Genomic DNA, 57,671 nt, shown 5'->3' on the forward strand with positions numbered 1-57,671 from the left:
ATGCGGCCGCCACTCGCAGGATGAGCCCCGGATCGCGTTGCGGCCGCGCGTCTCTGGCCAGCACCACCTCGCCCGCGTGTTCGACCACCCCCTCATCGAGTGGTCGTCGCACCGGCATGCGGCGCAGTCGAGCGAGGCCGCGGCGCGGCAGCGCGTTGGCGGCGGTGCGCAGGCCGACGTCGACGGAGTAGCTCACCGTCCGCGCCGAATCGCTCAGTGTGCGAGCGAGATCGAACCGATCGCCGATCCGCAGGGCGGCGCCGATCTCGTCGGCGTCCTGCGCGCGCAGCTGATCGCGCGATCGTCCCGCGACACGGTGCAGCTCGGTGCGAACATCGAGCAAGCGCCGCTGCGCCTGCTTCACGCCGCCGCCGGGCACATCAGGACCGAGCCCCGGCATGGCATCGGTCAGCTGGGCGACGGCCAGCGCGTCCAGCAGTTGGATGTCGCGCAGCCCGCCGCGGCCGTTCTTCAGATCGGGCTCGGCGCGGTGCGCGATCTCGCCGCTGCGCTGCCAGCGGGCCTGGGCCTGGGCGATCAGATCGTCGAAACGGTTGCGGATTCCGGTGCGCCACTCCCGGCGCACCCCGCCGATCAGCAGATTGCTCAACTCCACGTCGCCGACGATGTGCCGCGCCTCGAGCATGCCGAGCGCCGCGATCAGATCGTCGTTGGCGACCCGCAGCGCTTGGGGGACGGTCCGCACGCTGTGGTCGAGTTTGATGTGGGCGTCCCAGAGCGGATACCAGAGCTGGTCGGCGACCTCGGCCACCCTGGCCGGATCGACGTCGTCGTGCAACAACACCAGATCCAGATCGGAGTAGGGCAGCATCTCCCTGCGCCCGAGCCCGCCGACCGCGACCACCGCGAGGCCGCTGTCGGCGGTGATGCCGAGTTCGGCGCCCTTGCTGGTCAGCCACAGTTCGAAGAGGTCGACCAGCGCCGACCGCAGGGACTCGGCATCCAACCGCGGATTGCGCGGCATGCCGCCGTCGAGGAGTTGGTTGCGCGCGGCGACCAGATCGGCCGCTCCGTTGGAGACCCGTTCGCCGTTGCCCTGCTTGCCATTTCCGCTACTGCTACCCACAACCCACCGCCCATTCAATGCGTGCGGCCCCGCCCCTACCGGGTCTCCGGTGGGAGCGGGGCCGCCGCTCGCTTGTTCCGTGTCGCATCGCGCCGCTCACGGGCCCTTCATCGGCACGCTGCGCTTCCGATTCCGGGCCCGATGCGCACGCCGCGGTCAGAGAGCGTCGGTACCGCGTTCGCCGGTCCGCACGCGGATGATCGACTCCACCGGGGTGACCCAGACCTTGCCGTCACCGATCTTGCCGGTGCGCGCGGCCTCGACGATCACCTCGACGACCTTGTCGACCGACGCGTCGTCCACGACGACCTCGACCCGCACCTTGGGCACGAAGTCCACCGAGTACTCGGCGCCGCGGTAGACCTCGGTGTGGCCCTTCTGCCGCCCGTAACCCTGCACCTCGCTGACGGTCATGCCGAGCACGCCCGCCTGCTCCAGTCCGGACTTGACGTCCTCGAGCGTGAACGGTTTGACGATTGCGGTGATCAGTTTCATGTCGTCATGCCTCCTTGACGAGCGAGCGTGCCGTGCCACCCACAGCAGCGAAATCGTATGCGGTTTCCGCGTGCTCGGACTCGTCCAGGCCCACCGACTCGGCTTCATCGCTGGCCCGCAGTCCGACCGTGAACTTCACGATATAGGCAATGACGAGCGAGGCGACAAAAGAGAAGCCAAGCACGACGAAGGCGCCGACCGCCTGCCGCCACAGCTGATCGAACCCGCCGCCGTAGAAGAGGCCGGTCTTGGCCGCGCCGGTCTCAGGAGCGGCGACCAAGCCGACCATCAGGGTGCCGACGATGCCGCCGACGAGGTGTACACCGACCACGTCGAGCGAGTCGTCGAATCGGAACTTGAACTTCAGACCAACCGCCAGTGCGCACAGTGCGCCTGCGACCGCGCCGATAGCGAGGGCGCCGACGACGTTGACCGAGGAACAGGACGGGGTGATGGCGACGAGACCGGCGACAATGCCCGAGGCAGCACCCAGCGAGGTGGGCTTGCCGTCCCGGATCTTCTCCACCAGCAACCAGGCCAGCATGGCGGCCGCGGTCGCGACCGCGGTGGTGAGGAAGGTCGAGCCGGCCAGGCCACCCGAGGTGAGCGCGGAGCCGGCGTTGAAGCCAAACCAGCCGAACCACAGCAGACCGGCGCCGAGCATCACGAACGGCAGGTTGTGAGGACGGAACGGAGTGGTCGGCCAGCCCTTGCGCTTGCCGAGCACCAGCACCAGGGCCAGGGCCGCCGCACCCGCGTTGATGTGGACCGCGGTGCCACCGGCGAAGTCGACCGCGAGCAGCTTGTTCGCGATCCAGCCGCCCTCGTGGATGATGTTGCCGTCGGCGTCCTTGGCGTCGAAGTCAAAGACCCAGTGCGCGACTGGGAAGTAGACGACGGTGACCCAGATGCCCGCGAAGAGCAGCCACGCGCTGAACTTCAGGCGGTCGGCGACGGCGCCCGAGATGAGGGCGACCGTGATGATCGCGAACATCAACTGGAAGGCCACGAACACGCTCAGCGGAATTGTGCCCATCAGCGGGATGTCGACGGCCGGAGTTGTGACCGCGCCGCTGGCGTCGGTGACTTCAGCTACGGAGTTGCCGCCGATGATGCCCTTCAGACCGAAGAACTGCGTCGGATCGCCGATCAGGCCGAAAGTGTTGTCACCGAAGGCGAGCGAGTATCCGTACAGCGACCACAGCACGCCCACCAGGCCCATGGCGCTGATGCTCATCATGATCATGTTCAGCACGTTCTTCGAACGCACCATGCCGCCGTAGAAGAACGCCACGCCTGGCGTCATCAACAGCACGAGCGCTGAACTGATCAGCAGCCATGCGGTGTCACCGGTATCCGGTGCACCGGTAAGGGGAAATGCCACCTTAATGTCCTCCTCATCTCGGGCCCAGCCGCCTTCGGCAAATGGACCTGCACAGAAGGGTCGCCATTCGGTGTTTCATCCGTTGAGCTGTCGTGTTGCGCCTGCGTGAACGGATAGCGCGGTTGTGTTGCTACCACGTTTCGTGGTGTACACCACACGTTTCCCGCCCGCTGTGAGGTTTGTGTCGGCGCACCGCGGCGACCGGTTACCTGTGAGTAGGACACCGCAAACTTTCCGTTCACCGGGCGCCACGCCGGAAGTCTCGAGATCGGGTGGGGGAACGCTCGAGAGAAAGGACGCCGAAGCGGCCCGAAAGCGGTCTCCGACCTCGATCACCCGCTATCGATGCGCAAACGGCGAACGGCCGAGCGGGTGGTCCGCTCGGCCGTTCGACGTGATGCCGAATCCGGGCTCAGCCGAGCAGCGCGTCCACGAACGCGCCGGGCTCGAACGGCGCCAGATCGTCCGCGCCTTCGCCGAGACCGACCAGTTTCACCGGCACGCCGAGCTCGTGCTGCACCTGGAAGACGATGCCACCCTTGGCGGTCCCGTCCAGTTTGGTCAGCACCACGCCGGTGATGTCGACGACCTCGGCGAACACCCGCGCCTGCATCAGGCCGTTTTGCCCGACCGTGGCGTCGAGCACCAGCAGGACCTCGTCGACCTCCGCCTTCTTCTGCACGACGCGCTTGACCTTGCCCAGCTCGTCCATCAGGCCGGTCTTGGTGTGCAGGCGGCCAGCGGTGTCGACGAGCACCACGTCGACGCCGCGCTCGATGCCCGCGCTGACCGAGTCGAACGCGACCGCGGCCGGGTCGGCGCCCTCCTTGCCGCGCACCGTCTCCGCGCCGACCCGCTCGCCCCAGGTCTGCAGCTGATCGGCGGCCGCGGCGCGGAAGGTGTCGGCCGCGCCGAGCAGCACCCGGCGGCCGTCGGCGACCAGGACCCTGGCCAGCTTGCCGGTGGTGGTGGTCTTGCCGGTGCCGTTGACGCCGACGACCAGCAGGATCGACGGGTGGTCGTCGTGCGGCAGCGCGCGGATGGAACGGTCCAGTTCGGGACGCAGCGCCTCGACCAGCACGTCGCGCAGCACGGCGCGGGCTTGGTCGGTGGTGCGCACGCTACGCGCGGCCAGTTCCTCGCGCAGGCGGGCGACCACGGCGGTGGTGCTGGCGGTGCCCAGATCGGCGAGGACCAGGGTGTCCTCGATCTCCTCCCACGAGTCCTCGTCCAGGTCGCCGCCGCCGAGCAGGCCGAGGAGGCTCTTGCCGACCGCGTTCTGCGAACGCGATAGCCGGCCGCGCAGGCGGACCAGGCGGCCCGCGGTGGGCTCGATCTCCTCGAGCGCGGGAGCGGTCTCGGCGGCGGCCGCGGTGTCGGGCACGACAGGGGCCGGTTCGACGGTCGTCTCGGGCTCGGCGACGACCGTGTCGGACGGCGGCTCGACCGAAGTCGGCGCCTCGTCGACGGGGAGCTGCTCGGCCGGGGCCTGATCGGTCGCTTGCGGATCGACGAGGGTCTCCGGGTCGGCCGGAGCCGGCGATTCGGGAGCGGCCTGCGTCGCGGCGGGCGTTTCGGCCTGCGCCGATTCGACCGGCTCGGCCGTCGGTCCCCCGGATTCCGCGAGGACGTCGGACTCCGGCAGCGGCACATTGGTGATGCCGCGCCGTGGCGCGTCGCGCGGGACGGCCGCGTCGTCACCGACGTGCGGCTGGCCCTCGGTATCGGTCCGTTCCAGGTTCGGTTCCGGGCGTGTCGCGGTCGCCGCGCCGCCCTGACTGAAGCTGAACCCGCCCGTGGCCGTGTAGCCGCCCGACCGATCGGTCAGCTCCTTCTCCGGCGGCGGCGCCGCGATGGAGACGCGGCGGCGCTTGTACAGGACGAATCCGGCGACGAGCGCCACCATGAGCAGGGCGGCGATCGCGGCTATCAGAATCCAGACTTCGGAACTCACGACGACCATCCTTGCAGAACACCGCATCGCCGCTGATAGGCGCGGTCCGCTGACCGCGGCCGCGGCGCCGTGCCATGTGGGTTCGATCACCGGTGCGGCGACCCGATGACTCGCGGTCCGATGCGGCCCGGCCACGGTCCGCGCGAGGCGGGAGCAAAGAGGGTGGTGCCCGACAGGCGGGCGCGCACCCGGTTCTCCGCGGACCCGCGCCCGGCCGGAGCAGCGGCGGAGCCGCGCCTTATCACGCCACGCGCGAGGCCGAGACACAGCCCCCGAGATTTCTTGTCCTGCGGAACTTCTCGCGAACTGACAATAGGATCGGCGACGTGACCGATCGAAACGTGCTTGGGGGGCCGCTGGAAGAGTGCGGCACCGATCCTGTGACCGGTTTCTACCGAGACGGCTGCTGCAGCACCGGGCCGGAGGATCTGGGCAGCCATACGGTGTGCACCGTCGTCACGGCCGAGTTCCTCGAACATCAGGCGTCCATCGGCAACGACCTGAGTACGCCGCGCCCGGAGAACAACTTCCCAGGCCTGCAGCCGGGCGATCGGTGGTGCGTGGTTGCGGTGCGCTGGCTGCACGCCCACGAGGACGGCGTCGCCGCGCCCGTCGTGCTCGCGGCCACCCACGAGAACGCCCTGGAAGTGATCTCCATGGACATCCTGCGCAAGTACGCCGTCGACGTCCCGGACGACGTGAGCGACCTGCTGTAGGAGTCGACGCGCACCGGCCGCGAAACATCCGCCGGCCTCGTTCCGCCCCGAGATCGCCCTGGTCGATCGAGGGGCTTCCATCGATGCGGCGCTCGGAGAATCGCGGCTGCCAGTTCCCGGCCGATCCAGGTCCCCCGCGCACGGCGCACCCCGCTCCCGGTTGACCGTTCCTTCATCGATCGGCGGGGAACATCAACCGCAGGCACCGCTGTCGGCCCGAATGTCCCTCGCGGCCAGGCTGTTTCCGTTTCGCGGCCCGGCTCGCGGATTCTCCGCGGCCCACACCGGCATCGCACCACCGCGTGTATCTCGATGCTGGGTAGTCACATCGATGATCTGTGCTTCGGCCGCCATCGGCCGTCGCGGACTTCGGCGCTGCGTGGCGTGTACTTCGGCTCACGCGATTCGCGCGGTGCGATGTCGCAGCGCGTTCAGCCCATGGCGCGGGCGGCGGCACGGGAGCGGTGCGCCTTCTGGCGGCAAGCCGCCGAGCAGTAGCGACGAGGGCGTCCGGTCCCGGGTGCGTCCAGTGCCGTGCCGCAGACCGGGCAGCGCGGACCGGTCGAAGTTTCGTTACGCTGCCCTGTTTCGTCACGCGAATCCGGGACGGCGCGAAGTTTCGTTATGTCCCCGCCGCCGGGGGCGGCGCGCAGCGCGTCGAGCAGGATCACCGCGGCGCGGGCCAGCTCGCTTCCTGCGGGCTTGTTCCGTTGGATCGCAACGCATCCGGTGAAGACGTCGAGCACGTCGGCCAGCGCGATGTCGGCGCGGACCGCGCCCTGCCGCTGCGCCGTGAGCAGCAGCGCCTCGAGCGCGCGGTGGAATCGCATTCCCGCACCGCGCATCAGGGTGCGCGGCCAGCCGTCGTCGGACTGCACCAGCTCGCAGAGCGCCTGGTTGCGCGGGGTGGACGACACCACGTCCGCGCAGAACTCGAAGAACGCCGCCCCGGGGTCCTGCGCGTCGGCCCGCACGGCGGCGAGCCGGGCGAGCCGGTCCACTCGCTGCTGCATAACCGCTTCCAGCAGTTCGGATTTCGTCGGGAAGTGCCGGTAGACCGTGCCCGCGCCGACACCGGCGCGCCGGGCGACCTCGGCGAGGGACACCGCGAGTCCGCGCTCGGCGAAGGCCCGCTGGGCGGCGGCGAGCACCAGCGCGCGGTTGCGCTGCGCGTCGGCTCGCGCAGCGGGGGCCGCGGAGACCGTCATTTCGTTACGCACCTTCCATCGATCGCCTGGCCAACCGGGTTCATCCACCGTAGCGTCCGAAAGCGGGTCGACCGACCCGATTCTATCGAGAACGATTCACCAGAAGAAGGCGAGCATGTCCTCTCAGCACGAACCGATCCTCGTCACCGGCGCCACCGGAAAACAGGGCAGGGCCACCGCCCGCAGGCTCCTCGCCGACGGCATCCCGGTGCGCGCCCTGGTGCGCGACCCGGATGCGCCCGCCGCGCGAGCGCTGGCCGCGGCCGGCGCCGAACTGGCGATCGGCGACTTCGACGCTCCCGACACTCTGCTCGCCGCAGCGGCCGGGGCACGCGGCGTATTCGCCGTTCCCCCAGCGACTTACCGCGTCGAGGGCTGGGACGGCGACCTGGAGGCCCAGCGCGGCATCGCCCTGATCGACGCCGCGCGCACCGCAGGGGTCGAGCACTTCGTCTTCACCGGCATCGCCTCACTGGGCGAAGACACCTGGGGCGCCCACGGTAAGAGGCGCATCGAGGAGGCCTTGATCGCCAGCGACCTGCGCCACACCGTGCTGCGCCCGGTGCGTTTCATGGAGAACTACCTGCTCCAGGGTTCTCCGGTCGACGGCATCGCGCACGGCGTGCACCGCCACCTGTTCCCCGCCCACCGGCCGCTGCAGATGATCGCCGTCGACGACGTCGCGGTCTTCGCCGCGCTGGCCTTCGCCGACCCGGGCCGCTTCGACGGCAAGATCCTCGAATTGGCGGGCGACGCGGTCACTCCAGTCGCCGCCGCCGCGGCGATCGCCCGCGCCACCGGGCATCCGCTGCGGTACGAGGAAGTGACCGAGGCCGAGGCGGAGGCGATCGGACCCGAGATCGTCAACGTCTGGCGCCTGACGCGGCAGACCGGCGGCTGGCACGCCGACCTTCCCGCGCTGCGCGAACTGCACCCGGAGTTGCTGACCCTCGACTCCTGGCTCGCATCGGGCGGGGGCGACCGCATCGCGGTGCTGCTCGACATCCAGAAAGCAAGCGCCGCAAGCTGATCCGCGCGGGTCGGCGCTCCGGTGCGACCGCGATATTTGCACAAGCGCGTCGCTCGGGCGAACTCGGCGCCGCCCCGCCGATCTCCGGCGAGGCGGCCCGGGATGCCGCCCCTCCCCTGAGAACTCGCGGCACTTCGGCGTGCCGCCGACGCCGATACGAGAAGTGTTCTCCGACAGTACTATTCGGTGTCCGTTTACCGCGACGCGACGGGAAAACGCGGTTAGAGTCATAGCACCTCCGCACCGACGCCGTGAAAGCCGAGTCGCGATGACCTTCTCCATCACCGAGCGTTTGATCCAGCCCGCCACACTCCGAACCGTGCAGGTCGGCGACCTACGGGTCACCTACCTACCCGACGGCCTGACCACCATGAACGCGCGAGCCTGGCTACCCACCGCCCCCGACGGGTTCTGGAGCAGGCACGGCGAGTACCTCGACGCCGACGCCTTCGTCGCGAGCGTCGGCGGACTGCTGATCGAATACGGCGAACGGGCCATGCTGATCGATGCGGGGTTCGGCCCGCTGACGTTCCGTACCGGGGTCGGGATCCTGCGCGGCGGCGCGCTGCTCGACAGCCTCGCCCTGGTCGGCCGCGAACCCGCCGAGATCGAGACGGTCGCCGTCACCCACCTGCACGCCGACCATTTCGGCTGGCTGTGGCAGGCGGCGCCCGGTGCGCGCCGGACGCCGTTCGCGCACGCGCAGGTCCTGATCTCCGAGGTCGAGTGGCACCATCGCGACTTGGCCGCGGCCGACGGCACCACCACCGAGATGCTCGACGTGTTCGCCCACCAGGTCCGCACCGTCGCCGAGGGCGACGAGGTCTTTCCCGGCGTGCGAGTGCGGGCGCTGCCCGGCCACACCACCGGCCACACCGGGTTCGTCATCGGAACGGGCGAGCACCGGCTCGTCGCGTTCGGCGACGCGCTGCACTCGTCGCTGCAGATCGGCTACCCGGAGCTCTCGGCCGTGGCCGACCACGACCCGATGCGGTCGGCGGACGTGCGGCACGGTCTCGTCGAGGAACTCGCCACACCCGGAACCCTCGGCTACGGCTGCCATTTCGCTGACGTGCAGTTCGGCAGCGCCGTCCCGGCGACCAGCGGGCACATTTGGCAGCCGCACCGATTCCCCGCGGCCGATCGAGCTCGGTGACCGTACGCTGGATGCGGTGAATCTCTTCGAGCGGTGGACCGCGCGCAAGCGGAGAAATCCGGTCGGCGCCGAGGTCGACGAGATCTTCGGTCCTTCGCGCAAGCACATCCACGAACGCAAGGAATGGGTCGCGGTCGCCAAGCTCGACGACCGCCAGTCGGGTGACGATCCGCTGGTCGACCTGGAATCCGGGGTGGTGAGGCTGCCCGCGGCTATGCGGGACCGCAACGCCTGATCAACGCGGCCGGATGCAGACCGCGCACGGCCGGAGATACGCCTAAGCCGGTGCGGGCGCGAGGTTCTCGCCGCGCAGCCGCTGCGAGATGACCTGGGTGATGCCGTCGCCGCGCATGCTCACGCCGTACAGCGCGTCGGCGATCTCCATGGTCGGCTTCTGGTGTGTGATGACGATCAGCTGGCTCTTCTCGCGCAGCTGCTCGAACAGCCCGATCAGCCTGCGCAGATTGGTGTCGTCCAGCGCGGCCTCCACCTCGTCCATGACGTAGAAGGGCGAGGGGCGGGCGCGGAAGATGGCCACCAGCAGCGCGACCGCGGTCAGCGACTTCTCGCCGCCGGACAGCAGCGACAGGCGCTTGACCTTCTTGCCCGGCGGGCGGGCCTCCACCTCGATGCCGGTGGTGAGCATGTCGGACGGGTCGGTGAGCAGCAGCCTGCCCTCGCCGCCGGGGAACAGCTTGGCGAACACCTCGACGAACTCGCGCTCGACGTCGGCGTATGCCTCGGTGAAGACCTGCAGGATGCGCGCGTCCACCTCGGCGACCACGTCGAGCAGGTCCTTGCGCGCGCTCTTGACGTCCTCGAGCTGCGTGGACAGGAAGTTGTATCGCTCCTCCAGCGCCGCGAACTCCTCCAGCGCCAGCGGGTTCACCTTGCCGAGCGTGGCCAGGTCCTTCTCCGCGCGTTTGGCGCGGCGCTCCTGACCGGCCCGGTCGTAGGGCATCGGCTGCGGGGCGCTGACCTGTTCGCCGCGCTCCTTGGCCTGCTCGTACTCCGCCAACTCCAGCGGCGATGGCGGCAGCGGCACGTCGGGACCGTACTCCGCGATCAGGTCGTTCAGCGCGATGCCGAACTGTTCGGCGATGGTCGCCTCCAGCTGCTCGATCCGCAGCGCGGCCTGCGCCTTGGCCACCTCGTCGCGGTGCACCGCGTCGGTGAGCTGGGCCAGCTGCGTGGTCAACGCGCGCGCCCGCTCCTTGACCTGGTCGACCTGTGCCGCGCATTCGGTGCGGCGGCGCACCAGGTCGTCGCGGCGGGCGCTCGCCTCGGCCACCACCCGCTCCAGTTCGGCGGCCACCCGTGCGCCCGACTCGGCGACGGCGGCGGCGACCGCGGCGGCTTGCCGTCGCGCGGCCTGCGCGCGTTCGGCGCGGGCCCGCGTCTCACGTTCGGCGCGGGCCGCGCGGCGCAGCGAATCCGCTTTGCCGCGAACCGATTCCGCGCGTTCCTCGGCGGTGCGCACGGCGAGCCTCGCCTCCACCTCCATGGAGCGGGCCTCGGCCAACGCGGCGGCCGCCTCCTCGCGGTCGCGGCCCGCGGTCTCGGTGCCCGCCGCGCCGAGGCCGTCGGCGTCGATCTCGGACTGTTCCAGTTCGGCGTGCCGCAGCCGGTCCTCGAGCTCGGCCAGCGCGGCGAGCGCCTTCTCGCGCCCGGATTCCGCCTCGGCGCGCTGGGCGGCGAGCCGGTCGCTGTCGGCCTGTGCCGCGCGGGCCGCCTGGCCGAGCCTGCCGAGCCGGTCGTAGATGGCCATCAGCGCCTGATCGGATTCGTGCAGCGCGAGCAGCGCGTGGTCCACCGCTTCCTTGCGATCGGTCTGTTCGGCCAGCGCGCCGGAGAGCGCCGCCTCCAGCTCCTCCGCGTGCCGCTGCGCCGCGATCAGCTGGGATTCGGCCGTGTCGATATCGGCCTGGATCTCCAATTGGCTGGGGGCGCGGTCGGATCCGCCGAGCAGCCAGCCGGTGCCGGTGAGGTCACCGTCGCGGGTGACCACCCGCAGCTCGGGGCGGGCCGCGACGAATTCGGTCGCGGCCGTGAGGTCGTCGACCACCGCGATTCCGGCGGTCAGCGCGCCGATGGCCGCCCGCACCGACTCGGGGCATTCCACCACGTCGGCCAGCCACCGGGCCGAACCCGGCAGCGGATCGCCGGTCGGGCGCGTGGATTCGGCAGCGCCGAAAACCAAGGCGGCGCGGCCGCCGTCGGCCGCTTTCAGCGCGCGCACCGCCGCGTGCGCGGCGTCCCCGGTGTCGGCGGCCACCGCGTCGGCGAGCGGCCCGAGCGCCGCCGCGACGGCGGCCTCGAATCCGGTGTGCACACGCAGCAGTCCCGACAGCGGACCGAGCAGCCCGTCGGCGCGGTTCTCCACCAGCCAGGCGGCGCCATCGCGGCGGGCAAGGCCCATGCCGAGCGCCTCGATGCGCGCGGACAGCGAGGCCACCCGCTTGCCCGCGTCCCGATCCTGTTCGCGCAGTTCGGTGACCCGCTGGTCGGCCAGCTCCAGCGCCTGCACGGCGTGCTCGTGCTGGGCGTCGAGCCCTTCTTCCCCCGCGTCGAGTTCGCCGAGTTCGTCCTGTACGCTGTCGAATTCGGCCTGCGCGGCCTCGCCGCGGTGCCTGGCCTCGGTGATCGCCACCGACAGCCGGGCGATCTCGGCGTCCACCGACTGCGCCCTTGTCCGCAGCGTGTCGACCTGGCCGGAGAGCCTGGCCAGGCCCTCGCGCCGGTCGGCGATCGCGCGGACGGCGGCCAGGTGCGCCTGTTCGGCGGCCTTCGCAGCGTGCTCCCGTTCAGCCAGCTGATCCCTGGCCGCCTCCAAGGTCTCCGCCGCGATCTCGACCGCCTCGCGCAGCTCGGCCTCCTCGGCTTCGACGCGGTCGGCCTCGGCTTCCAGCTGATCGGGGTCGCGGCCGGTGCCGACCGGCGTCTCGGTGTCGAGGTGGCGGGCCCGGTCGCCTGCGATGCGGATGGTCGCGTTCACCCGCTCGGCCAGCGCCGAGAGCTGGAACCAGATCTGGGCCGCGGCCTCCGCGCTCGGCGTGAGCTTGGACAGCTGGAACTCCTGCTGCGCCAACGCGGCGTTCGCGGCGTCCAGCTCGGTCTGCACGGTGATCTGCTGTTCGCGGGCGTAAGCCTCTTTGCTCTGCTGGCTCTCCAGCTCGCCGCGGCGGGTCACCAGGTCGTCGGCCGCCAGCCGCAGGCGCGCGTCGCGCAGGTCGGCCTGCACGGTCTGCGCGCGCCTGGCCACCTCGGCCTGCCTGCCCAGCGGTTTGAGCTGGCGGCGCAGTTCGGTGGTGAGGTCGGTCAGGCGAGCAAGATTGGCCTGCATCGCCTCCAGCTTGCGGACAGCCTTCTCCTTGCGCTTGCGGTGTTTCAGCACGCCAGCGGCCTCTTCGACGAACGCGCGGCGGTCCTCGGGACGCGATTCCAGGATCGCGGAGAGCTGGCCCTGCCCGACGATGACGTGCATCTCCCGGCCGATGCCGGAGTCGCTCAGCAATTCCTGCACGTCCATCAGGCGGCAGGAGCTGCCGTTGATCTCGTATTCGCCCGCGCCGTCGCGGAACATGCGCCGGGTGATCGATACCTCGGCGTAGTCGATGGGCAGCGCACCGTCGGAGTTGTCGATGGTCAGGGTGACCTCGGCGCGGCCGAGCGGAGCCCGTCCCGCCGTGCCCGCGAAGATGACGTCCTGCATCTTGCCACCGCGCAACGCCTTCGCACCTTGCTCGCCCATCACCCAGGTGAGCGCGTCGACGACGTTGGACTTGCCGGAACCGTTCGGCCCCACCACACAGGTGATGCCGGGTTCGAAGCGCAGCGTCGTCGCGGACGCGAAGGACTTGAAGCCCTTCAACGTCAGACTCTTCAGGTGCAAATTCGACGACCTTTCCGTGCGCGGTGGCCGGACACATCCCCGCGGGGCGACCAGCCATGGTATCCGCCGGTCGCGGCAGTGTTCGTCGGCGGGCGGCGCACCGCGTCACGGGTGGGGTTCGACGCGACCGGTGCGATCCAGGTTAACGAGTCGGCAGGCGATGTCGCGCATTTCGATGTGCTCGAGGTTTGCCACAAACACGTCCCGGCGCCATCGCGCCTGGTCGCCTCGGGGCCGGTCGCGCAGGGATCGGCCGCATCGCGCCGCATCAAGCGGGGCGCGAGGCCGCTCCGGCGGATCGGGACCCGAGCGTAGCCGTCGCGGGCTGGTAATCGACCGGCATCCGCCGGGCTCGTTACCGCCCGCAGTGCCGAACACTTACGGTCTCCCACCGGAGGGCTCCTGCGCTTACGATCCTGTCTGATTCGGCAGCGGCAATGTCTTTTGTTCGGGAGCAGTCAGCGGATGCGCGCACCTTCGGTCGACACCGGCACCGCCCTCCGGCTTGCCCGGATCGCCGCGCTCGTCGTCGGCTGTCTGCTGTTCCTGCACGCGTGCGAACGCACCAGGCGGGTCATCCCGGCCGACGTCTGGATCGAGTTGGCGTTTGCCGCCGCGCTCGGCGTCGGCGCCATGGTCGTGGCCTGGTTCGAGATCGCCCGCGCCGAGGAACTGGACGAAGAAGAGGATCTCGAACCCGCCGCGGACGAGGACCGCCCCGTGGAGGCGCTGGACGAGTGCCGCATCGAGTCCGAGGAGCGCACCGTGCGCATCCGCATCGCGAAGTCGGGCAACCTCGTGCTGCACGGCCAGGACCACGGACCCCATCCGGGCCACGAATGGTCCTGGACCTTCCGGCCCGAGACATTCCCGGCCATCCGCGCGGCGCTCGGCGGCGACCGCGAGAGCGATCTGATCGAACTACTGGAAGACGTCGTTCTCGACGCGGGCCCGGAAATCAGGGACGACCCGGGCGCCTGGCTGCGCGCGCACGGCATCGCCGCCGCCTACCGCGAGAAGGGCGACCATCCGAGCCGCGTCACCACCAAGCTGCCGATCTTCCGCGTCGGCATGCGCAGGCTGCCGGAGGCCGACCGCGCCGCGGCGCTCCCCCGCGGCCGCGGCACCCGTGCGGCGGACGAGGCGCCGCCGGAGCGGTCTTCACGACCGAAAACGCCGCGCGAGACAGTCGCCGCGCGAGACGCCGGGAGTACCGTCGCGTCCCGTCGGGCGGCATCGGCCTCCGCCTCCCGGCCGTCAGCGCAGATCACCGAAGCTCGGCGGTCCGCGCAGGTCACCGAATCCCGCCGCGCCGCACCGGAACCCGAATCCGCGGACGACCGCCCCGCTCTTCCCCGGCGCAGCCGCACCACGGACGCACCGCAGCGGGCCGCCACCCGGCGCACACGTTCCGCCCACGAATCGCCGCGCTCCGCTGAGGAACCGGCCTCCGAACAGCGGGCCCGCGAACGCGCCGCTCGTCGGACGCGCCCTCTCGACGCGCCGCCCTCCGTACCCGTCGACCCGATCGCACCGAGACGGAACGGTCGTCCGTCCGCCGCGGACCTACCGTCGCGTGATCGCGGCGCGGCGGCGCAACGCCGTCACACGGCGGCCGCTTCGACACCGGCGGCCGCGCCAGAGGCCGCACCCCCGCAACGCAAGGCCGCCGCGACCGCCGCATACGGAGCCGCGTCCGACCTAGGCGTCCCACCGCAGCGCAGACCAGCCGCGGCGGCCGCCTACGAGGCGGCACTCGAGGACCGGCGCGCCGCTGAGCCACCCGATCGCGGCTACCCGCCGCCGATATCCGGACGCCGCCGCGCGCACAGGTATTTGTGAGACCACCGGACCGCGTTCCCCGCAAGGTTTTCGCGATGTGTGTGAGTTCCTCCGCGCGCCGATGCCTGATCGATGCCGGACGCACCGCGGGAGTTCGGTCGCGAAGCGTCTACTGGTCGTCCGGGAGTTCCGGTAGGTCGTCACAGGTCTTGCTGTAGGGAAGGTTCGGTGACACCCATTCGGCCCATTGCTTCCGGCTCATGTTGAATGTCAGCTTGGCGCAGAGGTCTTCGGCCCAAGAGGCGGGTCCGGGCCATTCCCAGAAGCCTGCGCTCTGGTCGTAGCCGAGGAAGATGGCGCGGACACGGGAGTTGTCGGAAGTGAGTTGCGCCTCCACGATCCAGCCGTCGGGTCCGGTGAGCGGCTCACCGATCGGTTCGCCCGTCACCGCGTCCCAGAAACGGAGGGTCTTGTCGGCACCTCCGGAGATGATGTAGCGACTGTCGCTGCTGATATCGATGGTGCTCACCATCAGCGAGCCGTGTCCTCTCATCGGGCCGCCGATCGGCTTGCCGCTGCGTAGATCCCAGCGGCGCAAGGCCAGGCCTTCGGCAGTGACGTAGTACTCACCGTCCGGGCTGACCTCCAGTCTGTCGATCGTTTCCGCTCGGTGCGGGTCGCGGACTGCCGCGCCGGTCTGTGCATCCCAGAGGTGGACGGAATCGCCACTGTAAGACAGGACGCGGGAACCGTCGGGTGTGAACGTGACCGACTGGACCTCCATGGTGTGGCCAGCGAGTGTTCCGCCGATCGGCGCGCCTGTCTCCGTGTCCCAGATTCGAACGAACTTGTCCTCGCCTGCTGCCGCGATGCGCTGGCCGTCGGGACTGAGGGCGACCGTCTTGATGACGCCGAGGTCGGTGAGTGGCACGCCGACCATTTGTCCGGAAGCGGTGTTCCAGATCCGAATGGATTTGTTCTCGGCGACAGCAGCGAGCAGGCGGTTGTCAGCGCTGAATTTCAGGATGGTGGCGGGACTGTCGAGTCCCGTCAGAGTCGGGCCTGCCTGCTCCCCGTCGACGTTCCAGATCTTGATCGCCCTGTCCGGCCCAGCCAGCGCAACCTTTTGCTCATCGGGGCTGAACGAGGCAACGACCGGGCCCCCGGAGTAGGTGGTGAGTGGGCCGAGGTATCGACGCGTGTCGAAGTCGAAGATCCAGATGGATCCATTGCTTTCGTCCCTCTTGACGAGTCGTCGTCCGTCGCCCGGAACAACCGGCCCGTACCCTGGACCAGGTCCGGCGACGTCCGGTTCGAGTTTGTGGCCGACCGATCGGCGGGGGTCGGCGTTCCACACTCGCAGTGTGCCGTCGTGACTGGTCGAGGCGATGCGGGTGCTGTCGGGGCTGAACGCGACGCCCATGATCTGACCGGTGTGTCCGGTGAGCGGAACACCGGATCCCGCGCCGGTGGCCGCATCCCACAGGCGCAGTGTCGCGTCGGTAGCCACCGAGACGATGCGGCGGCTGTCCGGGCTGAATGCGACGCCGGTGATCATGCCCTCGTGACCCGCCAATGGTTCGCCGACGGGTTCGAGCGTATCGGCGTTCCACAGCAACAGACCGGAAGCGAGATCGTCGGGGACACCGGCTTCGGGAAGGAGTCCCGCGCTTCCGGAAACGATTCGATGTCCGTCGGGGCTCCAAGCGACCGCGTTGGCGGACTGGGTGTGACGCCTGAGTTCCGCTGTTACCCGCTGGGAATCGACGTCCCAGACCCGGACGACAGTGTCCTTTCCGGCGGACACGACACGGCGGCCATCGGGACTGAAGGCCAGGCCGTTGACCGTGCCGCTGTGACCGGTGAGGACCGCATCGTGGCTGCGGCGAGACTCGGTGTCCCACAGGCGAATTGTTCCGTCGTTGTCGCCGGAGGCGACGAGACGGCCGTCCGGGCTGAAGGAGATGGCGAAGATCGTGCTGGTGTGTCCCGTGAGCGGTTCGCCGACGAGCTTGCCGGTGCCGGTCTCCCAGATCTGGATGGTGTTGTCTGCAGAAGCCGCTGCGATGCGGCGGCCATCGGGACTGAACGCGACTCGGAGCGCTCCACGAAACGATTCGAATTCACGCTCGACGCGTTTGCCGGTGTCCGCGTCCCACAGGCGAAGTTCTATCCCTCCAGTCAGGATCTGACGGTTGTCTGGGCTGAATGCGACGGTGAAATCCGGACGTGTCGCTCGGTAGTACTGCGCAATCTCCTCGACGCTCCGGAAGATCGGCATGGAGAAGGGTAGACCGGTCTTGATGATCTTCAGTGTGCCGGCCGTCGCGTTCAAGGTCCGCACCAGAACGTCGGGATCGGCGATCGGGGAAATGTATTGCGTGGCCAACGCTTCCTGAATCGCGCGGACATCGTCGCGGGGTCGAGCACCCGACAGCGCCGCTTGTACAGCGGTAGCCAGCCGCGCTGCCGTCGCTTCCCGGAAACGCAGATCGGCTTCCTTCTCCTCCGATCGCGCGCGCACCAGACCGTAGACGGCGACCACGGCGATCACGACCGTCACCGCCAGCACGGCACGCAGGATCCGGGAACGTTTCCGAAGCACCGCGGCATGCGCCCTGGCTGTCTCGAGTTCCGCGGCTTGCCGCCGCCGTTCGAGCTCGGCGCGATCGTCCGCGCGCTGCCGCGAGGCGCGCACGAATTCCGTTGTTCCGTGCAGTCGTTGCCGATATCGCGGATCGGCGGTGAGCGTCTCGGCGTCGGCGAGGCGCGTTCCCTCGAGCAACCATGCCTCGTCACGGTCGTTGTCCTGCCAGGCCGCCGCGGCGCGATCGAGCTCATCGGCGCAGCGCAGGTTCGCGCGTTCCTCGGTGAGCCATCCTGCCAGTGCGCCCCAATGCCGGAACAGGCTTTCCAACGCGACCTCGACCACCGTTTCGCCGCCCCGCTCGTCTTTGACCAGCAGCCGACGGGCGACCAACGCGTCGATCAGTGCGCGACTGTCCTCGGGCAGGTCCGACCAGCGCGCCACTCGGCGCAGCGGTCGATCGGTCTCGGGGTTGATGGTCGCCAACCACGGAATGACCGCGTGCCGCAAAATCTCTAGCTGCCGTGACCGTTCGGTGGGATCCCCGCTCAGCGCCGCGCCGATCTCGGATTCCACGACTTGGCGCATACCGCCCATCGACTCGTAGTCCTGTACGGTCAGCGCCCCGGTACTGCCGTAATCGGTGAACAGTCGCGACATCGTCAGCGACAGCAGCGGTAACGGGTCGGCGCTCGACGCGCACTCCTCCACCAATCGCTCGACGAGTTCGGCCTGCACCCGCAGCGGAGTTCCGCCCGCGGAAGCGCGTGTCGCGGGACCGCGGATCACATCGGTGAACTGCGCGGCCCCGAGAGGACGTAACTCATCGAATACGATGCGCGACACGCGGTCGAGCGTGGGCGAAGTCTGCAACGGTTCGTACCGGTCGGCGCGGATCGCGATGGCGACAACGAGGTCGACGGCCGAATCATGGGCGAGGCGAGCGATGATCCGCAGCAGGTGCTCGGCTTCGTGACCCGCGTCGGGATTGAACAGCTCCTCGCCCTGGTCGATCGGCAAGACGATCGTCGGCGGCGGCACGTCGTCGAGTAGCCGCCGCTTCGCCGCCTCCCGCATCTGCACGAACAACTCGCGCACCTCATTGATTCTCGACAGGCATGCGGACTTGATAGCCCCCAATGCCGGGCTGTCGAGTCCCAGCCGGGCTCGGCTCGCATGTAGCGACCGTGCCAATCCGAGCGATCCAGTGACCGGTGCGCGTTCCGGGCGGACGACATCGAGAACGACGAAGTGCCGATCGTCGCGCACCAGACGCGGCGCCAGTCCGGCACGAAGAAACGACGACTTGCCGCAGCCCGAGGGACCGAGGATGACGAACATTCGCTCGACTCCGGTGGACCGCATACCGCGGATTGCGTCGAGCGCGCGCACGATCTGGCCGTCGCGGCCGAAATACACGGCCGCGTCGACCGCTTCGAAGGGCTCCCACCCTCGGTAGGGAGCTCGGGTCGGCTCCTGAGGTGGCGGCCATGGGAAGTGCTCGGCTCCGATTCCGGCGGCGCGCAAGGCGTTCCACAATCGTTGCAGACCTTCGGTCAGCAACTCGACCGGCGGACCCGCGTCGATCGCGATGGCGGTGCGCGGCCCCTCGCCGAACAGGTCGACCTGCTGCCATTCGGCGGCGGCCTCACGGCTGGTCATGCTCTCCAGCCGCAGGCAGTAGATCGGTTTGTGGAGATTCTCGGCCGTTCGGAACTCCGTCTTGCATTCGGCAGACCTCTCCCAGTTCGAGGAGAACAGACAGATCACGGCCTCGCATCGCTCGGCCGCCTGGATCAAGGCATGCTTCCACCGCATACCAGGCCGAATACCGGTGTCCCGATCGAGGTCGAGAAAGATCTCGTCCGCCAACGCGGGATCCTGCTCAACCAGCCACCGCTTCAGTGCGATCGCCGCTCGATTGTCGCGGCTGGAATGACTCAGGAATATGCGGGCCATGGGACACCCACCGGGGTCAGGTGAACGGGCTGTCGACACAACTGTTGCACCCGGAGGTCATATGCGATCGAGTAGTGCACTACCTGACATCGCTTCGATTCGAACGAGCGAAGACGCGCGGATCATCGTCCGTCCGGCGGGGACTCGGTCCACTTCGCCACCCATGTCTCGTTCTGCTCGGCGATCAGCGTTTCACAGTCGTCGACAAAGGCCGTCCATCGGTGCTCGTCGACGGGTGATCCCTCCGCCCGCCACTCGTACAGCAGCTGTCCGAGTCGCCGTGCGGTCGCGGAATAGCTCATCACCAGAAACTCGTATCGTCGGCCTGCCAGGTGCCCGGCGACCCCGGCGCCCAGCGTGGTCAAAACCGCGACCCATGGTGCGAGGAGGGTAGCCGAGGCGGTTCGGCCCGAGGCGGTCGAGGTGCCCGCCAGTACGGCGGCGATGGCGGCCACGACGGTGGCGGCCAAACCGAACAGCAAGGCTGCGCCGCGCAGCCGCCGCGCGCGTGCGGTGTACTCGCGCGCCCAACGCAGGTAGTAGTCCGTGATCGAGCCCTGCACCCGTTCACGCACGTACTCCTCGGGGATCAGCAGTGGTGGCGCGCCAGAGCCTGGGAAGTGGGCGCCGCTTCTCGCCGCGTCCGAGTGCTCGTCTGGCAGAAAAGGCAGCAGATCGTCCCCGGTCGCCTCGATCTCGCCAACCGCCCGGTGCAACCGGAGCAGGGCATCGTCGCCTCGGAAGGGGCCTGCTCCGGCCCGAAATCGGAAGATCACCTGTTTGATGTCTTCCGCGACAGCGCGGGTGCGGGTCCATCGGCGAAACTCAGCGGGGGAGAGAAATCGCGCCCCGAGAAACGTCGCCAGTGCAAGACAGATCGCACCGACGGTTGCCACCGCGAGCTGCGGCGGGCCCGAAGTTCGCAATACGGTCGCGGTCATCGCCGTGGCGATCGCACCCGCTCCGCCGAGGCAGAGAACCGCGACGCGGGCGCGGTCGACACGCCGCTTCGCCGCATCGGCGGCGCGAGCCCAACGCACCCGCGTCGCCCAGAGTGCTGCGATGACCTTGTCCTCGTCGCTGCCAGGGCCCACCTCTCGTATTGTCGCCTGTCGCAACAACGCCGTCCGGAGAATCGGCGACCGAGGTTGTCGACAGCGGCCTTCGGCTCGGCTCTCCCTCGCCTACCCCGCCCGCTTGCCGCCGCGTCCCGTCTCCCAGCCGGTGAGCATGCGGAAGGCCAGCACCGCGCCCCACGGACCGATGACCCAGACCGGCCACGGGTAGGTGAACTCGCCGACGCCGATCGAGATGGCGGCCCAGATGACCAGCACGAGGATGCTGACGCCGAGCCAGCTGCCGCCTTCGATGCGCTGCCACACCGGGATACGCGGGCGCGGGTTCGGTTGCGCGGCGGACTCTTTCGACAGCTTCGGCAGATCGGAGAGCACCATCTGCAAGTCATCGCGGGTGGCGGTGCCGTAGACGCGCGCGACCCGCTGGTCGTATTCGGCCAGGTCGATGCGGCCGTCGGCCATGTGCCTGCCGAGCAGCCGGACGACCTGGTCGCGCTCGGCGTCGGAGGCGCGGGTACCGGTCGAGATGTCCATGCCAGTTCCTATCGACGATTCCACCCTCCACAGTGGAACATTTAAAACAGCGTGCACCCTCCAATGTGGAATGTCAAGTCCGCATGGCGCGCGCCCTAGTGCCGTCGGGCATGCGCGGGCTCCGGACCGACTTCACCCGACAGCCCCACGCGCGTCGCGCGGCACGGCAAGATGGTTCGGGTGCCAGAGGCGGCATGCGAGCTTCGAGGAGGATTCGTGTCCGAAACCGTGCGCGGCGTCATCGCCCGAACCATCGGCGCTCCGGTCGAACTGGTCGACGTCGTCATCCCCGATCCCGGTCCGCACGATGTCGTCGTGCGGGTGCAGGCCTGCGGCGTCTGCCACACGGACCTGCACTACCGCGAGGGCGGCATCAACGACGAGTTCCCGTTCCTGCTCGGCCACGAGGCGGCCGGCGTGGTGGAAACGGTCGGCGCCGCGGTCACGCACGTGGCCCCGGGCGATTTCGTGGTGCTGAACTGGCGCGCCGTCTGCGGCGAATGCCGCGCCTGCAAGCGCGGACGCCCTTGGTACTGCTTCGCGAGCGACAACGCGAGCAAGAAGATGACCCTCACCGACGGCACCGAACTCAGCCCGGCGCTCGGCATCGGCGCCTTCGCCGACAAGACGCTGGTGCACGAAAGACAGTGCACCAAGGTCGATCCCGAGGCCGACCCGGCCGTCGCCGGCCTGCTCGGCTGCGGCGTGATGGCAGGCATCGGCGCGGCCATGAACACCGGCAACGTCTCGCGCGGCGACACCGTCGCGGTGATCGGCTGCGGCGGGGTGGGCGACGCCGCCATCGCCGGCGCCCGGCTGGCCGGTGCGCGCACCATCATCGGGATCGACCGCGACCCCCGGAAACTGACCTGGGCCAAGGAGTTCGGCGCCACCCACACCGTCGACGCGAGCGCCGAGGACGTGGTCACCCGCATCCAGGAGCTGACCGACGGCTTCGGCGCCGACGTGGTGATCGACGCGGTCGGCCGCCCGGAGACCTGGAAGCAGGCCTTCTACGGCCGCGACCTGGCGGGCACCGTGGTGCTGGTCGGCGTCCCCACGCCCGACATGACGATCGAGATGCCGCTGATCGACCTGTTCTCCCGCGGCGGCGCGCTGAAGTCCTCCTGGTACGGCGACTGCCTGCCGGAGCGCGACTTCCCGATGCTGGTCGACCTGCACCGGCAGGGCAGGCTGCCGCTGGACCGTTTCGTCACCGAGCGGATCGAACTCGACGAAGTGGAGCGGGCCTTCACCGCCATGCACGCGGGCGAGGTGCTGCGCTCGGTGGTGGTCTGGTGAACGCGCGCATCGACCGGGTGGTCACCTCGGGGACCTTCTCCCTCGACGGCGGGACATGGGCGGTCGACAACAACGTCTGGCTCATCGGCGACGACCGCGAGGTGCTGGTGGTGGACGCGGCGCACGACGCCGACGCCATCGCGGACGCGGTCGGCGGGCGGCACGTCGTCGCGGTGCTGTGCACGCACGGCCACAACGACCACGTCACCGTCGCCCCGGAACTCGGCGATCGGTTCGACGCGCCCGTCCTGCTGCATCCCGCGGACGAGCCGCTGTGGCGGATGACCCACCCGGAGGCGGGCTACCGCTCGCTCGCCGACACCGCGCGGATCTCGGTGGCGGGCACCGAGATCGAGATACTGCACACGCCGGGACACTCGCCCGGCTCGGTCTGCCTGTACCTGCCGGAGCTGCACGCGCTGTGCACCGGCGACACGCTCTTCGCCGGCGGTCCCGGCACGACCGGCCGCTCCTACTCCGACTTCGGCGCCATCATCGATTCGATCCGGGACCGGCTGCTCACGCTGCCCGAGGAGACCACGGTGCACACCGGGCACGGCGATGGCACCACCATCGGCGCCGAGAAGCCGTCGCTGGCGGACTGGATCGCGCGCGGCCACTGAGTCGGCGCGGCGCGGCGCCGAAGCGTGCCGCTCGCCGATCAGAGAATGGCGACAGCCACGACCAGGCCGAGTGCGAAGTGGGCGGACGCCACCACCAGCACCTCGGTGGTGAAGCTCTCCGCATGCAACGCGGCGCCGATATCGATGCCGAGCACGCGTTCGACCACGCGCACCGAAATGACCTGGGCGACAATGCCGACCAGACCGAACACCAGCGAGGCGATCAGCCCCTCGGCCAGCTTGCCCCCGGACGAGTAGATGGCGAGCACGACGATGAATGCCATGCTGAGCATGCCTGCCGCCGTGACGATGATCGCGTTGGGCTTGCCCTCGGCCACCAGCCCGCGCAGGGCGCCCGGGGTGGTCAGGTCGATGGCATAGAAGCCGACGAGCATGAGCACGAGGCCGACCAGGGCGTAGAGGACGATCGCCCCTACGCCTTCGCCGAGCGCGCTCCAGTACCCCGGTTCGAGGGCGACTGCGGTCATCGTGGTCCTTCCGGATGTGTTCGGTGCTGATGCGGTGGTCGGTGGTGCTCGCGCACCGGTCTATTCGGTGGGTATGCGGTGCGGAACGAACGCCGCGCCGTCGTCGGTGATCAGTCCCGCGGTCTCCCTGATGCCGAGCCCCGCGGCGGTGTCGCCGACGATCCAAGCGCCGAGCACGGGCCGCATCTCGTCGAATTCCGGGAGCGGATCGAGCAACTGGTACACGAAACCCTCGGCGCCGTAGACGCCGCCGGTCGCGGTTTCCAAGCCCGCGCCGACGATGGTCATGTTGGCGCCCTCGCGGCCGAGCTTGGGTTTGCGGATGTACTCGGTGAGCTCGTTGGGCTGATCGAGGTAGGCGGGCAGCAGGTTCGGGTGCCCGGGATACATCTCCCACAGGATCGCCAGGATCGCCTTGTTGCTGAGCAGCGTCTTCCACAGCGGCTCGATCCACATGGTCTGCGGCAGGCTCTGCACGACGCGCTTGCCGAAATCGTCGTCGAGCACCCACTCCCACGGGTAGAGCTTGAAGATCGATTCGATCGGCGCCTCGGCCAGATCGACGAAACGCTCCAGCTCCGTGTCGAATCCGATTTCCTCGATGGGCAGCGCGATGGTCTCGAAGCCCGCCTCCGCGGCGGTCTCCTGCATGTAGGCCGTGGTGACGTTGTCCTCGCCGGTGGCGTCGGCCGAGGACCACGTGAAATGCAACTGCGCTGAAGGCAATTCGTCGCGCAGCACGCCCCAGCGCTCGACCAGCTTCTCGTGCAGGGAGTTCCACTGGTCGTCGTCGGGGTACAGCGCGGTCAGCCAGTGCCACTGCACGATCGCCGCCTCCAGCAGCGAGGTGGGCGTATCGGCGTTGTACTCCAGCAGTTTCGCCGGGCGGCGCGCGTCGTAGCGCAGGTCGAAGCGGCCGTAGACGTGCGGGTCGCCGCGCCGCCAGGATTCGGCGATCGGCTCCCAACTCCATTCCGGCAGACCGAAATCCCGGAACCGCTCGGTGAGCACGACGCGTTCGACGGCGTTCAGGCACATCGAGTGCAGCAGTTCGACATCGGCCTCGAGCGCGAGGATCTCCGGCATGTCGAATTCGTAGTGCACCGACTCGTCCCAGTACGGGCGCGGCTGACCGCTCGCGTCACGGCCGGGCGCGCCGTAGACCAGCCCCTGCCCCTCGATGATCCGCTGCCAGTCCTGGCGCGATGTTCCGCGGACGCGACGCATCAGGAACCACCGCCGCCGGTGCTCTTACTACCGAGCCCACCGCGCTGAATGGTCGTGCCGGACTTCGTGGTGATCTGGGCGCCTTTGGGTTTCAGCGTCGAGCCGCCGATGGGCGGCTTGCCGACGGTGTTGCTGCCGCCGTAGTAGTAGCGGTACTGCGGACCGCCGCCGTAGATGATGATCGGGCCCCCGTAGCTGTGCGAGCCGCCGCCGTTGCTGTCGTCGACGAAACCCGCCTGGCCCGGCTGGCAGTACTTGTCCTCGACGACGATCTCCTGGCCGTTCTCGGTCCGCACGCAGTAGGCGGTGACCTCGTCCGGCGCGGTGAGCGCCCGGTAAGCCAGGTATCCGCCGCCGACGAGTCCGGCGACGCCCACGATGGCGACACCGCCGATCAGCACCCGTTTGCGGGTGCGCTTCTTGGCGTCGGCCGCCGCCTGCGCTGCGCGCTGCGCCTCGTCGGCGCGCTTGCGGGCCTTGTCCCTGGCTCGCGCCTCGGCCACGGTCGGCGGGCGCGGCTGGGTGACGCCGGGTTCCTGTCGCTGAATGCTGCCCGGCCGCGGGCCGGGTGGCGGCGGTGGTTCCTGCGGGCTCGGTAGGTCCGGCGGCTCGGGCACGTTGAGCTCGGGGGTGGCCCACTCCGGCTCCGGGGTGGGCTCGTCAGGACGCCGTTGTTCCCCGTCGCCCGGATTCTGCGTGCTCATCGCTCCCTCCCCATGGCCTTCGGACCAACCACTAACGCTCCTCGAATCCGATCGAATCTCCCCGCGAGGGCTCCCAGCTTTCCACAACCAAGGTCACCCGGCCAGGTGTATCGCTCGATCGCAGCAGTTCCAGCAAACGCTCGCACGCCGCGCGGCTGCCCTCCGCGATCACGTGCACCCGGCCGTCGCTGGTGTTGCGCGCGGACCCGACCAGGCCGAGTTCCAGTGCGCGCGCCCGCGTCCACCAGCGGAAACCGACACCCTGCACCGTGCCGTGCACCCAGGCGGCGAGCCGGACCCGATCGGTGGACGCGGCACCGCGCGGAGTTTCACTCACGCCTGCACCTCGCTGACGCTCGGCTCCGGCGTGTGCGAGGCACGCTGGCACATGATTCGCTCACTGCGTTCGCTCATGCCTGCACCTCGCTGACGCTCGGCTCCGGCGTGTGCGAGGCACGCTGGCACATGATTCGCTCACCCGATCAGCATGCCGTACCAGCCGCCGCGCGAGGCGCAGGGGGCCGGACGTGGCGAGCGCCCCGCAGCGCGATTCGCAGCAGGGCGCTCGAGACGTCGTCGGGGTGTGTCCACGCCGCCGCCACACGCGAACAGCGGACCGCGACCTCCCCTCAGGAGTCGATATCGAACGAGAGGGTGACCTTGCTGCCCGCCTTCAGCGTGCGGCCGACGGTGCACACCTTGTCGATGGCGCGCTGCACGGTGACGAGCAGCCGCTCGCGCGCCTGCTCGTCCAGTTCGCTCAGGTCGAGCTCGAAAACCTCGTCGAGCTGGGGGTAGACCTCGTTCTCCCGGTCGGCGTCGCCGGAGACGTGGATGGTCGCGTCGAAGTTGTCGCCCAGCTTGCGCGAGAGCGGGAAGTCCGCGCTCAGTCCCGAGCACGCGGCGAGCGCGATCTTCAGCAGCTCGCCCGGCGTGAACACACCCGGCACACCTTGCGATCCGATCAGCACCTCGGCGCCGCGGGAGCTGCGGCCCGTGTAGGCGCGGGTGCCGGTGCGCTCGACCCAGAGGGTGGTCGGCTCGGCGGCGGTCGATGCCGTGGTGGCGGTCGCAGGGGCAACGGTCGGTTCAGCCATGGGTTCGATCCTGCCATCTTCGTCGGGAACGGCTCACGCCTGCCAACGCCGCGCGAACGGACGCCATTCCTGGCTGCGACCCCGGCCACACTCCGGTCAGCCCCGCCGGACGCGGTTCGTCCGCGCCGGGACATGCGGTCAGACTTGGAAGCGGTACCCCATGCCGGCCTCGGTCAGCAGGTGCCGCGGCTGCGAAGGATCGTCCTCCAGCTTGCGCCGCAGCTGCGCGAGATAGACCCGCAGATAATGGGTTTCGGTCGCGTAGGACGGACCCCAGACCTCGCGCAGCAGTTCCTTGCGGCCCACGAGTTTGCCCTTGTTGCGGACCAGCATCTCGAGCATCCCCCACTCGGTCGGGGTGAGATGGACGGGTTCGCCGCTCTTGGTGACCTTCTTGGCGGCCAGGTCGACGGTGAAGGAATCGGTCACCACCACCGGATCGGACGTCTCGCCGTCGGTCGCGCCGCGGCGCACGGCGGCGCGCAGCCGGGCCAGCAGTTCGTCCATGCCGAACGGCTTGGTGACGTAGTCGTCGGCGCCCGCGTCGAGCGCCTCCACTTTGTCGGTGGAATCGGTGCGCGCCGAGAGCACGATGACCGGCGCGCTGGTCCAGCCGCGCAGTCCGCCCAGCACCTCGATGCCGTCCATGTCCGGCAGTCCGAGGTCGAGAATCACCACGTCGGGGTGCTTGTCCGCGGCCGCGCGCAGTGCCGCTGTTCCGGTGCCCGCGGTGATCACTTCGTATCCGCGCACCGACAGGTTGATGCGCAGCGCACGCACGATCTGCGGTTCGTCGTCGACCACGAGCACTTTGATCGACGGAGCTTGCGCCGTCCCAGCCTCCGGCCTGTCCTCACTCACCGCGAATCTCCTTGCGGCCCCGCCTGTTTCGACACCTTCCACCGCCCTCGTCATTCGTGCGCGCCCCCGGCCCGCGCCGAGTCCTCAGTGTTCCTGCCATCTTCCCCCGCGCCGACCTGCTCTCCCGAAGCCGCGCCGGACGACGCGCGCTCAGTCCCGGAGGCGGTGGCGTGCCACCCGCCCACCGACGCGCGATCACGAGTTCGCTCCAACGCCTGGCTTGCCTGGCCCCCACCGCTCGCCGCGCCGCCCGGGGTGGGGCCGGCGGTCGATACTTCTGACACCGCACCTCCCCCGTCCACGGCGACGGCCGAATCCGCGGCGGGCAGGTCGACCAGCATCGTCAGTCCGCCGCCCGGCGTGGGTTCGGCGTGTACGACGCCACCCATCGCCTCGACGAAACCGCGCACCACCGAGAGACCGAGCCCGACGCCGGTGGTGTTGTCGCGGTCGCCCAGCCGCTGGAACGGCTCGAAGAGCTGCTCCTCCGTGCCGGGCGGCACGCCGGGCCCACGGTCCACCACCGCGATCGCGACGTGATCGCCGTCGCGTTCGGCGGTCACCCGCACGGGAGTTTCGGGCGGCGAGTGGCGCAAGGCGTTGTCGATCAGGTTGGCCAGCACCCGCTCCAGCAGACCGGCGTCGGCCAGCGCCGACACCTCGCCGACGACCACCTCCACCCGATTCATCGCCGCGCGCCGCAGTCCGCGCGCCCCCATCCCGACGCTCACCAAGGCGCGATGCACCACCTCGTCCATGTACACCCGCCGCAGCTGCGGGCTCACCACGCCGACGGCCAGTCGCGAGGAGTCGAGCAGGTTGCCCACCAGTGCGGTCAGCTGGTCCACCGATTCCTCGATGGTCTCCAGCAACTCGGTGGTGTCCTCCGGGCCGAACTCGATGTCGTCGCTGCGCAGACTCGACACCGCGGCTTTGGCGCCCGCCAGCGGCGTCCGCAGATCGTGGCTCACCGCCGAGAGCAGAGCGCGGCGCAATCGGTCGGCCTCCAGCAGCGCTGCCGCGGCGCTCGCCTCCTCGGCGAGCTTCGCCTGGCGCACCAGTCCCGCCGCCTGGTTGGTCACCGCGTTGAGCACCGGCAGGTCAGCCGCGTCGAGCAGGTGCCCGGCCAGCAACAGCAGGCTGGTGCCGTCTCCCGCCTCGATGACGGTGTCGGCCGCGCTCGGCCGCTCCGGCGGTTCCACACCGACCTGTGCGACGACGGTCCCCGTGCACACCAAGCTCACCGCCCGCAGCCCGAACGTCTCACGCACCTGATCGAGCAGATCGGTCAGATCGGCGCCGTGCAATACCGCACCGGCGAACACGGTCAACAGCTCTGCCTCGCGAGACGCCTTGCGCGCCTGTCTCGTTCGCTTGGCGGCGACGTCCACCAGCGCGGCCACCGCGAGCGCGACGAACAGCATCACCACCACGGTGACGAAGTTGTCCGGTTCCGCGATGGTCAGGCTGTAGCGCGGATCGGTGAAGAACCAGTTCAGCAGCAGTCCCGACAGCAGCGCCGAGAACGCGGCGGGCAGCACGCCGCCGAGCAGCGCGACCGCGACGACCCCGATGAAGAACACCGCGCTCAGGCCACCCAGCTGGAGGGGGTCGTCGAGCACGGCGGCACTGAGCACGCACACCAGCACCGGGACCAGGATGGCGGCGGGCCAGGCGAGCACCGGCTGGCGCGGCACCAGCCCGCGCCAGCGCACGCCCCGATGGGCCTCCTCGTGGGTGACCATGTGTACGTCGATCTTCCCGGAGCGCTGCACGACGGCCGACCCGATGCCCTCGTCGAAGATGCGCGCCCAGCGGGAACGCCGCGAGGTGCCGAGCACCAGCTGGGTCGCGTTCACCTCGCGGGCGAAGTCCAGCAGCGTGCCTGGCACGTCGTCACCGGTGACGGTGTGCAGCGAGGCGCCCAGACTGGCGGCGAGTTCGCGCAGCCGAGCGAGCCGCTCGGTCGACACGCCCGCCAGCCCGTCACCGCGCACCACGTGCACGACGACGAGATCGGCGCTGGATTTCGTCGCGATCCGGCTCGCCCGGCGCACGATCGTCTCCGACTCCGGCCCGCCGGTCACCGCGACCACCACGCGTTCGCGCGCTTCCCACAGCTCGGTGATGTGGTGGTCGGCGCGGTATTTCGCCAGCGCGGCGTCGACCTGGTCGGCCAGCCACAGCAGCGCGAGTTCGCGCAGCGCGGTCAGATTGCCGGGCCGGAAGTAGTTGCGCAGCGCGGCGTCCACCTTGTCGGCCGCGTAGACGTTGCCGTGGGAAAGCCTGCGCCGCAACGCTTCCGGTGTGATGTCCACCAGTTCGACCTGTTCCGCGCCGCGCACGACGGCGTCCGGCACCGTCTCGCGCTGCTGGATTCCGGTGATCCGCTCGACGACGTCGTTGAGGCTCTCCAGGTGCTGGACGTTCATCGTCGAGATGACGTCGATCCCCGCGTCGAGCAGCTCCTCGATGTCCTGCCAGCGCTTCTGATTGTCGCTGCCCGGCGTGTTGGTGTGCGCGAGTTCGTCCACCAGCACGACCGCGGGCGCGCGCCGCAGCACCGCGTCCACATCCAGTTCCGGGAACCGCGCACCGCGATACTCGACGATCTTCGGCGGTATCCGCTCGATACCCGCCAGCAACTCCTCGGTCTTGGCTCGGCCGTGCGTCTCCACCACCGCCGCCACCACGTCGCGGCCACGCTCCAGCCGCCGGTGGGCCTCGCCGAGCATGGCGTAGGTCTTGCCGACGCCGGGCGCCGCACCGAGGTAGATCCGTAGTCGACCGCGCTTCACGTGTCCATCATCGCGCGTTCGAGCATCCATTCGGCGAATCCCTCTGATCAGGCGGCGCGCTGCACCGGCCCTCACACATCGACGGTCCACGCGGCGTCCCGCGGCCGGACGCGCCGGCCCCCGACGGTCACCCGCCGCGGCCGGACCTCCTCTCCGCGCAGCGCGAACCCCCGGATAACCAGCGCGCAGCACACGAAGCCGAGCAGCAGCGCGACGGTGACGGTCGACATGTCGATCCTCTCCACAGAACGAGCAGGGCACCGGTTGCGCTGGATGCTCCGCCTAGCCGGCCACTACACGAATACCGCCGCCATCACCGTTCACCGCGGATCTTTACGGTCTATTGACACCCCCGGCTCGGGTCTTGACGCCATCCTTCTGGTCGATGCCGAACCCCGACGGCTTGCCTCAGCGCCGCCGTCCCGCGCTCCGGAGGGCGGCACGGTAGGCGATCCAGCGGCCGGTGGAGCGGGCTGAGGCGCAGATGAGCACAGTGCCGAAAAAGAGGAAACCGACAACGGAGGGCCCCAAGGAATCGGCGTTCTTCGTGACGATGGCCGCACCGATACCGAAGGTAGCCAGCAGCACGGCGATAGCCGAAGAGACGATCGTCAGGACGCGGCCGACCTGGGTGGCCATGAACAGCAGCAGTCCGGAACCGCCCGACAGCACCGTGACGATGCCGACGACCGCGAGCGCGACGAACGATTCCGCCGCACCATTGGAATGGGTCCTGATCATTTCGATTGTCTCGATCCCGCCCAAGACGAAGAGGGCGCCACTGAGCAACCCGATCAGCGTCATGAGCAGTCCCGCGACCACCGCGGCGGCCTTCGACGGGGCCCGGCCGTGCGGTCCGGCCCCGCCCGGCCAGTGATAACCGCCTGCGGCAACCAGCGGATTCGGCGGGTGCGGCCCGGCCATCGGGACCGGCCCACCGGGCGTCGGCCATGCCGCGGGATCGACCCACTGCTCCGGTCGCCGATCCGCGGCCGGCTCGACCGGGTGTACCTTCGACAACGTCGGCGCCGCGGGCATCGCGACATGCCTGCCCTCGAGCGCATCCCGAAACGCGGTCGTGAATTCCGAACAGCTGCCGAACCGTCCGTCACGCTGCTTGGCCATGGCGCGCGCCAGGACGGCGTCCGCGGCGGGCGGCAGATCCGGGCGCGTGGCGGTGAGCCGCGGCACCGGCTTCGAGAGATGGCCCATGACGACCTGGCCGGGGTTGGTCGCCGCATAGGGCGGATGTCCGGCGAGGATGGCGAACAGCGTGCAGGCCAAGGAGTACTGGTCGCTGCGCTCGTCGACCACCTCGCCCGACAGCTGCTCTGGCGATCCGTAGGCGATGGTGGCGGTGAAGGTGCCGGTGGCGGTGAGTTTGGTGTTGGCGTCGGTGAGCCGGGCGATACCGAAATCGGTGAGTACCGAATGTGATTCGCGGCCCGCGGCGGCGTCGGCGAAGAGAATGTTGGCAGGTTTGACGTCACGGTGCAGCACAGCCCGGCTGTGCGCGTAGTCGAGCGCCGCCGCCGTCTCCCCGATCAGCCGGGCAGTCGTCGTCACCGGCTGCGCTCGACCATCCCACACCGAGGCGTCCGTGCCGCGAACGTACTGCATCGCGATCCACAGATGTCCCTGCTCCGCACCGCGATCGAACACCCCGACGATCCCCGGATGCTCCAGCCGCGCAACGACATCGGCCTCCAGCTCGAACCGCCGAGCCAGCTCCGGATCAGTGGACACCTGCTGGTTCAACAGCTTCAACGCGACACTGCGTGGCAACCGCGGATGCCGAGCCAGATATACGGTCCCCATTCCGCCCTGTCCGAGCACCCCTTCGAGCTGATATCCGGCAAAGTCGGCCCCCACCCCTAACACGCCCGCTCCTTCCGCACGACTCCGAACACCGAGACGCTACCGCACCTTTTGCTCCGGCTCGCCGCGGAACAGGCGCGGTCGCGCCGATTCGCCACGGGCTGACCCGTCGAAGTGATGTGTGTGGCAGGGCGCGGACCCGCGCGTGTGCGACCTGCGAGCAACCCGCCCCGTTAACGGACCGTCAAAGCCGCGCCGCGCGGCGCCAAGAACCCGTCAAGGAAGCGGTCACGGCGGCAAACTGGCGCTGTACTCGCTGTGCGCTCCGCATCCTGGGAGCCGCAAGGAGGTCTGGAAGTCATGTCTGTCGTGGTGTTCACGGCGCTCACGGTCGCGGTGTTCGCACTGCTGGGTCTGGTGCAGCGAGGGGTGGAGAAGCTGTGACCGCGAACCTGATCGGTCTCGCGCTCGCCGTCCTCGTCGCCGTCTACATGGTCGCGGCCCTGCTGTTTCCCGAGAGGTTCTAGGTGAACACGACAACCGCGGGGATCGCTTTCGTGGCGGCCCTGATCCTCGCGCTGGCCCTGGTGCACGTCCCGCTGGGCGACTATATGTACCGGGTCTACGCCAGCGCCAGGCACTCCCGCGCGGAGCGCCTGATCTACCGTGCCATCGGCGCGGAACCCGAGGTCGAACAGACCTGGGGCGTCTACGCCCGCAGCGTGCTCGCGTTCTCGGCGGTCGGCATCTTCTTCCTGTTCTTCTTCCAATTGATCCAGGACAAGCTGCCGCTGCATCTGAACGATCCCGCCACCGAGATGACCCCGGCGCTCGCCTGGAACACGGCGGTCAGTTTCGTGACGAATACCAACTGGCAGAACTACTCCGGCGAGTCCACCCAGGGGCACCTGGTGCAGATGGCCGGGCTCGCCGTGCAGAACTTCGTCTCGGCGGCCGTCGGCATGGCGGTCGCGATCGCGCTGGTGCGCGGCTTCGCTCGCAAGCACACCGGCGAGCTCGGCAACTTCTGGGTCGACCTGGTGCGCGGAACGCTGCGCATCCTGCTGCCGATCGCGTTCGTGTTCGCGATCGTGCTCGTCGCGGGCGGCGTGATCCAGAACTTCCAGCTCCACGACCAGGTCGCCGAGACCGTCGCGGGCGCGCAGCAGACGATCACCGGCGGCCCGATCGCGAGCCAGGAGGTCATCAAGGAACTCGGCACCAACGGCGGCGGCTTCTACAACGCCAACTCGGCGCACCCCTTCGAGAATCCGACGACCTGGACGAACTGGATCGAGATCTTCCTGATCCTGGTCATCGCCTTCTCGCTGCCGCGCACCTTCGGCCGTATGGTGGGCAGCCCCAAGCAGGGCTACGCGATCGTGGCCGTCATGGGCACCATCGCCCTGACCAGCATCGCGCTGACCAACCTCTTTCAGCTGCAGCACCACGGAACCGTGCCGACGGCCATCGGCGCCGCCACCGAGGGCGTGGAAACCCGCTTCGGCGTGTCGAATTCGGCCACCTTCGCGGCATCGACGACGCTCACCTCCACCGGCGCCGTGGACTCGTTCCACGATTCCTACACCAGCCTCGGCGGCATGATGACGATGTTCGACATGCAGCTCGGCGAGGTCGCGCCGGGCGGCGTCGGCTCCGGCCTGTACGGCATGCTGATCCTCGCGGTGATCACCGTCTTCGTCGCCGGTCTGATGGTCGGACGCACGCCGGAGTACCTGGGCAAGAAGATCACGCCGCGCGAAATCAAGCTGGCCGCTTCGTATTTCCTCATCAGCCCGCTGCTGGTGCTGACGTTCACCGCGATCGCCATAGCGCTGCCCGGGCAACGCGCGAGCATGCTGAACGGCGGACCGCACGGCCTGTCGGAGGTGCTGTACGCGTTCACCTCCGCCGCCAACAACAACGGCTCGGCGTTCGCGGGTCTCACCGGCAATACCGAGTGGTACAACACCGCGCTCGGTCTCGCCATGGTGCTCGGACGGTTTCTGCCGATCGTCTTCGTGCTCGCGCTGGCCGGATCACTCGCCGAACAGGGCGTCACGCCCGCGTCGATCGGCACGCTGCCGACCCATCGCCCGCAGTTCGTCGGGCTGGTGGTCGGCGTGACCGTGATCCTGGTCGCGCTCACCTTCCTGCCCGCGCTCGCGCTCGGGCCGCTCGCCGAGGGAATCCACTGACATGATCGGTACCGCAACAGAACCGGCTACCCGGCCCGAATCCACGCCGGAACACCACGACCACAAGGTCTCGCGCGGGGTGCTCGACCCCGCGCTGCTGCTGACCTCGCTGCCCGACGCCGTGCGCAAGCTGGATCCGCGCACGCTGTGGCGCAATCCGGTGATGCTGATCGTGGAGATCGGCGCCGTCTGGTCGACCGTGCTCGCGATCGCCGATCCGAGCGTGTTCGCCTGGGCCATCGTGGTGTGGCTCTGGCTCACCGTGCTGTTCGCCAACCTCGCCGAGGCGGTCGCCGAGGGCCGCGGCAAGGCCCAAGCCGACACCCTGCGCAAGGCCAAGACCGACACGGTGGCGCGTCGCCTCGTCGACTGGTCGCCCGGCGCGCGGGTGGTCGAAGAGCTGGTCGCCGCACCGGAACTGCGTCGCGGCGACCACGTGGTGGTCGAGGCGGGGCAGGTCATCCCCGGCGACGGTGACGTCGTGGAAGGCATCGCCTCGGTGGACGAATCGGCCATCACCGGCGAATCCGCCCCGGTCATCCGGGAATCCGGCGGCGACCGCTCCGCGGTGACCGGCGGCACCACCGTGCTCTCGGACCGGATCGTCGTGCGCGTCACCCAGGAACCGGGACAGAGTTTCATCGACAAGATGATCGCCCTGGTCGAGGGCGCGAGCAGGCAGAAGACGCCGAACGAGATCGCGCTGAACATTCTGCTCGCCGCGCTCACGATCATCTTCGTTTTCGCCGTCGTCACCTTGCAGCCGCTGGCCATCTTCTCGAAGGCGAACAACCCCGGCGTGCCCGACACGACGGCGCTGAACGCCGACGGCATCACCGGGATCGTCATGGTCGCGCTGCTCGTCTGCCTGATCCCGACCACCATCGGCGCGCTGCTGTCGGCGATCGGCATCGCGGGCATGGATCGGCTGGTGCAGCGCAATGTGCTGGCCATGTCGGGCCGGGCGGTCGAGGCCGCCGGCGATGTGAACACGCTGCTGCTCGACAAGACCGGAACGATCACGCTCGGCAACCGGCAGGCCTCGGAATTCCTTCCGATGCCCGGCATTTCGGCCGATGCGCTGGCCGACGCCGCGCAGCTGTCCAGCCTGGCGGACGAAACGCCGGAAGGCCGCTCGATCGTGGTGTACGCCAAGCAGGCCTACGGCAAGCGCGAGCGCACCCCCGGCGAGCTGACCGGCGCGACCTGGGTGGAATTCACCGCGCAGACCCGCATGTCGGGCGTCGACCTCGCCGACGGTCATCAGCTGCGCAAGGGCGCGGCGAGCGCGGTGACCGAATGGGTGCGTGGCAAGGGCGGTTCGGTGCCCGACGAGGTCGGCGTCACCGTGGACGGAATCTCCGCCTCCGGCGGCACTCCCCTGGTCGTCGGCGAGATCAACGACGGCGTCGCCCGGCTGCTCGGCGTGATCCACCTGAAAGACGTGGTGAAGCACGGCATGCGGGAGCGCTTCGACGAGATGCGCAGGATGGGCATCCGCACCGTCATGATCACCGGCGACAATCCGTTGACCGCCAAGGCGATCGCCGACGAGGCGGGCGTCGACGACTTCCTCGCCGAGGCGACTCCCGAGGACAAGCTCGCCCTGATCAAGAAGGAACAGGACGGCGGGCGGCTGGTCGCCATGACCGGCGACGGCACCAACGACGCGCCCGCACTGGCCCAGGCCGATGTCGGCGTGGCGATGAACACCGGCACCTCCGCGGCCAAAGAAGCCGGCAACATGGTCGATCTCGACTCCGACCCGACCAAACTCATCGAGATCGTGGAGATCGGCAAGCAACTGCTCATCACCAGGGGCGCGCTGACCACATTCTCCATCGCCAACGACATCGCCAAGTACTTCGCCATCATCCCGGCGCTGTTCGTCGGGCTATATCCCAGCCTGGACCTGATCGACATCATGCGGCTGGCCAGTCCGCAGTCGGCGATCCTGTCCGCGGTGATCTTCAACGCGATCGTCATCGTGGCGCTGATCCCGCTGGCGCTGCGCGGCGTGCGCTACCGCCCGTCGCACGCGTCGAAACTGTTGAGCCGCAACCTGACCGTCTACGGTCTCGGCGGCATCGTCGCGCCGTTCCTCGGGATCAAGCTCATCGATCTCGTCGTCCACCTCCTCCCCGGGATGTCCTGATATGCGTATGTCCACTTGGATCCGTCAACATCTGGCCGCGCTACGCGCCCTGCTGGTGCTGACCGCGATCACCGGAATCGTCTATCCGCTGGCAGTTTTCGCGATCGGCCAGCTGCCGGGCCTGAACGAGAAGGCCGACGGGTCGCTGATCGAGTCGGACGGAAAGGTGGTTGGCAGCAGTCTGATCGGCCAGTCCTTCACCGACTCCGACGGCGCCGCGCTGGCGCAGTACTTCCAGAGCCGCCCATCCGCCGCGGGCGACGGCTACGACCCGTTGTCCACCGCGGCGAGCAATCTGGGACCCGAGGACATCGTGGACCGGAACGTCTTCGACCCCGAGGGGCGCGCGAGTCTGCTGACCGCCGTGTGCACGCGAAGCAAGGAGATCGGCGACCGCGAGGGGGTCGATGGTTCCCGCCCGTTCTGCACGAAAGACGGTGTCGGCGCGGTGCTCTCGGTGATCGGTCCGCGCGATGCCGACGGCGAGATCTCGCGTCCGGTGCAGGTGATCAGCGTGAACCAGGCGTGCCCGGCCGAACCGTTCCTCGACGTCTATCTCGGGGTGCGGGTCCAGTGCGCCGAACCGGGCGTGGACTACTCGATCGGCCGTCTCGTGCCGATCCGCGGCGACGCCCCCGCCGATCCGGTCGTCCCCGCCGACGCGGTCACCGCAAGCGGCAGCGGCCTCGATCCGCACATCTCCCCCGCCTACGCGGATATCCAGGTGCCGCGGATCGCCAAGGAGCGCAACGTTTCCGAGGCGGAGGTGCGCGAGCTGGTCGGGACGCACACCGAGGGCAGAACCCTCGGAATTCTCGGGGAGCCACGGGTCAACGTGGTCGAGCTGAATCTCGACCTGGACCGCACCCATCCCCTCCGCGGCTGAGCTTCGGCTTCACCTTCATCGAGGACAGCCCCGCGCCTGCGCGCCGGGGCTGTCCTCTTTTCGGCGTCCGCTGGCCGCCAGTGCGGTCAAGCGGGCGAAATACCCTGCGTCACACCGCGGTCCGTGCAGTCAGGTCGTCCAGCAGGATCATGACCTCGCCTTCTCGCTTGACGACCTCGGTGAGCTGGATCTTCAGGCCGAGCACCTCGGCGTCGGCGATCGCGTCCGCCGGTTCGTGCTCGAGGCGACGCCACTCCCCGGTGGCTGTCACGGCGCCGAGCACCAGTTCTTTCTCGCCCTGATCGCCGCCGAGGCGGGCGGACACCCGGATCGACGCGTGCGGCGAACGCACCCACAGGTTCAGTACCGCCAGCTTCCCCGCGATCGAGAAGGATTGTCCCGGCTTCGCCACGAGCTCGATCTCGAGATCGGCGGCCGCCCCACGGACCAGTAGCACGAGCGCGCGGTGGTCCGCACCCGCGACGCCGTCCGCGTAGACGCCGGGCGTCTTGCTCGGCGCGCCCTCCGCGAACGTGGTGAGGTGCGTCTTGCTCGCCCCGCTCCCCGCGAGATCCCACTTGTCCTTGTTCTCGAAGTCGTCAAGCAGCACCTCGACCGATGCGTCCGACATCCCCGCTGTCCCTTCTCCGCGCATCCCGCCGGACACCCTCCGGCCCCACCATGAACCCTACAAGCCACCGAGCGGTCCTGCCTGCGCGGCGCGGTGTCACCGGACGCGGGCGGCTGTCGGCGCGGAGACGGCGCCCGAACGCGGTGCCCCGAGTTCGTCTGACCGGCCGAGCTGACAGACTGTCCGGTCGGTTTGTCGGTGGTCTCGGCCAGGATGGGGACATGACGGAACTATCGCTACGCGAGCTGAACCGGACTCTGCTGCTGCGCCAGAAGCTGGCGGAGCGGGTGGATCTGACGCCGTTCGAGCTCGTCAAGCATCTCGTCGCGGTGCAGGGGCAGGAACCGAATTGGCCCTACATCGGCCTCTGGACGCGCCTGGCCGGGTTCCGGCACGACGATCTCGCCGCCCTGCTGCGCGATCGGAAGCTGGTGCGCTCGACCATGATTCGCCGCACCGTGCACCTGGCCGACAGCGCCGACTTCCGCTGGCTGCGCCCGACCGTGCAGCCGGTGGTCGACGCGGCGCTCAAGGCCGCGTACTACCGCGACGAGATCGAAGGCATCGAACTGGCCGAACTCGCCGCGGCGGGCCGCGCCATGCTGGCCGGAAAACAGTTGAGCCGCGGCGATTTCGGCGCATTACTGGCCGAGCGGTTCCCGGACCGGCACGTCCGCAGACTCGCCGAGACCGTCGAACTGCTCGTCCCGCTGGTGCACGGCGCGGACACCGGCGCGTGGGGCCGGTGGCGCAATCGCTACGTCACCGTCAGTCTCGCCGAGGAATGGATCGGCGCGCCGATGGCCGCGCCCGATCCCGCCGAGCTCATCCGGCGCTACCTCGCCGCCTTCGGCCCGGCGACCGTCGCGGACATGCAGGCATGGGCCGGCATCACCCGGCTCGCCGAAGTGGTCGACGAAATGCGTTCGGAGCTGGTGGTTTTCACCGACGACCGGCACCGGGTGCTGTTCGACCTGCCGGACGCGCCGCTGGCCGACCCGGATCTCGACGTCCCGGTGCGCTTCCTGCCCGCCTTCGACAACGCGCTGCTCGGCCACAAGGACCGCCGCCGGGTGATCAGCGACGAGGATCGCCAGCGCACGGCGAAGGAGGCCTCCGGCGGTGTCCCGATGTATCTCGTCGACGGTTTCGTGCACGGCCGCTGGGCGCTGGAGGACGACATCGTGCGCATCACGCCATGGCATCCACTCTCGGCCGCGGACGAGGCAGCACTGCGCGCCGAGGCCGTGCGTCTGCTGGCCTTCGCGACACCCGACGGACACGGAAAAATTTTCGTCGAGGGCGGGTAGAAATTCGAAAGAATCGCCGACGACCCGCGTGTATTCGAAAAGAGACTATCGGTCCGGTAACAGTACGAAGAAGATTACTGGCAACCGATTGGTTTGAGCCGGGGCAAACGAGGTACAACCCCTTCGGCCTCCCCTGATCACGTTCCACTGTGACAGGCCAACCAAGCCCCATGGACGGCGGTGAAGTTTCTCGCTCCACCTCCGCCGGCGGCGGCCACCACGTTAGGCACCCGGCGCATCGGTGTGCTGGGTGAATGCGAGTGCAATGGTTGTGTCCCTGGAAGGAGGGTCATGAGCGCAGTGTTCTCGGCGCCGGTTTCGGCGCAGCGTGTGGCTTCGGATCTTCTGTCGATCGATCACCCCGGTACCCGTTTCCGCATTGCCATGGTTGTTCCGCCGTATTTCGATGTGCCGCCGAAGGCTTACGGCGGCGTCGAGGCGGTAGTCGCCGATCTGGTCGATTCGCTGGTAACGCGTGGGCACGATGTGACGTTGTTCGGCGCCGGCGAGCCGGGTACCAAGGCTCGCTTCGTCCCGCTCTGGGAGCGGGCGCTGCCCGAACGGCTCGGCGAGCCGTTCCCCGAGGTCATGCACGCGCTGAAGGTACGAAAGGCGATCGAGCGCCACCACGCCACCTACGGCCTGGATCTGGTGCACGACCACACCTTCGCCGGCCCTCTCAACTCACCGGCGTACTACGGCCTCGGCCTGCCCACCGTGGTGACCGTGCACGGGCCGGTGCAGGACGACTGCTACCAGTACTACCGGGCGCTCGGCGACGAAGTGTCGCTCGTCGCGATCAGCGACCGCCAGCGCGTCCTCGCCCCGGATCTGCACTGGGCCGGGCGGGTGCACAACGCGATCAACGTGGCGGACTGGCCATTTCAGACCGAGAAGGAGGATTACGCGCTCTTCCTCGGCCGATTCAACGAATGCAAAGCGCCGCACCTCGCGCTCGAAGCGGCGCACTCCGTGGGAATTCCACTCATCCTCGCCGGCAAGTGCAGCGAACCACCTGAGCTGGCGTACTTCGAAGAGAAGGTGCGCCCGCTGCTCACCGATCGGGATCACGTCTTCGGGATGGCCGACGCCAAGGCCAAACGCAAGCTGCTCGCCGGTGCGCGCTGCCTGCTGTTCCCGATCCGCTGGGAGGAACCCTTCGGCATGGTGATGATCGAATCGATGGTGTGCGGCACCCCGGTGGTCGCGCTGCGCGGCGGTGCGGTCGAGGAGGTGGTCGTCGACGGCGTCACCGGTCGCATCTGCGACGATCCCGCCGAACTGACCGCGGCGATCGGCGAAGTGCAGAGCATGGATCCGGCGGCGTGCCGTGCCCATGTCGAGGCGAACTTCGGTTCCGACGGCCTCGGCCGCGGCTACGAGCAGGTCTATTGGAAGCTCCTGCGGCCGAGGAACCGAGTCGCGACCCGGCTGCCCGAGGCGCCGCCGAACGTAGCGGTCGCGAGCAGGCTCGCGTGACAGGAGCATCCGCCGCGAGCGGCCCGACGCCGCTCAACTCGGGTGAACCAACGGGCTTCGGCGGAGCCGGGTCGGTGACGCTCGTGGAAGGTGGCACCTTCTGCCTGTCGAACCGGCTCGGTGACGTCGAGCCCGGCCGCCCACACGGGCTGTTCTTCCGTGACGCGCGCGTTCTTTCACGGTGGGAACTGCTCGTCGACGGCAGACCGCCGGAACCGCTGTCGGTCCTGAGCCCCGAGGCGTTCATCGCGCGCTTCGTCATGCGCAGACCCCCGCATGCCGGGCTGGCCGACAGCACCTTGCTGGTGGTCCGCGAACGCATCGTCGCCGACGGCATGCACGAGCTGCTCACGCTGGAGAACATGGGCCGCGAACCCACCGCGGTGACCCTGGAGCTGCACGTCGATGCGGATTTCGTCGATCTGTTCGCGGTCAAGGAAGGACGCGCGGGGCACGTGCGCGCGGACGTGACCGTCACCGAAAGCGAACTGCTGCTGCACGATCGCTCGGACCGGATGCGCGGCATCACGATCTCGGCCACCGTGGAACCCACCGTCCTGCCCGGCGCGCTGGTGTGGCGAGTCGTCGTTCCGGTCGGCGGCAAGTGGCAGACCGAGGTCATCGCGCAGCCGACGCTGGGCAACCAGCAGGTGCAGATGCCGATCACGCCGGGCGAGCACGTCGGCTTCAGCGCGCCCTGCCGCAAGATCGCCGCGTGGCGCGACACCGCCACCGACATCTCCTCGGCGGACCCGGTGCTCACCCAGGTGCTTCGCCGCACCGAAAGCGACTTGGGCGCCTTGCAGATCCACGACGACACCGGCGGAAGCAGGCCGTTCGTCGCGGCGGGTGCGCCGTGGTTCATGACGCTGTTCGGGCGCGACAGCCTGCTCACGGCGTGGATGGCGCTGCCGCTCGCCGTCGACCTCGCCCTCGGCACGCTGCAACAACTGGCCGAACTGCAAGGGCAGGAAGTGAATCCGCTCACCGAGGAGGAGCCGGGGCGGATCATGCACGAGATGCGGCGCGGTCCCTCGGGCGGCCAAGTGCTCGGCGGCAACATCTACTTCGGAACCGCGGACGCCACACCGCTGTTCGTGATGCTGCTCGCCGAATGCCATCGGTGGGGCGCGGATCCACAGGCGATCGAGGAATTGCTCCCCGCCGCAGACGCGGCACTGGAGTGGATCACCGAGTACGGCGACCGCGACGGCGACGGTTTCGTCGAGTACCGCCGCGCCACCGACCGCGGCCTGATCAACCAGGGCTGGAAGGACAGCTTCGACGGAATCAACGACGCGGGAGGGCATCTCGCCGAGGCGCCGGTCGCGCTGTGCGAGGTGCAGGGCTACGTGCACGCGGCCCTGCTCGCCAGGGCGGAGCTGGCCGATGCCTTCGACGAGCAGCGCCTGGCCGCGCGCCTGCGCGAGCGGGCGGCCGAACTGCGCGGCAAGTTCACCGAACAGTTCTGGATGCCGGACCGCGGCTGGTACGCGGTCGCTTTGGACGGCACCAAGCGGCACGTCGACGCGCTGACCAGCAATGCGGCGCACTGTCTCTGGGCGGGTATCGCCAGCGACGAGCACGCCGAGGAACTGGTGCGTCAGCTGGCCAAGGAGGAGATGGACACCGGATTCGGGTTGCGCACACTGGCGGCCAACATGGGCGCCTACAACCCGATGAGCTATCACTGCGGCTCGGTGTGGCCGCACGACACCGCGATCGCCGTGGCCGGGCTGCTGCGCTACGAGCACGTACCGGGCGCGACGAAGCTGGCGACCCGGCTGGCCACCGGATTGCTGGACGCGGCAGCGGCTTTCGACGGGCGCCTGCCCGAGCTGTTCTGCGGCTTCCCGCGCTCCCGGTTCGCCGTCCCGGTGCCCTACCCCACGTCCTGTTCGCCGCAGGCGTGGGCGAGCGCCGCACCGCTGTTACTGGTGCGGGCCTTCCTCGGGCTGAATCCCGATGTGCCCCAAAGGACGCTGACCGTGCGGCCGCGGCTGCCCCATGTCTGGGGCAGGGTGACGCTCACCGCGCTGCGACTCGGCGACATCAGCGTCGATCTGGAAGCGGAAGGAAACCAGGTGCTCTCGGCTCGACTGCCCGACGATTGGCAGCTGGTCACTCTATGAAACGCTCGCGATAACCGCCCGCGCACGGGAATCGGGCACCCTGCGCCGACGTGGGCTGGAGGTGCACGATGCAGACATCGCTGGACAAGCGCGACCTGTGGAGCACTCAGCACAGAGACTGCGGGATCGAGCCAACGGACCTGAACCTGGACCTAGCGCTGTTCCTGCGCAGCGTCCACGCCGGGCACGGACCCGACTGTCGCCAGTACCTGGCCGCCGCGGCCTACTGTTTCGGCCACTCCGAGGCGCACTGACCGCCTGCGCGACCGCTCATGACGCCGGTGCGCAGCGACTTGGTTCGATGAGCTCGCTCGCACACGGCTCGTTGCCGTGCGCGCGCAGCACTTCCGCGCCCACGTTCGCGGTGAGGTAGTGCAGGAAGCTCGCCGCGAGCGAACCGCCGGGGAGATCGCCGTTGGCGTAGGCGTATTCGATGCCCCAGAAGGGATAGGAGCGATCGATCGCGGCCTGTCTGCCCGGCGCGACGCCGCCGAGCGTGACGACGCGCATCTCGGCCCTGCGGGCCTCGGAGAGCTCGCCGTAGCCGATCGCGCCGGGAAGGTCGTCGACGGCCTTGTGCATGTCCTTGGTGACCGGCACGTCGCAGTAGGTGCCCGCGGTGTCCTTGATGGCGGTGCAGCTGCGGTGCGGGCGAGCGGGTTGCTCACCGCCGAGCAGCGCCTTCTCGAAGATCACCCGGGTGCCGGATCCCGGCGCCCGATCGATGAGCACGACCGGCAGGTCCGGTCCGCCGACTTGTCGCCAGTTGGTGATCCGCCCCTGGTAGATGTCCCTGATCTGGGCGACGGTGAGATCGGTGATGCCGAGGCCCTTGTGCACGAAGACGGCGAACAAGGACACCGCGAGCGGACGTGGTTGCAGCGCTGGGTAACCCGGGCCCTTCGCGCCGTCGCTGAAGGCGAGGAGTTCGCCGGTCGGCCCGGATTCGGCCAACCGATCGAGACCTCGTTCGGTGCCTTGGAAGTCGAAGGCGAACTCGGCTCCGGTACAGCGCTTCTCGTACTGCGTCGCCGCGTCGCGGACGACCGGCTCGAACGCCGAGGAGCCGACCAGGGTGAGCTTGCCCGCGGCACAGTCCAACGGTGCAGGCGGCCGCAACGCGGCGACGACGAACTGCCCGATGATCACCAGCACCAGAAATGTGGTGAGCACCAGCATGACCCGCGAGATTCCGGTCTGGCTGCGCGTCGCGACGACGCGCCCGCCGCGAATCTCGCCGCGCAGCACCGGCTTGCGCTCCTCCTCGGTGCCACCGGCTTCGGATTGCTGCAGAATCGCCAGAATCTTGTAGTGATGCTTCCTGGTCAGCGGGACCTTCGGCAGATCGATGACGCCGATGTGCCCACCGGTGTCCTCCCTGACGGTGATACCCGAAGTGGGACCGAGGCTTTCGGCCAGGTCGGGATCGCTCAGCTCAGTCACCGCCATGCCGAGCACCCTGCGCCGCGGGAAGTGCAGGTGCAGGCCGATGCGCGCGGTGGGAGCCAGGTAGTCGGACGCCGTGATCGCGGTGTTGCCGCTGTTCTCGATGCGCACCAGCACCACCGACAGATCGCGCAGCTCGGGGCCGGAGTTCCCGGCGTTCGGGTGCAGGTTCCCCAGCACACCGGGGAACACCGATTCGATCTCGCCTGTGACGGGAGTGTCCATCTGCACGCGGTAGCCGAGCCGCCTGCGGCCCACGAAGACGAACTCCCACAGGAAGGCGCCGAGCGGTACCGCGATACCGATGAGCGCGAGCGCGGTGTCGAGCGAGAAGTCCCCCAACGGTTACCCCACCCCCAGGATGTCGATGTGGGCCTATTGTCCTGGGCGCGGACCCATTTCGCGGGCGCGGACGCCGAATGTTCGCCGACCGTTCACTGCCCGACCACCTCGGGAACGATCACGACGCGGTCCAAGCCAGCAGATCGTCCACCGGCCAGGTGTTGATCACCCGATCCGGGTCGACGCCGTTGGCGACGGCGCGTTCGCAACCGTAACCCTGCCAATCCAATTGGCCGGGGGCGTGCGCGTCGGTGTCGACGGAGAAGTGACACCCGATCTCCACCGCCAGCCGCAGCAACCGAGAGGGCGGGTCGAGACGCTCCGGTCGGGAGTTGATCTCCACCGCGGTGCCGTACTTCTTGCACGCCTCGAAGACCAGTTCGGCGTCGAAGGTCGATTCCGGCCGGTTACCGCGGACGCCTGCGACCAGTCGGCCGGTGCAGTGGCCGAGCACGTCCACATTCGGGTTCGCCACCGCGTAGACCATGCGCTTGGTCATGGTCGCGCTGTCCGCGCGCAGGTGCGAATGCACGCTGGCCACCACGATGTCCAGCTCGGCGAGCAGGTCGGCCTCCTGGTCGAGGGCGCCGTCGTCGAGTATGTCGACCTCGATGCCGGTGAGGATGCGAAACGGCGCGAAGCGCTCGTTCAGCTCGGCCACCACGTCGAGCTGGCGGCGCAGCCGCTCGGCGGACAGGCCGTTGGCGACCGTCAGACGCGGCGAATGATCGGTGAGCGCGCAGTATTCGTGTCCGAGCGCCGCGGCGACGCCCATCATCTCCTCGATCGGGCTGCCGCCGTCGGACCAGTTCGAATGGGTGTGCAGGTCGCCGCGGAGCCGTTGACGCAGCGGCTTGCCCGGCGCGCCGATGGGCTGCGCGGCGCGGCGCAGGTCGGCCAGATAGTCGGGGACCTGTCCCGCGCAGGCCTGCGTGATGACGGCGGCGGTCTTCGGGCCGATGCCGGACAGGTCCTGCCAGATGTCTCCCGCCTGGTACGCGGCGAGTTCGTCCGGCGAGAGTCCCGCCACCACCTCGGCGGCGCGGCGGTAGGCCTTGACCCGGTGGGTCTGTGCGCGCCCGCGCTCCAGCCAGAAGCCGATCTCGCGCAACGCTTCCACCGGACCGGGCGCGCCCGCCCCGTCCGGTTCGGCGATCCGATCGGCGTCGGTCACGCGGCTATCGAATCCTGCTGTACTTCACGAATGCCACCCCGTCCTCGAACACCCGGCTGGTGATCACGCGGAACCGGGCCGCTTCCGGCAGCCGGGGTCCGGAGCCGAACAGCGAGCGGCCGCGGCCGAGCACGATCGGATACAGCTTCAGGAAGATCTGGTCGATCTCGGGAAGCAGTACTTGGGCCAGCTCGCCGCCGCCGCACAGCCAGATACCGAGTCCCTTGTCCCGCTTGAGTTCTCGCACCCGCTCCAGCGGATCGTGCGAGATCAGCTCGACGGCGGGATCCGGGCTCTCCGGCAGGGTCGTGGAGACCACGAACTGCCGCAGATGCGCGTACGGGCTCGAGGTGCCGGTGCGCACGCCGAAATCGTGCGTCTTGCGGCCCATCAGCACCGTGTCGAAGTTGGCATTGCGCTTGTCGATGCCCCGTGCCTCCCGCACCTTGGTCGGCAGGGTCTCGGGATACTGCGCGGTGATCGCCGGGCCGTGGTCGCCGCCGACCGGGAAGAAGTCGACCGACCCGTCCTCGGTGGCGATGAAACCGTCGATCGTCGACGCTACGTAGTAGGTGAGCTTGCGCATATGTCCTTCCTCCACGACCGGGGGATGTCCCGGACTGCATGAGGAAACCGTAGCTCGCTCGAGTCAGCGGCGGCGCGGCTTCGGCTGGCAGCGCGGGCAGGAGTAGGAAGAACGGTTCATGAATCGCTCACGCACCACGGGCGCGCCGCAGCGGCGGCACGGCTCGTCTTCCCTGCCGTAGACGGCGAGTGCGCGTTCGAAGTAGCCGGATTCGCCGTTGACGTCGACATAGAGCGCGTCGAATGAGGTGCCGCCCACGGCGAGCGCCTCGCCCATCACGGCGGCGACCGCGTCGAGCAGTTCGCGTAGCACGGGCCGAGTCAGTCCGGAGGCGAGGCGAGTGCCGTGGATCCGAGCGCGCCAGAGCGACTCGTCGGCGTAGATGTTGCCGATGCCGGAGATCACCGACTGGTCGAGCAGCACTCGCTTGATCTCGGACTGCTTGGCCCGGATCGCGGCCACCGCCGCTTCCCGGTCGAAGCGCGGGTCCAGCGGATCACGGGCGATATGTGCGACCGGCTCGGGCACCGGCGTGCCGTCGACCTCGACCAGCGGGGCGAGCGCCCAGCCGCCGAAGGTGCGCTGGTCGACGAAGCGGAGCTGCGTGCCGTCCTGCAGGGTCGCCTGGATATGCGTGTGCTTCTCCAGCGGGGCGTCGGCGGACCGCACCAGCATCTGGCCGCTCATGCCGAGATGCACGACCAGCGCGTCGTCGCCGTCGTCGAAGGTGAGCCAGAGATATTTGCCGCGCCGCTCGGCCGCCGCCACCCGCTGCCCGGCCATGCGCGCCGCGAGATCGGCCGCGCCCTCGAGGTGACGACGTACCGATCGTGGGTGCGTGACGGTCACCGATTCGATCGTGCGGCCGACGACATGATCGGCGAGTCCGCGCCGGACGACCTCGACCTCGGGGAGCTCCGGCACGTCAGGCTTCGGCGGTCAATGCCTGATAGGCGGCGCCCGCGGCCTTCTGCTCCGCTTCCTTCTTGGACCGGCCGACGCCCTGCCCGTAGGCACGGCCACCGATCACCGTGGTCGCGGTGAATTCCTTGTCGTGGTCGGGGCCCGTCGAGGTGATCTCGTAACTGGGCACGCCCAGACCGCGTTCCGCGGTGAGCTCCTGCAGGCTGGTCTTCCAGTCGAGGCCGGCACCCATGCGGGGGCCACGCTCGAGCAACTCGGCGAACAGCCGCAGCACCACACCGCGCGCCACGTCGATGCCGTGTTGCAGGTGGACCGCGCCGAGCAGTGACTCCATGCCGTCGGCGAGGATGCTCGGCTTGTCCCGGCCGCCGGTGAGCTCTTCGCCCTTGCCCAGCAGCAGGTGCACGCCGAGTCCACCCTCGCCGAGCGCGCGCGCCACCTCGGCGAGCGCGTGCATGTTCACCACGCTCGCCCGCAGCTTGGCCAGTTCGCCCTCGGACTTGTCCGGGTGCTCGTGGTACAGCCGCTCGGTGATGCTGAGGCCGAGCACGGAGTCGCCGAGGAATTCCAGGCGCTCGTTGGTCGGTAGCCCGCCGTTCTCGTAGGCGTACGACCGGTGCGTCAGCGCGAGGCGCAGCAGATCCGGTCGCACGTCGACGCCGAGGGCTTCGAGCAGGCTGGCGTGTTCACCGGACGAGCCGGCTTCGTCCTTGCTGACGGTCACGTCGATACGACAGGTCGAACTGTCAGACGGCGGCGGTGACCTGGCGGCCCTTGTAGGTGCCGCAGGACGGGCATGCGATGTGCGGCAGGGTCTTCTCGCCGCAGGCGCGGTTCGGGCAGGTGATCAGGGTCGGCGCGGTGGCCTTCCACTGGCTGCGCCGCGACCTGGTGTTGGAACGGGACATCCGGCGCTTGGGAACGGCCACGACTAACTCTCCTCTGTCCTAATTGCTCTGCCGGTTCGGCTGACGGTCTTGCGTTTATCGTTCTGGGTCGGCGTCCGCGTCGGGACTGCCGTTGCCGGGCGATTCGGTGGCGAAGTTCGCCAGCCCGGCCCAGCGAGGGTCAAGTATCTCATGCCGATGGCCGGAACCCGCAATCGCCATCCGCACGCCGCATTCCGGGCACAGCCCGGCGCAGTCCGGTGTGCACAGCGGCTGCAAAGGCAGCTCCAACCCGATGGCGTCGATGACCACCGGTTCGAGGTCGATGAGATCGTCGTCCATCCGGTAGATCTCGTCGTCCTCGGTGGTCTGCTCGGTGGTGCTGTCGGGGTAGGCGAACAGCTCCGTGAGACGGAGGCGGACGTCGTCGGTGAACGGTTCGAGGCAGCGCGAGCACTCCCCCGCCGTCGGCGCGATCACCGTTCCGGTGACCAGCACACCCTCGGACACCGCTTGCAGTTGCAGGTCGAGTTCGACCTCGGACCCCTCCGGGATGCAGATCAGGTCCAACCCGATCTTCTCGGCGGTGGTGACCGTGCGCTGCAGCTCCCGCATCGTCCCGGGGCGGCGCCCCAGGCTGCGGATGTCCAGCACGAAACCCGCGTCCGTCTTGCGGCGCGAGGCCGCACGGGGACGCGACGCAGAACCGGAACCGGCGGGCATCACGAACTCACTCACGATCGAAGGGAAATGGGCAACCACTCAACAATACGCGAGATGTCGGCCGAACCTCAAAACGCAGGCGGCGCTGCGACACAGGCCGGCGCACCGGCCGGACGGCGCGCATCGGCAGAAACGGCGGTCGCGGCGAACGGGGCCGCGCCCGGTCAGCGGCGGAATTCCGCCGCGTAGTCAGGCGCTCCCGCACCGCTGCGCAGCTGGTGCCGCCCGCGGCCGACGGTGCGCAACGTGCTGTTCAGCGTCTCCTCGAACTGGGCGAGCGTCGAATCCACATAGTGGTCGCACTCGTCGCGCATCCGGTCGGCCTCCGCGTGCGCGCGGTCGATGACGCGCGCGGACTCGACGTGCGCCGCCCGGACCACTTCGGTCTGGGCCACCAGGCGCTCCTGCTCGGCGCGCCCTTCGGCCACCGAGCGTTCGTAGGACGCCTTGCCCGCCTCGATCATGCGCTCCGACTCGGCGCGCGCCCGGCCGGTCACCGCCTCGAACTCGGCGTTGCCGTCGGCTACGACGCGATCGGCCTCTTCCTGCGCGGCCGCGACCAAATGGTCGGCGTGCGCGCTGGCCTCGGCCACCATCCGGTCCGCGTGCGCCTTCGCGTCGGCGAGGATGCGGTCGGCCTCCTCGCGCGCCGAGCCGATGGTCTGCTCGGCCTGTTCGTTGGCGGAGGTCACGGTGATCTCGGCGGCCGAGCGAGCGTCGGAGACGATCTTGTCGCGATGGTCGAGTACGTCCTGGGCGTCGTCGAGTTCGCCGGGCAGCGCATCGCGCACGTCGTCGAGCAGTTCGAGCACGTCCCCACGCGGCACGATGCAGCTGCGGGTCGGCGGGATGCCGCGCGCCTCCTCGACGATTGCCACCAGCTCGTCGAGTGCCTCGAATACGCGATACATGCTCACTACCCCGCTCTCCTGCTGAATCGGGCGAAACTTTCCGCCGAGCCCAGTGTGCCCCCCATCACGGCGTATGCCGAGCCCCTTATCGGTGTGTCGTCGCAGTGTCTCGTACACCACAAAATCAAGTGGAGGATGACCCTCCACTTCGTGCTACATTTTTCTTCAGAGGGTCTCGGCAAGATCTTCTTAAGGGGACCGCAGGGCCACACGGGAACTGTGGGACCGAGGAGGCCGACGGAGTGGACGCCTTACCGAGCGGTTGACCTGTTTCAGATGTTCAGTACATACTGAACACAAGGAACAGCATGGCCCGGGAGGAAAGCGGCAACCGCCGCTGTTGTCCCTTCCGAGGCTCGGGTTGGATCGGAAGAGCAATGACGGTTCTGGAAGTACCACGCTCGGCAGTGGTGCCCGTCGGCGTCTACACGCCGTGGGCCTTCCCGTACCCCACGGTGCGCCCGGAGTCGGTCGCCCGATTCGGGCAGTTTCTGCAGTACCTGCGCGGCGATCGCGCCTTCGCCCAGCTCATTCGTTTCGCGCTGGTCGGCGGTTCCAGCAACGTCGCCTACGTCCTGCTCTTCTTCACCATGCACGGCGTCGGCCCGATCATGGCCAACATCGCCGGTTCGGTGGTCAGCACGATCATCGCCAACGAGCTGCACCGCCAGCTCACCTTCCACGCCGCGGGCCGGGTCGGCTGGTTCACCGCGCAATGGGAGGGCGGCGGACTCGCCCTGGTCGGCCTCGCCATCACCACCGCGGCGCTGGCCGCGCTCGAGCTGTGGGCCCCCGGCCTCGGCGACGCCGCCCAGGCGGCGGCCGTCCTCGCCATCACCGCCGCGGTCGGCGGCATGCGCTTCCTCGCCCTGCGCGGCCTGGTGTTCTGACAACACCCTCGAACGAATCCGCCCCGGTTCCGAATTCGGAACCGGGGCGGTTGTCTGTCCGAGGCTCAGCCGCGCCGTTCGGCGAGGCGGTCGAGCAGTCGCTTGTGCACCGACGGCGGAAGCATGTCGCTGACGTCGCCGCCGTAGGTGGCCACCTCCTTGACCAGCGAGCTGGACAGGAAGCTCAAGGTCGGGTTGGTGGCGATGAAGAAGGTGTCGACCCCGGAGAGCTTCTTGTTCATCTGGGCCATCTGCAGTTCGTAGCCGAAATCGCCCGCGTCGCGCAGACCTTTGACAATGGCGGTGATGCCCTGTTCCCTGGCGAAGTCCACGGTCAGGCCCTGCCAGGAGGCGACCCGCAGGTTCGGCAGGTGCGCGGTCGCCTCGCGCAGCATCTCCATCCGCTCCTCGACGGTGAACATGCCCTGCTTCTTCGGGTTCACCATCACGGTCACCACGACCTCGTCGAATTGCGCCGCCGCGCGGGCGAATACGTCGAGATGCCCGTTGGTGACCGGATCGAACGATCCGGGACACAGTGCTCCAGCCATGAGCCGACGCTACCACCCGGTCACGGCCGGTAGTCGGCCAGTTCCAGGCGGGTTTCGCCGTAGCGGCGCGGCTTGGCGGCGACGAAGGCTGCGGGCCAATCGATTTCGGGCGAGCGGCTGGACCGTTCGACGACGATCAGCGCGTCGGGGTGCAACCAGGCGCCGTCGGCGAGCGCGACCAGGTCGGCGGTCACCGCCGCGGTGTCCACGTCGTAGGGCGGGTCGGACAGCACCAGATCGAACCGTCCCGCGCCGCCTTGGGCGAGCACCGCGGCGACCGGCCCGACACGCAGTTCCGCGCCGGGCAGGCCGAGGTCGGCGATGTTGCCGCGCACCACGGCCGCCGCCTTGCGATCCGATTCGACGAGCAGCGCGTAGGACGCGCCGCGGGAGAGCGCCTCCAGCCCGAGCGCGCCCGAGCCCGCGTACAGGTCGAGCACCCGCGCGCCGTCCAGATCCATCCTGGCGTCGAGCGCGCTGAACAGCGCCTCGCGCACCCGGTCGGAGGTGGGCCTGGTACCCGCGGGCGGCACCCGGAGGCGCCGCCCGCCCGCCGCGCCCGCGACGATCCGCGTCATTCCGCGGTCGACTCGCGCACGGCCAGTTCGACCAGCAGGTCACCGCCCTCGACCTGCTGCACCTTGCCGATCGCGATGCGACCGACGGTGCCCGCGCGCGGCGCGGTGATGGCGGCCTCCATCTTCATGGCCTCGATGGTGGCGATGGTGTCGCCGGTCTCGACGGTGTCGCCCTCGGCGACCGCCAGGGTGACGACGCCCGCGAACGGCGCGGCGATATGGCCGGGGTTGGTCTTGTCGGCCTTCTCCGCCACCGGGATCTCGCTGGCGATGGACCTGTCGCGCACCGCGACCGGCCGCAGCTGGCCGTTGAGAATGCACATCACCGTGCGCATTCCGCGCTCGTCGGGCTCGGAGATGGCCTCCAGCCCGATCAGCAGGGTGACGCCCTTCTCCAGCTGCACCCGGTGTTCCTCGCCGCGGCGCAGTCCGTAGAAGAACTGGTTGGCGCTGAGCCCCGAAGTGTCGCCGTACTTTTCGCGGTGGGTGAGGAATTCCGTGGTCGGGCCGGGGAACAGCAGGCGGTTGAGCGTGGCGCGCCGCTGCGCCGAATCAGCTTCCAGCCCGGCCTGATCCGCGGGCGAGAGCGGCGTCTCCGGCTTGGCCGCGCCACGTCCGGCGAGCGCCTTGCTGCGGAACGGCTCGGGCCAGCCGCCCGCCGGGGTGCCGAGTTCGCCGCGCAGGAAGCCGATCACCGAGTCGGGGATGTCGTAGCGGCCGGGATCGGCGGCGAAGTCCTCGATGTCGACGCCGGTGCCCACCAGTGCCAGCGCGAGGTCGCCGACGACCTTCGACGACGGCGTCACCTTCACCAGGCGACCGAGCAGGCGGTCGGCGGCGGCGTACTTGGCCTCGACCTCCTCGAATCGATCGCCGAGGCCGAGCGCGATGGCCTGCTGGCGCAGGTTCGACAGCTGACCGCCGGGGATCTCGTGGGTGTAGACGCGCCCGGTCGGGGCGGGCAGCCCGGACTCGAAGGGCGCGTACACCTTTCGCAGCGCCTCCCAGTACGGCTCCAGATCGCACACGTTCTGCAGATCCAGCCCGGTGTCGAACTCGCTGTTGGCCGCCGCGGCGACGATCGCCGACAGCGCGGGCTGACTGGTGGTGCCCGCCATGGCCGCGCTCGCGCCGTCCACCGCGTCGGCGCCCGCCTGCCAGGCGGCCAGGTAGGTGGCCAGCTGACCGCCGGGGGTGTCGTGGGTGTGCACGTGCACCGGCAGATCGAAGTTGCTGCGCAGCGCGGTGACCAGGGTCGCGGCCGCGGGCGCGCGCAGCAGGCCTGCCATGTCCTTGATCGCGAGCACGTGCGCGCCCGCGTCCACGATCTGCTCGGCCAGCTTGAGGTAGTAGTCGAGGGTGTAGAGGTTCTCGTTCGGGTTCGACAGATCGCCGGTGTAGCTCATCGCGACTTCGGCGATGGCGGTGCCGGTTTCGCGCACGGCGTCGATGGCGGGGCGCATCTGGTCGACGTTGTTGAGCGCGTCGAAGATGCGGAAGATATCGATACCGGTGGCCGTCGCCTCGGAGACGAACGACCGGGTCACCTGCTCCGGGTACGGGGTGTAGCCGACGGTGTTGCGCCCGCGCAGCAGCATCTGCAGGCAGATGTTCGGGATCGCCTCACGCAGCGCGGCCAGCCGCTCCCACGGGTCCTCGTAGAGGAAGCGCAGCGCCACGTCGTAGGTCGCGCCGCCCCAGCACTCGACCGAGAGCAGCTCCGGGGTCATCCGCGCGACGTGCCCGGCGACCTGCAGCAGACCGTTGGACCGCACGCGGGTGGCCAGCAGCGACTGGTGCGCGTCGCGGAAGGTGGTGTCGGTGATGCCGACCGCCTTCTGCTCGCGCAGCGCCTGCGCGAAACCCTCCGGACCGAGGCGAAGCAGCCGCTGCCGCGAGCCGTCCGGCGGCGGCACGCTCAGATCGATGGCGGGCAGCTTGTCGTGCGGGTAGACCGTGGTCGGCCGCTCACCGTGCGGCTTGTTGACGGTGATGTCGGCCAGGTACTCGAGGATCTTGGTGCCGCGGTCGGCGGACTGGCGCAGCGTCAGCAGCTGCGGGCGCTCGTCGATGAACGAGGTGGTGACCCGGCCCACCTTGAAGTCGGGGTCGTCGAGCACCGCGAGCAGGAACGGGATGTTGGTGGTGACGCCGCGGATGCGGAACTCCGCGAGCGCGCGCCGGGCCCTGGCCGCCGCGGCGGGCAGGTCACGGCCGCGGCAGGTCAGCTTGACCAGCATGGAATCGAAGTAGGCGCCGATCTCCGCGCCGAGGTTGGCGCCGCCGTCCAGGCGGATGCCCGCGCCGCCGGGGGTGCGGTAGGCGGTGATGCGCCCGGTGTCGGGGCGGAAGCCGTTGGCCGGGTCCTCGGTGGTGATGCGGCACTGCAGCGCCGCGCCGCGAATGGCCACGGAATCCTGGCTCAGGCCCAGGTCGGCGAGTGTCTCCCCGGCCGCGATACGCAGCTGCGACTGCACGAGGTCGACGTCGGTGATCTCCTCGGTGACCGTGTGCTCGACCTGGATGCGCGGGTTCATCTCGATGAAGACGTGGTTGCCGCGCTCGTCGAGCAGGAACTCCACGGTGCCCGCACAGCTGTAGCCGATCTGGCGGGCGAAGGCCACCGCGTCGGCGCAGATGCGTTCGCGCAGCGCCGGGTCGAGGTTGGGCGCGGGCGCCAGCTCGATCACCTTCTGGTGGCGGCGCTGCACCGAACAGTCGCGCTCGAACAGGTGCATGACGTTGCCGTGCTGGTCGGCCAGGATCTGTACCTCGATGTGGCGCGGGTTCACCACCGCCTGCTCGAGGAACACGGTCGGGTCGCCGAACGCGGACTCGGCCTCGCGCGACGCCGCCTCGATCGATTCGCGCAGCTGCTCGGGCGCCGCGACCCGGCGCATGCCGCGACCGCCGCCGCCCGCGACCGCCTTGACGAAGATCGGGTACTCGAGTTCGGCTGACGCGGCGAGCAGTTCGTCCACGTCCGCCGACGGCGCGCTGGACTTCAGCACCGGAAGCCCGGCCGCCCGTGCCGCCTCGATGGCGCGCGCCTTGTTGCCCGCCAGTTCCAGTACCTCGGCCGTGGGACCGATGAAGGTGATGCCCTCGCGCGCGCAGGCCGCCGCCAAATCGGGGTTCTCCGAGAGGAATCCGTACCCCGGGTAGATGGCGTCGGCGCCCGCGGTCTTGGCCGCGTCGATGATCGCCTCGATGGAGAGGTAAGCGCGGACCGGATGGCCCTGCTCCCCGATCTGATAGGACTCCGCGGCCTTCAAACGATGGACCGAATTGCGGTCCTCGTATGGGAAAACGGCGACCGTCCCGATGCCGAGTTCGTAGGCCGCGCGGAAGGCGCGGATGGCGATCTCGCCGCGATTGGCAACCAAGACTTTCGAGAACATTGAACCAAGGTACCCGGCCCCGGATACAGCGCCGACAGGGAAGTCCCCTTCGCAGCAATCTTCACAACGGGACCTAGCAGGCTTGCGAAGTTGCGTTCATCCTGGCGTCACATCTCACCGCCGCCACGCTCGGTCGGTGCGGGGAGCCGGGGGTGCGCACGGAATACCCCGGCGCCCGTTTATGCTGGACAACGCAGCTGGTTCTCCAGTGCGCCCGACGAGATGGAGCCCCGACGTCGCGCGCCCGGAGTCGAAACCCGTTCCCGGTCCTCCGGGCGGCGGGCGAGAGGGAACCCGGTGGGAATCCGGGACTGTCCCGCAGCGGTGAGCAGGAACGAACACCGTCATCACGCACTGGGCGCACGCCTGGGAAGCGACGGCAAGTAGGTCGGCGGGAGCACAGCTCCGCAGCCGGTGCCCGCGAGTCCGAAGACCTGCCAGCCGTGCCGGATACGCCGTATCCGGCGGCCACCGCCTCGTGGATTGAGCGCGCGGACCACCAGTGCTGACTTTCCGGGCTCCGTTTCCACACGGCTGCCCGCGACGTCGGCTGGTCGCCGCGTGCTCGCATGGCGATGGCTCACGACCTGAAAAGCACTGGAGCACACCGTGACTGTTTCTCAGCACACCCCTTTCACCGCGACGGTTCCCGGGCTACCGCGCGTGGGACCGCGCCGGGAGTTGAAGCGCGCCACCGAGTCGTACTGGGCCGGGCGCATCGACGCCGAGCAGCTGCACGCCGTCGCCCGCGACCTGCGGCGCACCCAGTTCGCCGAGCTGCAGGCGGCCGGACTCGACTCGATCCCGGTCGGCACCTTCTCCTACTACGACCAGGTGCTCGACACCGCCGTGCTGCTCGGCGCACTGCCGACCCGGGTCGCCGGGATCGCCGATCCGCTCGACCGGTACTTCGCGGCGGCCCGCGGCACCGACACCGTGGAGCCGCTGGAGATGACCAAGTGGTTCGACACCAACTACCACTACCTCGTTCCCGAGATCGGCGCGGAGACGACCTTCGCGTTGCATCCGGAGAAGCTGCTCGACGAACTGCGCGAGGCGCTCGAACTCGGCGTACCCGCGCGCCCGGTGGTGGTCGGGCCGATCACCTTCCTGAAGCTGGCAAAGAGCACCGGCGGAGCGGCGCTCGACCGGCTCGGCGAGCTGGTGCCGCTCTACCGCGACCTGCTGCGGCAGCTGGCCGCCGCGGGTGCGGCGTGGGTGCAGATCGACGAGCCGGTACTGGTCACCGATCTCACCGAGGCCGAGATCGAGCTGGTGCGGCGCACCTACACCGAGCTCGCCGAGGCGAGCGAGCGGCCCGCGATCCTGGTCGCCACTTACTTCGGCACGCCCGGCGAGGCGCTGCCGGCGCTGGCGGGCACCGCCGTCGAGGGCATCGCTCTGGACTTCACCTCGGCGCTGGACCTGTCCGCGGTGGCCTCGCTGCCGTCGCTGGCGGACAAGCTGCTGGTCGCAGGCGTGGTCGACGGACGCAACGTGTGGCGCACCGACCTGGATCGCGCGTTGTCCACCCTCGGCACGCTGCTCGGCAGCGCGTCGTCGGTGGCGGTGTCGAGCTCTTGCTCGCTGCTGCACGTGCCGTATTCGCTGGCGCCCGAGACCGGGCTGGACGAGCGGCTGCGCTCCTGGCTGGCCTTCGGCGCCGAAAAGGTGACCGAAGTGCGTCTGCTGGCAACGGCTTTGGCGCAGGGCACCCAGGCCATCGCGGACGAGCTCGCCGCCGCGCGCGCCGCCGCGGCGTCGCGCACCGCCGACCCGCGGCTCTCCGATGCGCAGGTGCGGGCCAGGCTCAACGCGCTCGGTCCGGATGCCACCCGGCGCGCGCCCGCCGACGAACGTCGCGCGCTGCAGGCGCACCGGCTCGATCTGCCCTCGCTGCCCACCACCACGATCGGCTCCTACCCGCAGACCTCGGAGATCCGACTGGCCAGGGCGGCGCTGCGCAAGGGCGAGATCGATGAGACCGAGTACGTGCGCCGGATGCGTTCCGAGATCGCGGACGTCGTCGCGCTGCAGGAGAAGCTGGGCTTGGACGTGCTCGTGCACGGCGAGCCGGAGCGCAACGACATGGTGCAGTACTTCGCCGAGCAGCTCGACGGTTTCGCCGCCACCGAGAACGGCTGGGTGCAGTCCTACGGCACCCGCTGCGTGCGGCCGCCGATCCTGTTCGGCGACGTCACTCGCCGCACACCGATGACGGTGGACTGGATCGCCTACGCCCAGTCGCTGACCGACAAGCCGGTCAAGGGCATGCTGACCGGGCCGGTCACCATTCTCGCCTGGTCGTTCGTGCGCGACGACCAGCCGCTGGCCGATTCGGCGCGCCAGGTGGCGCTGGCGATCCGGGACGAGACGGTCGATCTCCAGTCCGCGGGCATCCGCATCATCCAGGTCGACGAACCCGCACTACGCGAGCTGCTCCCGTTGCGCGCCGCCGACCAGCCCGCGTACCTGGACTGGTCGGTGGGCTCGTTCCGCCTGGCGACCTCCGGCGTCTCCGACGCCACCCAGATCCACACCCACCTGTGCTATTCGGAGTTCGGTGAGGTGATCGATGCGATCGCGGGGCTCGACGCCGACGTGACCTCCATCGAGGCGGCCCGCTCGCACATGGAGGTGCTCGACGACCTCAACGCCGCGGGCTTCGACCTGGGCGTGGGTCCTGGCG

48 protein-coding genes and 1 riboswitch (2 of these 49 running past the window's edge) are annotated in these 57,671 nt (G+C 69.3%); of the genes, 18 read left to right on the forward strand and 30 right to left on the reverse strand.

What is annotated here, in order from left to right:
• From AB0H50_RS03385 to ftsY, 4 genes are all read right to left on the reverse strand, one after another.
• Window positions 1-1,087, reverse strand: partial view of a [protein-PII] uridylyltransferase gene (locus AB0H50_RS03385; protein ID WP_357446009.1) — the 5' end (the start) only. The gene continues 1,364 nt to the left of window position 1, outside the view; 1,087 of the gene's 2,451 nt are visible here — the first part of the coding sequence; its start codon is at window positions 1,085-1,087; its stop codon lies off the left edge, out of view.
• A gap of 156 nt (window positions 1,088-1,243) precedes the next feature.
• Window positions 1,244-1,582, reverse strand: coding sequence for a P-II family nitrogen regulator (locus AB0H50_RS03390; protein ID WP_067782130.1), 339 nt, complete (start codon window positions 1,580-1,582; stop codon window positions 1,244-1,246).
• Window positions 1,583-1,586: 4 nt separating this feature from the next.
• Window positions 1,587-2,966 carry an ammonium transporter gene (locus tag AB0H50_RS03395; RefSeq protein WP_357446012.1) on the reverse strand — a complete coding sequence of 460 codons (1,380 nt, stop codon included), beginning with the start codon at window positions 2,964-2,966 and terminating at the stop codon, window positions 1,587-1,589.
• A 412-nt stretch (window positions 2,967-3,378) separates the two neighbouring features.
• The gene (ftsY, locus tag AB0H50_RS03400) at window positions 3,379-4,920 is read right to left on the reverse strand and encodes a signal recognition particle-docking protein FtsY (protein ID WP_357446014.1); all 1,542 of its coding nucleotides are present in this window, start codon (window positions 4,918-4,920) and stop codon (window positions 3,379-3,381) included.
• A 326-nt stretch (window positions 4,921-5,246) separates the two neighbouring features.
• Between ftsY and AB0H50_RS03405 the strand changes: the two genes are divergently transcribed.
• On the forward strand, window positions 5,247-5,636 hold the full coding sequence (locus tag AB0H50_RS03405; RefSeq protein ID WP_067846299.1) for a DUF2237 domain-containing protein: 390 nt from the start codon (window positions 5,247-5,249) through the stop codon (window positions 5,634-5,636).
• Between the two features lie 431 nt (window positions 5,637-6,067).
• Here the strand turns inward: AB0H50_RS03405 and AB0H50_RS03410 are convergent, their stop codons facing one another.
• A complete protein-coding gene (locus tag AB0H50_RS03410) occupies window positions 6,068-6,844 on the reverse strand; it encodes a helix-turn-helix domain-containing protein (protein ID WP_357446016.1) in 777 nt (258 codons plus the stop codon).
• A 115-nt stretch (window positions 6,845-6,959) separates the two neighbouring features.
• Here AB0H50_RS03410 and AB0H50_RS03415 point away from each other — a divergent pair, with 115 nt between their 5' ends.
• From AB0H50_RS03415 to AB0H50_RS03425, 3 genes are all read left to right on the forward strand, one after another.
• A complete protein-coding gene (locus tag AB0H50_RS03415; protein ID WP_357446019.1) occupies window positions 6,960-7,874 on the forward strand; it encodes an NmrA family NAD(P)-binding protein in 915 nt (304 codons plus the stop codon).
• A gap of 268 nt (window positions 7,875-8,142) precedes the next feature.
• Window positions 8,143-9,030, forward strand: a complete 888-nt coding sequence (locus AB0H50_RS03420; protein ID WP_357446022.1) for an MBL fold metallo-hydrolase — start codon at window positions 8,143-8,145, stop codon at window positions 9,028-9,030.
• 16 nt (window positions 9,031-9,046) lie between these two features.
• Window positions 9,047-9,265, forward strand: a complete 219-nt coding sequence (locus AB0H50_RS03425; RefSeq protein WP_357446025.1) for a hypothetical protein — start codon at window positions 9,047-9,049, stop codon at window positions 9,263-9,265.
• 42 nt (window positions 9,266-9,307) lie between these two features.
• On the opposite strand, the gene smc is transcribed toward AB0H50_RS03425, so the two are convergent.
• Window positions 9,308-12,922, reverse strand: a complete 3,615-nt coding sequence (gene smc, locus AB0H50_RS03430; RefSeq protein WP_357446028.1) for a chromosome segregation protein SMC — start codon at window positions 12,920-12,922, stop codon at window positions 9,308-9,310.
• Between the two features lie 465 nt (window positions 12,923-13,387).
• Between smc and AB0H50_RS03435 the strand changes: the two genes are divergently transcribed.
• The gene (locus tag AB0H50_RS03435) at window positions 13,388-14,764 is read left to right on the forward strand and encodes a hypothetical protein (RefSeq protein WP_357446031.1); all 1,377 of its coding nucleotides are present in this window, start codon (window positions 13,388-13,390) and stop codon (window positions 14,762-14,764) included.
• Window positions 14,765-14,873: 109 nt separating this feature from the next.
• On the opposite strand, the gene AB0H50_RS03440 is transcribed toward AB0H50_RS03435, so the two are convergent.
• The 3 genes from AB0H50_RS03440 to AB0H50_RS03450 form a co-directional block, all read right to left on the reverse strand.
• Window positions 14,874-19,250, reverse strand: coding sequence for a TIR domain-containing protein (locus AB0H50_RS03440; RefSeq protein ID WP_357446034.1), 4,377 nt, complete (start codon window positions 19,248-19,250; stop codon window positions 14,874-14,876).
• Between the two features lie 122 nt (window positions 19,251-19,372).
• The gene (locus tag AB0H50_RS03445) at window positions 19,373-20,344 is read right to left on the reverse strand and encodes a DUF4231 domain-containing protein (RefSeq protein ID WP_357446036.1); all 972 of its coding nucleotides are present in this window, start codon (window positions 20,342-20,344) and stop codon (window positions 19,373-19,375) included.
• A gap of 90 nt (window positions 20,345-20,434) precedes the next feature.
• Complete coding sequence (locus tag AB0H50_RS03450) at window positions 20,435-20,860, reverse strand: DUF1707 domain-containing protein (RefSeq protein ID WP_357446039.1); 426 nt, start codon at window positions 20,858-20,860, stop codon at window positions 20,435-20,437.
• 216 nt (window positions 20,861-21,076) lie between these two features.
• On the opposite strand from AB0H50_RS03450, the gene AB0H50_RS03455 reads away from it, so the two are divergent.
• Entirely contained in the window at window positions 21,077-22,162 is a 1,086-nt protein-coding gene (locus tag AB0H50_RS03455; RefSeq protein ID WP_357446042.1) for an S-(hydroxymethyl)mycothiol dehydrogenase, read from the forward strand.
• Window positions 22,159-22,785 carry an MBL fold metallo-hydrolase gene (locus AB0H50_RS03460; protein WP_357446045.1) on the forward strand — a complete coding sequence of 209 codons (627 nt, stop codon included), beginning with the start codon at window positions 22,159-22,161 and terminating at the stop codon, window positions 22,783-22,785. Before AB0H50_RS03455 ends, AB0H50_RS03460 begins: the two co-directional genes overlap by 4 nt.
• A 38-nt stretch (window positions 22,786-22,823) precedes the next feature.
• On the opposite strand, the gene AB0H50_RS03465 is transcribed toward AB0H50_RS03460, so the two are convergent.
• From AB0H50_RS03465 to AB0H50_RS03505, 9 genes are all read right to left on the reverse strand, one after another.
• Window positions 22,824-23,273: a DUF350 domain-containing protein gene (locus tag AB0H50_RS03465; protein WP_357446048.1), complete on the reverse strand. Its 450-nt coding sequence runs from the start codon at window positions 23,271-23,273 to the stop codon at window positions 22,824-22,826.
• 60 nt (window positions 23,274-23,333) lie between these two features.
• Entirely contained in the window at window positions 23,334-24,500 is a 1,167-nt protein-coding gene (locus tag AB0H50_RS03470) for a glutathionylspermidine synthase family protein (protein WP_357446051.1), read from the reverse strand.
• Window positions 24,500-25,204: a hypothetical protein gene (locus tag AB0H50_RS03475; RefSeq protein WP_357446054.1), complete on the reverse strand. Its 705-nt coding sequence runs from the start codon at window positions 25,202-25,204 to the stop codon at window positions 24,500-24,502. The genes AB0H50_RS03470 and AB0H50_RS03475 overlap by 1 nt, the downstream gene beginning before the upstream one ends.
• A gap of 31 nt (window positions 25,205-25,235) precedes the next feature.
• Entirely contained in the window at window positions 25,236-25,541 is a 306-nt protein-coding gene (locus AB0H50_RS03480) for an acylphosphatase (RefSeq protein WP_357446057.1), read from the reverse strand.
• 292 nt (window positions 25,542-25,833) lie between these two features.
• Complete coding sequence (locus AB0H50_RS03485; protein WP_357446060.1) at window positions 25,834-26,301, reverse strand: OsmC family protein; 468 nt, start codon at window positions 26,299-26,301, stop codon at window positions 25,834-25,836.
• Window positions 26,302-26,439: 138 nt separating this feature from the next.
• A complete protein-coding gene (locus tag AB0H50_RS03490; protein ID WP_357446063.1) occupies window positions 26,440-27,162 on the reverse strand; it encodes a response regulator in 723 nt (240 codons plus the stop codon).
• Between the two features lie 50 nt (window positions 27,163-27,212).
• Window positions 27,213-29,960 carry a sensor histidine kinase KdpD gene (locus AB0H50_RS03495; RefSeq protein WP_357446066.1) on the reverse strand — a complete coding sequence of 916 codons (2,748 nt, stop codon included), beginning with the start codon at window positions 29,958-29,960 and terminating at the stop codon, window positions 27,213-27,215.
• A gap of 71 nt (window positions 29,961-30,031) precedes the next feature.
• Window positions 30,032-30,190, reverse strand: a complete 159-nt coding sequence (locus AB0H50_RS03500) for a hypothetical protein (RefSeq protein ID WP_357446069.1) — start codon at window positions 30,188-30,190, stop codon at window positions 30,032-30,034.
• A gap of 178 nt (window positions 30,191-30,368) precedes the next feature.
• Window positions 30,369-31,841 carry a serine/threonine-protein kinase gene (locus tag AB0H50_RS03505; RefSeq protein ID WP_357446071.1) on the reverse strand — a complete coding sequence of 491 codons (1,473 nt, stop codon included), beginning with the start codon at window positions 31,839-31,841 and terminating at the stop codon, window positions 30,369-30,371.
• A 255-nt stretch (window positions 31,842-32,096) separates the two neighbouring features.
• On the opposite strand from AB0H50_RS03505, the gene AB0H50_RS03510 reads away from it, so the two are divergent.
• Genes AB0H50_RS03510 through AB0H50_RS03530 form a run of 5 tightly spaced genes read left to right on the forward strand, consistent with a single transcriptional unit; the run spans window position 32,097 to window position 37,017 of the window.
• The gene (locus AB0H50_RS03510) at window positions 32,097-32,222 is read left to right on the forward strand and encodes a hypothetical protein (protein WP_357446074.1); all 126 of its coding nucleotides are present in this window, start codon (window positions 32,097-32,099) and stop codon (window positions 32,220-32,222) included.
• The gene (locus tag AB0H50_RS03515) at window positions 32,219-32,305 is read left to right on the forward strand and encodes a potassium-transporting ATPase subunit F (RefSeq protein WP_067782076.1); all 87 of its coding nucleotides are present in this window, start codon (window positions 32,219-32,221) and stop codon (window positions 32,303-32,305) included. Before AB0H50_RS03510 ends, AB0H50_RS03515 begins: the two co-directional genes overlap by 4 nt.
• On the forward strand, window positions 32,306-33,976 hold the full coding sequence (gene kdpA / locus AB0H50_RS03520) for a potassium-transporting ATPase subunit KdpA (RefSeq protein ID WP_357446077.1): 1,671 nt from the start codon (window positions 32,306-32,308) through the stop codon (window positions 33,974-33,976).
• Window position 33,977: 1 nt separating this feature from the next.
• Window positions 33,978-36,131: a potassium-transporting ATPase subunit KdpB gene (gene kdpB, locus AB0H50_RS03525; RefSeq protein WP_357446080.1), complete on the forward strand. Its 2,154-nt coding sequence runs from the start codon at window positions 33,978-33,980 to the stop codon at window positions 36,129-36,131.
• A gap of 1 nt (window position 36,132) precedes the next feature.
• A complete protein-coding gene (locus AB0H50_RS03530) occupies window positions 36,133-37,017 on the forward strand; it encodes a potassium-transporting ATPase subunit C (RefSeq protein WP_357446083.1) in 885 nt (294 codons plus the stop codon).
• Window positions 37,018-37,126: 109 nt separating this feature from the next.
• Here the strand turns inward: AB0H50_RS03530 and AB0H50_RS03535 are convergent, their stop codons facing one another.
• Window positions 37,127-37,648: a hypothetical protein gene (locus tag AB0H50_RS03535; RefSeq protein ID WP_357446086.1), complete on the reverse strand. Its 522-nt coding sequence runs from the start codon at window positions 37,646-37,648 to the stop codon at window positions 37,127-37,129.
• Window positions 37,649-37,869: 221 nt separating this feature from the next.
• Here AB0H50_RS03535 and AB0H50_RS03540 point away from each other — a divergent pair, with 221 nt between their 5' ends.
• From AB0H50_RS03540 to AB0H50_RS03555, 4 genes are all read left to right on the forward strand, one after another.
• Window positions 37,870-38,958, forward strand: coding sequence for a winged helix DNA-binding domain-containing protein (locus tag AB0H50_RS03540; RefSeq protein WP_357446089.1), 1,089 nt, complete (start codon window positions 37,870-37,872; stop codon window positions 38,956-38,958).
• A gap of 384 nt (window positions 38,959-39,342) precedes the next feature.
• Window positions 39,343-40,437 (forward strand): glycosyltransferase family 4 protein, encoded by a 1,095-nt coding sequence (locus AB0H50_RS03545; RefSeq protein ID WP_357447243.1) that lies wholly within the window; start codon window positions 39,343-39,345, stop codon window positions 40,435-40,437.
• A gap of 74 nt (window positions 40,438-40,511) precedes the next feature.
• Window positions 40,512-42,569 carry a glycogen debranching N-terminal domain-containing protein gene (locus AB0H50_RS03550; RefSeq protein WP_357447246.1) on the forward strand — a complete coding sequence of 686 codons (2,058 nt, stop codon included), beginning with the start codon at window positions 40,512-40,514 and terminating at the stop codon, window positions 42,567-42,569.
• A 68-nt stretch (window positions 42,570-42,637) separates the two neighbouring features.
• A complete protein-coding gene (locus tag AB0H50_RS03555) occupies window positions 42,638-42,823 on the forward strand; it encodes a hypothetical protein (RefSeq protein WP_357446092.1) in 186 nt (61 codons plus the stop codon).
• Window positions 42,824-42,839: 16 nt separating this feature from the next.
• On the opposite strand, the gene AB0H50_RS03560 is transcribed toward AB0H50_RS03555, so the two are convergent.
• From AB0H50_RS03560 to AB0H50_RS03595, 8 genes are all read right to left on the reverse strand, one after another.
• Entirely contained in the window at window positions 42,840-44,357 is a 1,518-nt protein-coding gene (locus tag AB0H50_RS03560; protein WP_357446095.1) for a substrate-binding domain-containing protein, read from the reverse strand.
• A gap of 118 nt (window positions 44,358-44,475) precedes the next feature.
• On the reverse strand, window positions 44,476-45,531 hold the full coding sequence (locus tag AB0H50_RS03565) for a PHP domain-containing protein (protein WP_357446097.1): 1,056 nt from the start codon (window positions 45,529-45,531) through the stop codon (window positions 44,476-44,478).
• Window positions 45,532-45,535: 4 nt separating this feature from the next.
• Window positions 45,536-46,117: a dihydrofolate reductase family protein gene (locus AB0H50_RS03570; RefSeq protein WP_357446100.1), complete on the reverse strand. Its 582-nt coding sequence runs from the start codon at window positions 46,115-46,117 to the stop codon at window positions 45,536-45,538.
• Window positions 46,118-46,180: 63 nt separating this feature from the next.
• The gene (gene mutM / locus AB0H50_RS03575) at window positions 46,181-47,041 is read right to left on the reverse strand and encodes a bifunctional DNA-formamidopyrimidine glycosylase/DNA-(apurinic or apyrimidinic site) lyase (RefSeq protein ID WP_357446103.1); all 861 of its coding nucleotides are present in this window, start codon (window positions 47,039-47,041) and stop codon (window positions 46,181-46,183) included.
• Between the two features lies 1 nt (window position 47,042).
• A complete protein-coding gene (gene rnc / locus AB0H50_RS03580; protein ID WP_357446106.1) occupies window positions 47,043-47,765 on the reverse strand; it encodes a ribonuclease III in 723 nt (240 codons plus the stop codon).
• A 22-nt stretch (window positions 47,766-47,787) separates the two neighbouring features.
• Window positions 47,788-47,970: a 50S ribosomal protein L32 gene (gene rpmF, locus AB0H50_RS03585; protein WP_014987105.1), complete on the reverse strand. Its 183-nt coding sequence runs from the start codon at window positions 47,968-47,970 to the stop codon at window positions 47,788-47,790.
• A 54-nt stretch (window positions 47,971-48,024) separates the two neighbouring features.
• Window positions 48,025-48,651: a DUF177 domain-containing protein gene (locus AB0H50_RS03590; protein ID WP_357447248.1), complete on the reverse strand. Its 627-nt coding sequence runs from the start codon at window positions 48,649-48,651 to the stop codon at window positions 48,025-48,027.
• 164 nt (window positions 48,652-48,815) lie between these two features.
• Window positions 48,816-49,562: a DivIVA domain-containing protein gene (locus AB0H50_RS03595; protein ID WP_357447250.1), complete on the reverse strand. Its 747-nt coding sequence runs from the start codon at window positions 49,560-49,562 to the stop codon at window positions 48,816-48,818.
• Between the two features lie 377 nt (window positions 49,563-49,939).
• Here AB0H50_RS03595 and AB0H50_RS03600 point away from each other — a divergent pair, with 377 nt between their 5' ends.
• Entirely contained in the window at window positions 49,940-50,452 is a 513-nt protein-coding gene (locus tag AB0H50_RS03600; RefSeq protein ID WP_357446109.1) for a GtrA family protein, read from the forward strand.
• A gap of 65 nt (window positions 50,453-50,517) precedes the next feature.
• Here the strand turns inward: AB0H50_RS03600 and coaD are convergent, their stop codons facing one another.
• From coaD to AB0H50_RS03615, 3 genes are read right to left on the reverse strand one after another with little or no spacing between them, the layout of a single operon-like run.
• Window positions 50,518-51,003 carry a pantetheine-phosphate adenylyltransferase gene (gene coaD / locus AB0H50_RS03605; RefSeq protein ID WP_357446112.1) on the reverse strand — a complete coding sequence of 162 codons (486 nt, stop codon included), beginning with the start codon at window positions 51,001-51,003 and terminating at the stop codon, window positions 50,518-50,520.
• Window positions 51,004-51,023: 20 nt separating this feature from the next.
• Window positions 51,024-51,581: a 16S rRNA (guanine(966)-N(2))-methyltransferase RsmD gene (gene rsmD / locus AB0H50_RS03610; protein ID WP_357446115.1), complete on the reverse strand. Its 558-nt coding sequence runs from the start codon at window positions 51,579-51,581 to the stop codon at window positions 51,024-51,026.
• Entirely contained in the window at window positions 51,578-54,982 is a 3,405-nt protein-coding gene (locus tag AB0H50_RS03615) for a pyruvate carboxylase (RefSeq protein ID WP_357446118.1), read from the reverse strand. Before AB0H50_RS03615 ends, rsmD begins: the two co-directional genes overlap by 4 nt.
• A gap of 247 nt (window positions 54,983-55,229) precedes the next feature.
• Window positions 55,230-55,439: riboswitch (cobalamin riboswitch) on the forward strand.
• A gap of 152 nt (window positions 55,440-55,591) precedes the next feature.
• On the opposite strand from AB0H50_RS03615, the gene metE reads away from it, so the two are divergent.
• On the forward strand, window positions 55,592-57,671 hold the 5' portion of the coding sequence (gene metE, locus AB0H50_RS03620; RefSeq protein ID WP_357446120.1) for a 5-methyltetrahydropteroyltriglutamate--homocysteine S-methyltransferase. It continues 188 nt past the right edge of the window; only the first 2,080 of its 2,268 coding nucleotides appear in the window; the start codon lies at window positions 55,592-55,594; the stop codon falls past the right edge of the window.

It is taken from the genome of Nocardia sp. NPDC050793 (assembly GCF_040654065.1).
In the GTDB taxonomy this organism is placed as follows: Bacteria; Actinomycetota; Actinomycetes; order Mycobacteriales; family Mycobacteriaceae; genus Nocardia.

Excerpts from the sequence above, each read along its gene's own strand:
- AB0H50_RS03590 (WP_357447248.1), bottom strand. The coding sequence starts at position 48,651 with ATGCCCGCCGGTTCCGGTTCTGCGTCGCGTCCCCGTGCGGCCTCGCGC.
- coaD (WP_357446112.1), bottom strand. The coding sequence starts at position 51,003 with ATGGCTGGAGCACTGTGTCCCGGATCGTTCGATCCGGTCACCAACGGG.
- AB0H50_RS03540 (WP_357446089.1), top strand. The coding sequence starts at position 37,870 with ATGACGGAACTATCGCTACGCGAGCTGAACCGGACTCTGCTGCTGCGC.
- AB0H50_RS03545 (WP_357447243.1), top strand. The coding sequence starts at position 39,343 with ATGGTTGTTCCGCCGTATTTCGATGTGCCGCCGAAGGCTTACGGCGGC.
- AB0H50_RS03500 (WP_357446069.1), bottom strand. The coding sequence starts at position 30,190 with ATGTCGACCGTCACCGTCGCGCTGCTGCTCGGCTTCGTGTGCTGCGCG.
- AB0H50_RS03530 (WP_357446083.1), top strand. The coding sequence starts at position 36,133 with ATGCGTATGTCCACTTGGATCCGTCAACATCTGGCCGCGCTACGCGCC.
- AB0H50_RS03470 (WP_357446051.1), bottom strand. The coding sequence starts at position 24,500 with ATGCGTCGCGTCCGCGGAACATCGCGCCAGGACTGGCAGCGGATCATC.
- AB0H50_RS03475 (WP_357446054.1), bottom strand. The coding sequence starts at position 25,204 with ATGAGCACGCAGAATCCGGGCGACGGGGAACAACGGCGTCCTGACGAG.
- AB0H50_RS03615 (WP_357446118.1), bottom strand. The coding sequence starts at position 54,982 with ATGTTCTCGAAAGTCTTGGTTGCCAATCGCGGCGAGATCGCCATCCGC.
- AB0H50_RS03450 (WP_357446039.1), bottom strand. The coding sequence starts at position 20,860 with ATGGACATCTCGACCGGTACCCGCGCCTCCGACGCCGAGCGCGACCAG.
- AB0H50_RS03415 (WP_357446019.1), top strand. The coding sequence starts at position 6,960 with ATGTCCTCTCAGCACGAACCGATCCTCGTCACCGGCGCCACCGGAAAA.
- AB0H50_RS03390 (WP_067782130.1), bottom strand. The coding sequence starts at position 1,582 with ATGAAACTGATCACCGCAATCGTCAAACCGTTCACGCTCGAGGACGTC.
- AB0H50_RS03595 (WP_357447250.1), bottom strand. The coding sequence starts at position 49,562 with ATGTATCGCGTATTCGAGGCACTCGACGAGCTGGTGGCAATCGTCGAG.
- AB0H50_RS03410 (WP_357446016.1), bottom strand. The coding sequence starts at position 6,844 with ATGACGGTCTCCGCGGCCCCCGCTGCGCGAGCCGACGCGCAGCGCAAC.
- AB0H50_RS03440 (WP_357446034.1), bottom strand. The coding sequence starts at position 19,250 with ATGGCCCGCATATTCCTGAGTCATTCCAGCCGCGACAATCGAGCGGCG.
- kdpB (WP_357446080.1), top strand. The coding sequence starts at position 33,978 with ATGATCGGTACCGCAACAGAACCGGCTACCCGGCCCGAATCCACGCCG.
- AB0H50_RS03535 (WP_357446086.1), bottom strand. The coding sequence starts at position 37,648 with ATGTCGGACGCATCGGTCGAGGTGCTGCTTGACGACTTCGAGAACAAG.
- AB0H50_RS03485 (WP_357446060.1), bottom strand. The coding sequence starts at position 26,301 with ATGGCTGAACCGACCGTTGCCCCTGCGACCGCCACCACGGCATCGACC.
- AB0H50_RS03420 (WP_357446022.1), top strand. The coding sequence starts at position 8,143 with ATGACCTTCTCCATCACCGAGCGTTTGATCCAGCCCGCCACACTCCGA.
- AB0H50_RS03465 (WP_357446048.1), bottom strand. The coding sequence starts at position 23,273 with ATGACCGCAGTCGCCCTCGAACCGGGGTACTGGAGCGCGCTCGGCGAA.
- AB0H50_RS03570 (WP_357446100.1), bottom strand. The coding sequence starts at position 46,117 with ATGCGCAAGCTCACCTACTACGTAGCGTCGACGATCGACGGTTTCATC.
- rsmD (WP_357446115.1), bottom strand. The coding sequence starts at position 51,581 with ATGACGCGGATCGTCGCGGGCGCGGCGGGCGGGCGGCGCCTCCGGGTG.
- AB0H50_RS03555 (WP_357446092.1), top strand. The coding sequence starts at position 42,638 with ATGCAGACATCGCTGGACAAGCGCGACCTGTGGAGCACTCAGCACAGA.
- AB0H50_RS03435 (WP_357446031.1), top strand. The coding sequence starts at position 13,388 with ATGCGCGCACCTTCGGTCGACACCGGCACCGCCCTCCGGCTTGCCCGG.
- AB0H50_RS03600 (WP_357446109.1), top strand. The coding sequence starts at position 49,940 with ATGACGGTTCTGGAAGTACCACGCTCGGCAGTGGTGCCCGTCGGCGTC.